This is a genomic window from Labrys sp. (in: a-proteobacteria) (assembly GCF_047605565.1).
Taxonomy (GTDB): domain Bacteria; phylum Pseudomonadota; class Alphaproteobacteria; order Rhizobiales; family Labraceae; genus Labrys; species Labrys neptuniae.
Window position 1 is genome coordinate 1 of the sequence record NZ_JASGFM010000010.1, and the last position, 56,773, is coordinate 56,773.

The 56,773-nt window shown below is 64.2% G+C and carries 51 protein-coding genes, 1 pseudogene and 1 riboswitch (1 of these 53 cut by a window edge); of the genes and pseudogenes, 29 read left to right on the forward strand and 23 right to left on the reverse strand.

Annotation, left to right across the window (positions count from 1 at the left end; translation table 11 throughout):
- The 4 genes from QM672_RS11415 to recQ all read right to left on the reverse strand — a co-directional run.
- On the reverse strand, positions 1-970 hold a 970-nt coding region (locus tag QM672_RS11415), incomplete at its 3' end, for a M1 family aminopeptidase (protein ID WP_415082654.1).
- Between the two features lie 184 nt (positions 971-1,154).
- Positions 1,155-1,721 (reverse strand): TetR/AcrR family transcriptional regulator, encoded by a 567-nt coding sequence (locus QM672_RS11420; RefSeq protein ID WP_394310082.1) that lies wholly within the window; start codon positions 1,719-1,721, stop codon positions 1,155-1,157.
- On the reverse strand, positions 1,714-5,355 hold the full coding sequence (locus QM672_RS11425; protein WP_415082656.1) for an acyl-[ACP]--phospholipid O-acyltransferase: 3,642 nt from the start codon (positions 5,353-5,355) through the stop codon (positions 1,714-1,716). The genes QM672_RS11420 and QM672_RS11425 overlap by 8 nt, the downstream gene beginning before the upstream one ends.
- A 174-nt stretch (positions 5,356-5,529) precedes the next feature.
- Positions 5,530-7,374 (reverse strand): DNA helicase RecQ, encoded by a 1,845-nt coding sequence (recQ, locus tag QM672_RS11430; RefSeq protein WP_415082658.1) that lies wholly within the window; start codon positions 7,372-7,374, stop codon positions 5,530-5,532.
- 281 nt (positions 7,375-7,655) lie between these two features.
- Between recQ and QM672_RS11435 the strand changes: the two genes are divergently transcribed.
- The 7 genes from QM672_RS11435 (at position 7,656) to greA (ending at position 14,532) form a co-directional block, all read left to right on the forward strand.
- Positions 7,656-8,624 carry a GTP-binding protein gene (locus tag QM672_RS11435; protein WP_311933343.1) on the forward strand — a complete coding sequence of 323 codons (969 nt, stop codon included), beginning with the start codon at positions 7,656-7,658 and terminating at the stop codon, positions 8,622-8,624.
- Between the two features lie 71 nt (positions 8,625-8,695).
- Positions 8,696-8,926: riboswitch (cobalamin riboswitch) on the forward strand.
- Positions 8,927-9,117: 191 nt separating this feature from the next.
- A complete protein-coding gene (locus tag QM672_RS11440) occupies positions 9,118-10,161 on the forward strand; it encodes an ABC transporter substrate-binding protein (RefSeq protein WP_415082661.1) in 1,044 nt (347 codons plus the stop codon).
- A gap of 1 nt (position 10,162) precedes the next feature.
- The gene (locus QM672_RS11445; RefSeq protein ID WP_367624035.1) at positions 10,163-11,185 is read left to right on the forward strand and encodes a FecCD family ABC transporter permease; all 1,023 of its coding nucleotides are present in this window, start codon (positions 10,163-10,165) and stop codon (positions 11,183-11,185) included.
- Positions 11,182-11,985 (forward strand): ABC transporter ATP-binding protein, encoded by an 804-nt coding sequence (locus QM672_RS11450; RefSeq protein ID WP_415082663.1) that lies wholly within the window; start codon positions 11,182-11,184, stop codon positions 11,983-11,985. Before QM672_RS11445 ends, QM672_RS11450 begins: the two co-directional genes overlap by 4 nt.
- Positions 11,986-12,019: 34 nt before the next feature.
- Positions 12,020-12,799 (forward strand): class I SAM-dependent methyltransferase, encoded by a 780-nt coding sequence (locus QM672_RS11455; RefSeq protein ID WP_367624033.1) that lies wholly within the window; start codon positions 12,020-12,022, stop codon positions 12,797-12,799.
- 233 nt (positions 12,800-13,032) lie between these two features.
- Positions 13,033-14,007, forward strand: a complete 975-nt coding sequence (gene tal / locus QM672_RS11460; RefSeq protein ID WP_311933339.1) for a transaldolase — start codon at positions 13,033-13,035, stop codon at positions 14,005-14,007.
- Between the two features lie 39 nt (positions 14,008-14,046).
- The gene (gene greA, locus QM672_RS11465) at positions 14,047-14,532 is read left to right on the forward strand and encodes a transcription elongation factor GreA (protein WP_311933338.1); all 486 of its coding nucleotides are present in this window, start codon (positions 14,047-14,049) and stop codon (positions 14,530-14,532) included.
- A 103-nt stretch (positions 14,533-14,635) separates the two neighbouring features.
- On the opposite strand, the gene QM672_RS11470 is transcribed toward greA, so the two are convergent.
- Both QM672_RS11470 and bfr read right to left on the reverse strand, forming a co-directional pair.
- On the reverse strand, positions 14,636-15,337 hold the full coding sequence (locus QM672_RS11470; RefSeq protein ID WP_311933337.1) for an aspartate/glutamate racemase family protein: 702 nt from the start codon (positions 15,335-15,337) through the stop codon (positions 14,636-14,638).
- A gap of 148 nt (positions 15,338-15,485) precedes the next feature.
- On the reverse strand, positions 15,486-15,968 hold the full coding sequence (gene bfr / locus QM672_RS11475; protein ID WP_311933336.1) for a bacterioferritin: 483 nt from the start codon (positions 15,966-15,968) through the stop codon (positions 15,486-15,488).
- Positions 15,969-16,241: 273 nt separating this feature from the next.
- Between bfr and QM672_RS11480 the strand changes: the two genes are divergently transcribed.
- The 6 genes from QM672_RS11480 to QM672_RS11505 all read left to right on the forward strand — a co-directional run bounded on the left by QM672_RS11480 (position 16,242) and on the right by QM672_RS11505 (position 22,062).
- Positions 16,242-16,511 (forward strand): (2Fe-2S)-binding protein, encoded by a 270-nt coding sequence (locus QM672_RS11480; protein WP_311933335.1) that lies wholly within the window; start codon positions 16,242-16,244, stop codon positions 16,509-16,511.
- Between the two features lie 146 nt (positions 16,512-16,657).
- Positions 16,658-17,185, forward strand: coding sequence for an RNA polymerase sigma factor (locus tag QM672_RS11485; RefSeq protein ID WP_311933334.1), 528 nt, complete (start codon positions 16,658-16,660; stop codon positions 17,183-17,185).
- Positions 17,182-18,015, forward strand: coding sequence for an anti-sigma factor (locus QM672_RS11490; protein ID WP_311933333.1), 834 nt, complete (start codon positions 17,182-17,184; stop codon positions 18,013-18,015). The genes QM672_RS11485 and QM672_RS11490 overlap by 4 nt, the downstream gene beginning before the upstream one ends.
- Before the next feature lie 396 nt (positions 18,016-18,411).
- Positions 18,412-19,761: an NAD(P)-dependent oxidoreductase gene (locus tag QM672_RS11495; protein ID WP_415082668.1), complete on the forward strand. Its 1,350-nt coding sequence runs from the start codon at positions 18,412-18,414 to the stop codon at positions 19,759-19,761.
- An 11-nt stretch (positions 19,762-19,772) separates the two neighbouring features.
- Positions 19,773-21,092 (forward strand): NAD-dependent dihydropyrimidine dehydrogenase subunit PreA, encoded by a 1,320-nt coding sequence (gene preA, locus QM672_RS11500; RefSeq protein ID WP_415082670.1) that lies wholly within the window; start codon positions 19,773-19,775, stop codon positions 21,090-21,092.
- Positions 21,093-21,387: 295 nt separating this feature from the next.
- Positions 21,388-22,062 carry a hypothetical protein gene (locus QM672_RS11505; RefSeq protein WP_415082672.1) on the forward strand — a complete coding sequence of 225 codons (675 nt, stop codon included), beginning with the start codon at positions 21,388-21,390 and terminating at the stop codon, positions 22,060-22,062.
- A gap of 13 nt (positions 22,063-22,075) precedes the next feature.
- Here QM672_RS11505 and phhA read toward each other — a convergent pair whose 3' ends face one another.
- From phhA to QM672_RS11520, 3 genes are all read right to left on the reverse strand, one after another.
- Entirely contained in the window at positions 22,076-22,948 is an 873-nt protein-coding gene (gene phhA, locus QM672_RS11510; RefSeq protein WP_415082674.1) for a phenylalanine 4-monooxygenase, read from the reverse strand.
- Positions 22,949-23,225: 277 nt separating this feature from the next.
- Positions 23,226-23,870 (reverse strand): HTH-type transcriptional regulator RutR, encoded by a 645-nt coding sequence (gene rutR, locus QM672_RS11515; RefSeq protein ID WP_149254398.1) that lies wholly within the window; start codon positions 23,868-23,870, stop codon positions 23,226-23,228.
- 38 nt (positions 23,871-23,908) lie between these two features.
- Positions 23,909-24,460, reverse strand: a complete 552-nt coding sequence (locus tag QM672_RS11520) for a cupin domain-containing protein (protein ID WP_311933328.1) — start codon at positions 24,458-24,460, stop codon at positions 23,909-23,911.
- A gap of 284 nt (positions 24,461-24,744) precedes the next feature.
- Between QM672_RS11520 and QM672_RS11525 the strand changes: the two genes are divergently transcribed.
- Positions 24,745-26,070: an aspartate aminotransferase family protein gene (locus QM672_RS11525; protein WP_311933327.1), complete on the forward strand. Its 1,326-nt coding sequence runs from the start codon at positions 24,745-24,747 to the stop codon at positions 26,068-26,070.
- Between the two features lie 158 nt (positions 26,071-26,228).
- Entirely contained in the window at positions 26,229-27,725 is a 1,497-nt protein-coding gene (locus QM672_RS11530) for a CoA-acylating methylmalonate-semialdehyde dehydrogenase (protein WP_415082677.1), read from the forward strand.
- Positions 27,726-27,835: 110 nt separating this feature from the next.
- On the opposite strand, the gene QM672_RS11535 is transcribed toward QM672_RS11530, so the two are convergent.
- The 8 genes from QM672_RS11535 to QM672_RS11570 form a co-directional block, all read right to left on the reverse strand.
- On the reverse strand, positions 27,836-28,609 hold the full coding sequence (locus QM672_RS11535) for an enoyl-CoA hydratase (protein ID WP_311933325.1): 774 nt from the start codon (positions 28,607-28,609) through the stop codon (positions 27,836-27,838).
- A gap of 9 nt (positions 28,610-28,618) precedes the next feature.
- The gene (gene mmsB / locus QM672_RS11540) at positions 28,619-29,506 is read right to left on the reverse strand and encodes a 3-hydroxyisobutyrate dehydrogenase (RefSeq protein WP_415082679.1); all 888 of its coding nucleotides are present in this window, start codon (positions 29,504-29,506) and stop codon (positions 28,619-28,621) included.
- Between the two features lie 141 nt (positions 29,507-29,647).
- Positions 29,648-30,730 carry an enoyl-CoA hydratase/isomerase family protein gene (locus tag QM672_RS11545; RefSeq protein WP_415082681.1) on the reverse strand — a complete coding sequence of 361 codons (1,083 nt, stop codon included), beginning with the start codon at positions 30,728-30,730 and terminating at the stop codon, positions 29,648-29,650.
- A complete protein-coding gene (locus QM672_RS11550) occupies positions 30,730-31,872 on the reverse strand; it encodes an isobutyryl-CoA dehydrogenase (RefSeq protein WP_415082683.1) in 1,143 nt (380 codons plus the stop codon). The genes QM672_RS11545 and QM672_RS11550 overlap by 1 nt, the downstream gene beginning before the upstream one ends.
- Before the next feature lie 148 nt (positions 31,873-32,020).
- Complete coding sequence (locus QM672_RS11555; protein ID WP_415082685.1) at positions 32,021-33,517, reverse strand: CoA-acylating methylmalonate-semialdehyde dehydrogenase; 1,497 nt, start codon at positions 33,515-33,517, stop codon at positions 32,021-32,023.
- Positions 33,518-33,582: 65 nt separating this feature from the next.
- Positions 33,583-35,304 (reverse strand): AMP-binding protein, encoded by a 1,722-nt coding sequence (locus tag QM672_RS11560; protein WP_415082687.1) that lies wholly within the window; start codon positions 35,302-35,304, stop codon positions 33,583-33,585.
- A 96-nt stretch (positions 35,305-35,400) separates the two neighbouring features.
- Entirely contained in the window at positions 35,401-36,585 is a 1,185-nt protein-coding gene (locus tag QM672_RS11565) for an acetyl-CoA C-acyltransferase (RefSeq protein ID WP_415082690.1), read from the reverse strand.
- A 60-nt stretch (positions 36,586-36,645) separates the two neighbouring features.
- On the reverse strand, positions 36,646-37,413 hold the full coding sequence (locus tag QM672_RS11570) for a 3-hydroxyacyl-CoA dehydrogenase (protein ID WP_415082692.1): 768 nt from the start codon (positions 37,411-37,413) through the stop codon (positions 36,646-36,648).
- Between the two features lie 163 nt (positions 37,414-37,576).
- Between QM672_RS11570 and QM672_RS11575 the strand changes: the two genes are divergently transcribed.
- Entirely contained in the window at positions 37,577-38,566 is a 990-nt protein-coding gene (locus QM672_RS11575; protein ID WP_415082694.1) for an AraC family transcriptional regulator, read from the forward strand.
- A gap of 142 nt (positions 38,567-38,708) precedes the next feature.
- Positions 38,709-40,037: an APC family permease gene (locus QM672_RS11580; RefSeq protein ID WP_415082696.1), complete on the forward strand. Its 1,329-nt coding sequence runs from the start codon at positions 38,709-38,711 to the stop codon at positions 40,035-40,037.
- Positions 40,038-40,048: 11 nt separating this feature from the next.
- On the opposite strand, the gene QM672_RS11585 is transcribed toward QM672_RS11580, so the two are convergent.
- On the reverse strand, positions 40,049-40,819 hold the full coding sequence (locus QM672_RS11585) for a helix-turn-helix transcriptional regulator (RefSeq protein ID WP_415082698.1): 771 nt from the start codon (positions 40,817-40,819) through the stop codon (positions 40,049-40,051).
- Between the two features lie 95 nt (positions 40,820-40,914).
- On the opposite strand from QM672_RS11585, the gene QM672_RS11590 reads away from it, so the two are divergent.
- Complete coding sequence (locus QM672_RS11590) at positions 40,915-42,330, forward strand: amidase (RefSeq protein WP_415082700.1); 1,416 nt, start codon at positions 40,915-40,917, stop codon at positions 42,328-42,330.
- 109 nt (positions 42,331-42,439) lie between these two features.
- Here QM672_RS11590 and QM672_RS11595 read toward each other — a convergent pair whose 3' ends face one another.
- The 3 genes from QM672_RS11595 to QM672_RS11605 all read right to left on the reverse strand — a co-directional run bounded on the left by QM672_RS11595 (position 42,440) and on the right by QM672_RS11605 (position 45,895).
- A complete protein-coding gene (locus QM672_RS11595; protein WP_367624014.1) occupies positions 42,440-44,041 on the reverse strand; it encodes a phosphoenolpyruvate carboxykinase in 1,602 nt (533 codons plus the stop codon).
- Positions 44,042-44,387: 346 nt separating this feature from the next.
- Positions 44,388-45,047: a dihydrofolate reductase family protein gene (locus QM672_RS11600; protein WP_394310035.1), complete on the reverse strand. Its 660-nt coding sequence runs from the start codon at positions 45,045-45,047 to the stop codon at positions 44,388-44,390.
- 143 nt (positions 45,048-45,190) lie between these two features.
- Positions 45,191-45,895 carry a GAD-like domain-containing protein gene (locus tag QM672_RS11605; protein ID WP_415082703.1) on the reverse strand — a complete coding sequence of 235 codons (705 nt, stop codon included), beginning with the start codon at positions 45,893-45,895 and terminating at the stop codon, positions 45,191-45,193.
- Positions 45,896-46,359: 464 nt separating this feature from the next.
- On the opposite strand from QM672_RS11605, the gene QM672_RS11610 reads away from it, so the two are divergent.
- From QM672_RS11610 to QM672_RS11660, 11 genes and pseudogenes are all read left to right on the forward strand, one after another.
- A complete protein-coding gene (locus tag QM672_RS11610; protein WP_415082705.1) occupies positions 46,360-47,160 on the forward strand; it encodes an ABC transporter ATP-binding protein in 801 nt (266 codons plus the stop codon).
- Complete coding sequence (locus tag QM672_RS11615; protein ID WP_415082707.1) at positions 47,150-48,079, forward strand: ABC transporter permease; 930 nt, start codon at positions 47,150-47,152, stop codon at positions 48,077-48,079. Before QM672_RS11610 ends, QM672_RS11615 begins: the two co-directional genes overlap by 11 nt.
- A gap of 383 nt (positions 48,080-48,462) precedes the next feature.
- Complete coding sequence (locus QM672_RS11620) at positions 48,463-49,200, forward strand: ABC transporter permease (RefSeq protein ID WP_415082709.1); 738 nt, start codon at positions 48,463-48,465, stop codon at positions 49,198-49,200.
- Between the two features lie 32 nt (positions 49,201-49,232).
- Positions 49,233-50,231, forward strand: a complete 999-nt coding sequence (locus tag QM672_RS11625) for an ABC transporter substrate-binding protein (RefSeq protein WP_322431144.1) — start codon at positions 49,233-49,235, stop codon at positions 50,229-50,231.
- 177 nt (positions 50,232-50,408) lie between these two features.
- Positions 50,409-50,698 (forward strand): annotated as a pseudogene (locus QM672_RS11630) (GIY-YIG nuclease family protein).
- Positions 50,699-50,844: 146 nt separating this feature from the next.
- On the forward strand, positions 50,845-52,299 hold the full coding sequence (gene hydA / locus QM672_RS11635) for a dihydropyrimidinase (RefSeq protein WP_415082711.1): 1,455 nt from the start codon (positions 50,845-50,847) through the stop codon (positions 52,297-52,299).
- 88 nt (positions 52,300-52,387) lie between these two features.
- Complete coding sequence (locus QM672_RS11640) at positions 52,388-52,981, forward strand: DUF1349 domain-containing protein (RefSeq protein WP_415082713.1); 594 nt, start codon at positions 52,388-52,390, stop codon at positions 52,979-52,981.
- Positions 52,982-53,002: 21 nt separating this feature from the next.
- Complete coding sequence (locus QM672_RS11645) at positions 53,003-53,308, forward strand: hypothetical protein (protein WP_311933304.1); 306 nt, start codon at positions 53,003-53,005, stop codon at positions 53,306-53,308.
- 40 nt (positions 53,309-53,348) lie between these two features.
- Positions 53,349-54,590: a Zn-dependent hydrolase gene (locus QM672_RS11650; RefSeq protein WP_415082716.1), complete on the forward strand. Its 1,242-nt coding sequence runs from the start codon at positions 53,349-53,351 to the stop codon at positions 54,588-54,590.
- A gap of 15 nt (positions 54,591-54,605) precedes the next feature.
- The gene (locus tag QM672_RS11655) at positions 54,606-55,205 is read left to right on the forward strand and encodes a hypothetical protein (RefSeq protein ID WP_415082718.1); all 600 of its coding nucleotides are present in this window, start codon (positions 54,606-54,608) and stop codon (positions 55,203-55,205) included.
- Positions 55,206-55,394: 189 nt separating this feature from the next.
- A complete protein-coding gene (locus QM672_RS11660; RefSeq protein WP_311933301.1) occupies positions 55,395-55,838 on the forward strand; it encodes a YiiD C-terminal domain-containing protein in 444 nt (147 codons plus the stop codon).
- A gap of 24 nt (positions 55,839-55,862) precedes the next feature.
- Here the strand turns inward: QM672_RS11660 and QM672_RS11665 are convergent, their stop codons facing one another.
- Both QM672_RS11665 and QM672_RS11670 read right to left on the reverse strand, forming a co-directional pair.
- Entirely contained in the window at positions 55,863-56,651 is a 789-nt protein-coding gene (locus tag QM672_RS11665) for a hypothetical protein (protein WP_311933300.1), read from the reverse strand.
- Between the two features lie 24 nt (positions 56,652-56,675).
- On the reverse strand, positions 56,676-56,773 hold the 3' end of the coding sequence (locus QM672_RS11670) for a M23 family metallopeptidase (RefSeq protein WP_311933299.1). It continues 1,093 nt past the right edge of the window; the window shows 98 of its 1,191 coding nt (coding positions 1,094-1,191); its start codon lies beyond the right edge, outside the window — the gene reads right to left on this strand; it ends in the stop codon at positions 56,676-56,678.

Sequence of the window (56,773 nt, forward strand, 5' to 3'; positions counted from 1 at the left end):
GGCAGAGCTGGAACCAGTCGCGGCAGGTGATGCGATTGCCGGTCCAGTTGTGGAAATATTCATGTGCGATGATCGCCTCGACGGCCGCAAAGTCGCTGTCCGTGGCCGTCTGGGGCAAGGCCAGCACATATTTGTCGTTGAAGATGTTGAGGCCCTTGTTCTCCATGGCGCCCATGTTGAAATCGGACACGGCGACGATCATGAAGATGTCGAGATCATATTCGCGGCCAAAGGCTTGCTCGTCCCAGCGCATGGAGCGCTTGAGGGCGTCCATGGCATAGGCGCAGCGGTCTTCCTTGCCGTGCTCGACATAGATCTCCAGGCGCACCTCCCGCCCCGAGCGGGTGGTGAAGCTGTCGGCCACCATGGCGAGATCGCCCGCAACCATGGCGAAGAGGTAGGAGGGCTTGGGGAAGGGATCATGCCAGACGGCATAGTGCCTGCCGTCTGCTAAGGATCCGTGCTCGGTGCGGTTGCCATTGGCGAGCAGCACCGGTGCTTCCTGGAACGAAGCTTCGATCCTGGTGGTGTAGACCGACAGCACATCCGGCCTGTCCAGGAAATAGGTGATGCGCCGGAAGCCCTCGGCCTCGCATTGGGTGCAATAGGCCGAGTTGGAGCGGTAAAGCCCCATCAGCTGTGTATTGGCGGAAGGATCCAGGCGCGTCTCGATGGCCAAGGTGAAGGGCTCGGCGGGCGGCTGGTGCAGGCTGAAGCCATGGGGCGAGACCGAATAGGCATCCGATGGCAGCGACACGCCGTCGAGCCACGCCTCCACGAAGACGAGGCCGTCGCCGTCGAGCTTCAAGGCGCCTTGCCCAGCGCTGTGGGGATTGCGCCGCAAAGTCAGGGTAGAAACGATACGGGTCTGCGTCCGCTCGAGCCGGATGTCGAGATGCACCGTGTCGATCAGGAAAGCGGGCACCCGGTAGTCGGCGAGGCGAACGGGTTCCAGGGCAGCTGCTGTCATAGGGGCTTCATTCCGGCGGGGACAATCTGAATCGTCTGGTGCCGGCCATCATGGCGGATGTCCGGCCCGCGCCGCAACCCAGGCATTTCCGCATGGTGCGATATGATCCTCCGCGATGCCGGGGCAATGCCGTGCCGGCATGTTCTCCTGGGCGAAGGGCCGATCGGATTTTCTCGAAATTCCCCTAACCGACCAGCGCCAGGATGGCCTTCGCCATGTCCGGGGCGCGATGACGCAACGGCCCCTGGAGCCGGCCATAGAGGGTGAAGATCGCGGGCTGGGCGACGATGCCCAGCGCCATCGCGGTCAGGAGGTCGGTGTCGTGCTCGCGGATCTCCCGCCTTTGCATGGCGCCGGCGAAGATCGAGTGCACGGCCTCCACCACGTTCTTGCCGGCTTCGTGGGGAACCTCGGCCAGATGGGCGTGCTGGGAGAGCAGCAGGAAGGTGAACAGGGCGCGGTCTTCGTCGAAAAGGTCGCAGAAGACCTCGACGATCCGCGTGATCTTGGTGTCGAACCGGTCATGGGCCTGGTCCGCCGCCAGGATGTCGCCGGCAAGCCTGGCATAGCCATCCAGGAAGAGGGAACGCGACAACGCGTCCTTGGACGGGAAGTGGCGGTAGAGGGCAGCCTCCGCCACGCCCACGGCACCGGCGATGTCGCGGATCGAGGTCCCTGCCACGCCTTTCTGGGCAAACAGGCGCAAGGCCTCCGTCACGATCTTGGCGCGCGTCTTCGATCCGTCACGCATGATTCCCGCCCGTTTCGTCGTGGGCGGCCCTGGCCGAAGGCGGCGCTTCTGCTTCGGCGGCCAGCCTGGACTCGCCGGCGGGGCGACCCGGTGCGGCGAGCGGGGCAGGCGGAGGGCGATGGGCTTCCGGCTCGGCACCATTGCCCTGCGCGGGCGAAGCCGCGGAGGGCTTGGGCGGCTCGGGCAAGCCCGGCAGCGGGGCCGGTGGGCTGGCCTTTGCTTCGGCGGCGCCGGCATTGGCCTGACGCTCCTTCAGCATCTTGTTGAGGCCGACATAATCGGTCTTGCCGGTGCCCATCACCGGCATGGCGTCGATGATCATGATCTCCGAGGGGATCATCAGCTCGGCGGCATGCTTGTAGCGCAGATGTGCGATCACGTCGGCGCGGCTGGCCTGCTTGTGAGGCGTGATCAGCACCAGGCGCTCGCCCTTGCGCGGGTCGGGGGTAGCGAGCACGGCCACCGGGCTCTCAGGCCAGAGATCGGCAAGCATCGCCTCGACGGCTGCGAGCGACACCATCTCCCCACCGATCTTGGCGAAGCGCTTGGCCCGGCCCTTGATGGCGATGAAGCCTTGCGGATCGATGGTGACGATGTCGCCGGTGTCGTACCAGCCTTCCTCGGGTGCGGCGATCTCGCCGGGCTGATCGGCCTTGAGATAGCCGAGCATCACATTGGGGCCACGCACATGCAGGCGGCCGCCTTCCTCGATGCCCGGAATGTCCTCCAGTCGCGTCTCCATGTCGGGCAGAGCCCGGCCGACGGTGCCGTTCTTGTTGAACATCGGCGTGTTCAGCGCCAGCACCGGCGAGGTCTCGGTGACACCGTAGCCTTCCAGGATGCGCAGGCCGAACTTCTCGTTATAGGCCCGCCGGGTCTCCACCTTCACCGGTTCGGCGCCGGCCACGACATAGCGCAGCGAGCGGAAGTCGTAGGGATTGGCCATCTTGGCATAGCCGGCGAGGAAGGTGTCGGTGCCGAACAATGCGGTGGCGTTGGTGCCGTAGATCAGTTCGGGGATGATGCGGTAGTGCAGCGGCGTCGGGTAGAGGTAGAGCCTGACGCCGTTGACGAGCGGCAGGATCATGCCGCCGGTCAGGCCGAAGGAATGGAAGACCGGCAGCACGTTGAAGACGATGTCGCCGGGGCCGAAGTCGATGCGGGCACCGACCTGCGCGATGTTGGAGAGGATGTTGCTGTGCGACAGCACCACGCCCTTCGGCGCGCCCTCCGAGCCCGAGGTGAACAGGACGGCGGCGGGGGCACCCGGCGCGGGCCTGGCATGGGCGCGCCCGGCGCCGAGGAGGCCCCTCAGCTTGTCGGCGGTGCCGACCTCGGCGCGCACATCCTCCAGCCAGACGAAGCGCACATGCTCTTCCATCGCGGCCACGACATCGCCGAGCCGGCCTTTCTCCACGAAGGCGCGGGACGACAGCACCGTCTTCACCTGCGCTGTCTTGCAGGCCGAGATCAGATTGGCCTGTCCGGCGGAGAAGTTCAGCATGGCCGGGATGCGGCCCGTCGATTGCAGGGCGAAGAAGGTGACGGCCACGGCATTGGCGTTGGGCAGGAGCACGCCGACATGCTCGCCGGGGGCGGTAAAGCCCATGAATTTGCGGCCGAGCACGTTGATGCCGATCAAGAGGCGCTTATAGGTGAGGGTGCCGCTGACCGGGTCCTCCAGCACCACCCGCTTGCGGCCATATTTGTCGGCCGCCGCCACCAGGGCACGGAAGAGATCGGTGTCGACCGAACTCGTCTTGTAGATGAGGTCCGACATCACGTCGTAGAGGGCGGCGCCGGCGGCCTGGCGGCGCTTCTTGCCGCGGAGGTCCTCATCGATGGTGAGGCGTGTCGGTTCGGTGAAGGTCACGGTCACTTTCGGGAACCAGCGGCGCGAAACCTTGTTGGCGTCGAGCCTCGTAAAGGGCGTACGCTCCAGGCCGTCGATACGCATGGGCACGATGTCGGCATGCGACTTGTCGGCGATCAGGCCCGCGCCGTCATAGACCTTCATCAGCGCGCCGGTGACGGTGAGGCGTCCCTCGGGGAAGATCACCAGGGTCTCGCCGGCCTTCACCGCATTGATCAGCCCGCGCGTCGCCATCGGCTTGGTCGGGTCGAGCGGATAGGCCCGGCAGATCTTGAGGAAGGGCTTGACCCACCAGGCCTTGGCGATGGTGTGGTCGATGGCGAACACGGGATCCTTGTCGAGCAGGGCCAGGACCAGGCCGGCGTCGAGGAAGCTGACATGGTTGATCGCGATGATGCGATGGGGCGTCGGCGTCTCCAGGTTCTCGATGCCCTTGACCTCGAGGCGATAGAGCAGCCGGTAGAGCAACAGGATGAAGTCGCGGAACCGGCTCATGGGCAGGACATAGAGCAGGATGACGCCGGCGATGATGTCGAGGACGGCGATGCCGAGCAGGGCCGTCGGTGTGGTGAGGCCGAATTTACCCTGCAGCAGGGAGAGACCGCCGGCGCCGACCGTCATGAACAGGGCCGTGATGACATTGCCGCCGGCGATGACGCGGGCGCGTTCGTCCTTGGGCGCCCAGTGCTGGACGGCCGCATAGATCGGCACGATGAACAGGCCCGCTGCCAGCGCCACCAGCACGAGCGCAAGGGTCATGTGCACGCCGGAGCCGGTGGCGAGATAGCTCAGGAAATGGAGGGGGGTGGCCGAGCGCTCGGTACCGAAGGCGATCCAGGCCACGTCGAGGCAGAACAGCCCCATCAGGATGCAGCCGATCGGGGAGAGCAGCACGATGATGCGGCCCGTGGCCAGGCGTGCGGCCAGGATCGAACCGATGGCGATGCCGATCGAGAAGGCGGTGGTGAACCAGGTATTGAGCGTGCCGTCACCGCCGATGACACTGTGGGCGAGGGAAGGGGTCAGCGACAGGATGACGATGCCGCTCATCCAGAACCAGGCCACCGCCAGCGAGCCGATCAGGAGCTTGCGGTCGGAGGCCACCAGTTGCACGAGCTGGTAGCTCGATCGGATGATGTTCCAGTCGATCTTGAGGTCGGGGGCCGCTTCGCCCGTGGGCGGGATCAGGCGGGCAAACCACCAGCAGGCCACGGCCACCGCCACCATGATGGCGGCCACGATCCAGCTGGGCAGATGGGGAGCGACGAAGCCGGCCCCGATGATGCCGATCAGGATCGACAGGAAGGTGCCTGCCTCGATCAGGCCGTTGCCGGCCGGCAGTTCCTCCGGCGCCAGATGGTCCGGCAGGATGCCGTATTTCACCGGCGTGAACAGCGTGCCCATGATGCCGAGCGTGAGCATGCTGACCAGCAGGATCGGCATGGAGTGCAGGGCAAAGCCGACCGCAGCGATGGCGACGATGGCGATCTCGGCGAGCTTGATCTGCCGGGCGACCCGGGCCTTGTCGTAACGGTCGGCCAATTGCCCCGCCAGACCCGACAGCAGCAGGCCGGGCAGCACGATCAAGGCACCGGCGATCGAGACCATGCTGTCGCCGCCTTCCATCGCGGCCGTTTCGGCAATGCCGTAGACCGCAAGGATGGTCAGGGCCTGCTTGATGAAATTGTCGTTGAAGGCGCTGAAGAACTGGCTCCAGAACAGGGGCCAGAAGCGGCGGGCGGACATCAGCGATGCGAGCATCGGTGTGGTTCCTGGATGGGCGCGTACCGGGCGCGGGAGAATCGCATTTTAAGTTAGCGTTCGTTCACTAACTTAAAATGTATGGTAAACGGCGTCAAGGAGGGGAGAGCTGGCTCATGTCCGGCCTGTGCGCCGCCGCACAGTGGCGTGAACCAGCGGTACCGAGCCGTCATCCTAGCCCTCGCGCCTGACGACTTCCAGGAAGACTTCGCCATAGCGCTCCAGCTTTGCCTGGCCTACGCCAGGCAGGGCCAGAAATTCCGGCAGGCTGCCGGGGCGCTCGCTCGCCATGGCTCGCAAGGTGGTGTCGGCGAAGATCATGTAGGGCGGCACGCCCTGCTCGCGGGCGAGGCGGCTGCGCTCCGCCCGAAGGGCGGCAAACAAGGCGCCGTCGCGTTCCGACATCTCGATCTCGCCGCGCCGGGCGCGTCTGGTCTCGGTGCTCTTGCGGGGGCGGTCGCGACGGAAGACGATCTGCCGCTCGCCCTTGAACACGGCTCGCGCCTCCTCGGCCAGGATCAGGGCGCCATGGGCCTCGTGGTTGACATTGACGAGGCCGGCGGCGGTGAGCTGGCGCAGCACCGATTGCCAGGTGCGCGCCTCGATGTCCTTGCCGGCCCCGAAGACGGGCTGGTTGTCGTGGCCGAAGCGCTGGACCTTCTCCGTGACCTTGCCGGTGAGCACGTCGATGATATGGGCGGCGCCGAACATCTGGCCGGTGCGGTAGATCGCGGCCATGGCCTTGACGGCGGCATCGGTGCCGTCCCAGCTTTCGACCGGCGACAGGCAGGTATCGCAATTGCCGCAGCGGCCGGGATGGGTCTCGCCGAAATGGGCGAGGATGGCCTTGCGCCGGCACTCGGCGGTTTCGCAGATGCCGAGCAAAGCGTTGAGCTTGCCGAGTTCGACCCGCTTCACCGTCTCCGGCGCATTGCCCTCCTGGATCATGCGGCGGCGCTGCACCACGTCAGCCATGCCGTAGCTCATCCAGGCATCCGAGGGCAGGCCATCGCGGCCGGCGCGGCCCGTCTCCTGGTAATAGGCCTCCACCGAAGCAGGGATATCGAGATGGGCGACATAGCGCACGTCGGGCTTGTCGATGCCCATGCCGAAGGCGACCGTGGCGACCAGGCAGAGGCCTTCCTCCTCCAGGAAAGCGTCCTGGTTGGCGCTGCGAACAGCCGCTTCCAGGCCGGCATGATAGGGCAAAGCGCGGATACCCTGCTCGTTCAGCCATTGCGCCGTCTCCTCGACCTTGGCGCGCGACAGGCAGTAGACGATACCGCTATTGCCTTTGTGCCCGGCCAGGAAGGCGAGCAATTGCCGGCGGGCATTGTCGCGCTCGACGATGGCGTAGCTGATGTTGGGCCGGTCGAAGCTGGTGGCGAAGACCTCGGCCTGGTTGAGGCCGAGCCGCTCGATGATGTCGGCACGGGTAACCGGATCGGCAGTGGCGGTGAGGGCGATGCGCGGCACGCCGGGGAAGGACGCGGCGAGGCCGCCTAGCTCGCGATATTCGGGCCGGAAGTCGTGGCCCCATTGGCTGACGCAATGGGCCTCGTCGATGGCGAAGAGCGCGATGTCGGCATCGGCGATCAGGGCCTGGAAACCTTGCGTCGCCACGCGCTCGGGCGCGACATAGAGGAGGTCGAGCTCGCCGTCCATCAGGGAACGGCGGACCTTATAGGCCTCCTCGCGCGACAGGGAGGAGTTGAGCGCCGCCGCCCGCACGCCGGCCTGCTTGAGTGCCTCGACCTGGTCGCGCATCAGCGCGATCAGTGGCGAGACCACGATGCCGACGCCGCGCCGGCACAGAGCCGGGATCTGGTAGCACAGCGACTTGCCGGCTCCCGTCGGGAACAGCACCACCGCATCGCCCCCTCCGGTGACATGGCGCACCACCGCCTCCTGCTGGCCGCGAAAGGCGGCGTAGCCGAACACGCTATTGAGGATGGCGAGAGGATCTCGCGGAGAGGAGAGGGTCATGCCGGCAGGATGCACCTTGGTGCCTGATTCCATTGCAGGGTGAAGCGTGAGGCTTACTCGACAAGGGCCGTGATTCGAAAATTTCCCGCATGGATTTCCTCTGCTGGCAGACAAATCCGGTGGAATGATCACGGTCGAGAATGCCAGCAAGCCTCTGCCCACCTGCGTGGCGATTGCTGGGGTGACGATGGTGAGAGCTCGCTTGCGATTGCGATAGTTATGTTATAACGTTTCATATAAATCAAAATTCAATGAGGCCTCCCGGCAGCGACATGCTGTGGGGCATCCGCAACGGATCAAGGAATTCCGACATCATGCAGCCCGCGCCGCAGACACCCGTCACCGTCCTCACCGGCTATCTCGGGGCAGGCAAGACCACGCTTCTCAACCGTATCCTGACCGAGAGCCACGGCAGGAAATATGCGGTCATCGTCAATGAGTTCGGCGAAGTCGGCATCGACAATGACCTTGTCGTGGATACCGACGAGGAAATCTTCGAGATGAACAATGGCTGTATCTGCTGCACGGTGCGCGGCGACCTCATTCGCATCATCGAGGGCCTGATGCGTCGGCGCGACCGCTTCGATGCCATCCTGATCGAGACGACCGGGCTGGCCGATCCCGCACCGGTTGCCCAGACGTTCTTCGTCGATGACGATGTGCGCGCCAAGACCCAGCTCGACTCCATCGTCACCGTGGTCGACGCCCGGCATTTGCTCGGCGAGATCGAGACGGCGCATGAGGCGCAGGAGCAGCTTGCCTTCGCCGACACGATCCTCCTCAACAAGATCGATCTGGTCACGGCAGAGGAACTCGATCGGGTGGTGAAGCGGATCCGTCGCATCAATCCCACCGCCACTCTCCACGAGACCCGGCGTTGCGACATCGCGCTCGACAAGGTGCTCGGCCGCGGCGCGTTCGACCTCGACCGTATCCTCGAAGCCGAGCCTGATTTCCTCGAGGGTTTCCATGACCACGACCATGACGATCATGTCGGCAGCTTCGCTCTCGTGTCCCAGGAGCCGCTCGATCCCGGCAAATTCATGCCCTGGCTCAACATGATCGTGCAACAGTTCGGCACGGACATGCTGCGCCTGAAGGGCATCGTCGCCTTCGATGGCGATCCGCAGCGCTTCGTCGTGCAGGGCGTGCACATGCTGCTCGAAGGCGATCATCAGCGTGCCTGGAAGCCCGAGGAGGAGCGTCGAAGCCGCCTGGTCTTCATCGGGCGCAACCTGCCGAAGGACGTGATCGAACAGGGCTTCCTGGCTTGTCGGGCCTGACGCGGGAAGGTAGGGCACGGCATCAGGGGCCGTTCGCTTTGCATATTCGCTTGACCGCGGTCGTGACGCCCCGATAACTGTGCGGTGACGGTTCCCGTCGGGTGCGAGCCCGATGGGAGTAATAGGGAACACGGTTCGGCTTTCTAAAAGCCCATGCCGTGGCTGCCCCCGCAACTGTAGGCGGATTGCCAAGCATCCCCGTGGCGCGAAAGGCGCCATGCCACTGTGGGTCTCCCATGGGAAGGCAGATGCAAGGCCTTTATCCGCGAGCCAGGAAACCTGCCGTCATATCGATCAATCCCATGTCACGGGCGGGGATGCCCGGAACAGGAGACAATGTGACGTTTCTTCCCGACGTTTCGGGCGCTTGCCCGCCTGTTCCCTCCGCTTCGCACGCTCACGTCCTTTGCCACAGCCTGGCCTGAGGAAACCTCACGGTATTCGGCTGATGCTGAAGACCGCTGCTTCCCTTATCGCGAAACGAGAGAACGTCATGATCCTTTCAACGAGCAAGGCCCGCTGGTCCAGCTTCGCCGTCATGCTTGCGGCCAGCTTCGGCTTGGCGCTGGGTATCGATCCGGCGGCTGCGCAGGCAACGAAATATCCCCTCAAGCTCACCAATTGCGGCCGCACCGTCACCTTCGAGCATGCGCCGCAGCGCACCGTTTCCGTCGGCCAGAGCAGCACGGAGGTTCTCTATCTCCTCGGCCTGGCCGACAAGGTCGTCGGCACGGCGGTGTGGTTCGGCCCTGTATTGCCCGGCTATGAAGCGGCCAATGCCAAAATTCCGCGTCTGGCCGACAATGATCCGAGCTTCGAAAGCGTGATCGCCAGGAAGCCGGATCTTGTGACGGCGCAGTTCCAATGGCATGTCGGGCCCAGCGGTATTGTCGGCAAGCCCGAGCAGTTCGAGGAACTTGGCATCCCGACCTATGTTTCGCCCGCCGATTGCGTCGGCAAGGACAATTCCAGCGGCGGCGACGGCACGCGCGGCACCCTCTTCACCATGGATCTGGTCTATCGGGAGATCACCGAGCTTGCCGAGATCTTCGACGTCCAGGAGCGCGGGGCGAAAGTCGTCGCCGAGCTGAAAGCGCGTGAGGAAGCCGCCCGCCGCAAGATCGCGGCCGGCGATGGCAAGGTCTCCGCCGCCTTCTGGTTCTCGAGCGCCAAGGTCGACGTCGATCCCTATATGGCCGGCAAGAACAGCGTGCCGGGCTATATCATGTCCGCGTTGGGTGTGCGGAACGTCGTGGAGAGCGAGGAGGAGTGGCCGAGCGTCGGCTGGGAGACCATCGCCAAGGCCGATCCGACCATCATCGTCGCCGGCCGGATGGATCGTCGCCGCTATCCGGCCGACGACATCGCCGTGAAGCTCAACTTTCTCAAGACCGATCCGGTGGCAAGCCTGATGCCGGCGGTCAAGCAGGGCCATGTCGTGGAGATGGACGTGCAGGCGATGCAGCCGAGCGTGCGCGTCGTCGACGGCATCGAGATGCTCGCCGATGCCATCCAGCGTTTCGGCCTGAAGCGCTGAGATGAATCGCCCCGTCACACGATTGCTGGCGATCGGCATGCTGGCGCTGGCGGTGCTCGTGCTGGCCCTCTGGCTGGGCGCCGCCATTGGCGAGACGGCCATTCCGATGGACGTCGTCGCCAAGACGGCCGCCAACCGCCTGTGGGGCGCCGGCTATGGTCTGGATCGCATCGATGAAGGCATCGTGTGGAACTACCGGCTGAGCCGCGCGGTCGTCGCGGCCTGCTGCGGCGCGGCCCTGGCGTTGTCGGGCGTCGTGCTGCAGTCGCTGCTGCGCAACGTCCTGGCCGACCCCTATGTCCTCGGCATCTCGGCTGGGGCATCGACGGGAGCGGTCGGGGTCGTCATCCTCGGCCTCGGGGCAGGGGTCCTGAGCCTGCCCGCCGGCGCCTTTCTCGGTGCGCTGACGGCCTTCGGCTTCGTCGCCTTGCTGGCGATGCGCTCGGGCCGCGGCACCGGCGCGGTGATCCTGGCCGGGGTCGCCGGATCCCAGCTCTTCAATGCCCTGACCTCCTTCATCGTTACCAAGGCGGCCAATGCCGAACAGGCGCGCGGCATCATGTTCTGGTTGCTGGGCAATCTCTCGGGTGTACGCTGGCCCGACGTCTGGCTGGCGCTGCCGGTCACGGCCGTAGGGCTGCTGGTCTGCCTGTGGCATGCCCGCGCGCTCGATGCCTTCACCTTCGGCACGGAATCGGCGGCGTCCCTCGGCATCTCCGTCCGGCGCGCCTATGTCGTGCTCGTCGGTGTTGCGGCGATGATGACGGCCGTGATGGTCAGTATCGTCGGATCGATCGGCTTCGTCGGGCTGGTGATCCCCCATGCGGCGCGGATGGTCGTGGGCGTGCGCCATGGGCGCCTGCTGCCGGCCAGCGCCTTGATCGGCGCCGTCTTCATGATCATCGCCGACATTCTGTCCCGCATCATCATCCCCGGCCAGGTTCTGCCGATCGGCGTGATCACGGCTCTGGTCGGTGCGCCGGCTTTCGCTCTCATCCTCAGCCAAAGAAAGGCGACGGCATGAGCCTGTCGGCCCACGATCTGTCCTGGTCGGCTGGTGGGGTCTCGATCCTGCACGGAGTATCGCTGGAGGTCCGTCCGGGCGAGTTGCTCGGCATCATCGGCCCGAACGGTTCGGGCAAGACCAGCCTGATGTCCCTGCTGGCCGGCATTCGCCGTCCGCAGGGGGGGCAGGTGCTTCTCTCGGGCCAGTCGCTCCATGGCCTGGCTCGCCGCGAAGTCGCACGCCGCATCGCCCTGGTCGAACAGCAGGCCGAGACGGCCGAGCGCATTACCGCCCGCCAGGCCGTGGAGCTTGGGCGAACACCGCATCTGGGGGCCTTCACGCCCTGGTCGAACCAGGACGATGCCATCGTCGACCTCGCGCTCGAGGAGGTGGCGATGACCGCCCTTGCCGGTCGCCTGTGGCACACGCTCTCCGGTGGGGAACGCCAGCGCCTCCACATCGCTCGTGCCCTGGCGCAGCAGCCGGAGATCCTGCTTCTCGACGAGCCCACCAATCATCTCGATATCGGCCACCAGATCGGCCTTTTGCATCTGGTGCACCGTCAGAACCTCACCGTGGTGGCGGCCCTGCATGACCTCAACCACGCGGCGATGTTCTGCGACCGCATTGCCCTGATGCAGGCGGGACGGATCGAGGCGATCGGTCCTCCGTCCGAGGTGCTGACGGCGGCGCGCATCCAGTCGGTCTTCGGTGTCGCCGCCGAAATCGTTCGCGACGGCGCGGGAGGCTGCTTCATTCGCTATCGGCATCCGGATCTTCCGGCACCGCGGGCGGGCTGGATCGCGGCGGCGTCATGACCCGCATCCGCCAACAGATGGAGAGAACCGTCAGATGACCAGCACCGGCACCGCGAATTACGATCTCAAGGAAGAGATCCGCGATTACTGGTCGGGGCGGTCGGAAACCTTCGACCGCGCCTTCGGGCACCACATTCCCGAAGGTCCGGAATTCGAGGCCTGGGCTGCGGCGATCCGCGATCATCTCGGCAGCGATCCGCGCCGGGTTCTCGACCTCGCCTGCGGCACGGGCGAGATCACCAAGCTGCTGCTGGCGCTCGGCCACGAGGTCACGGCCCTGGATTTTTCCGAGGCGATGCTGGCTGTCGCCCGGCGCAAGCATGCCGGGCGACAGCGCCTGCGCTTCCGGCTCGGCGATGCCGAAAACACCATGGAACCGGAAGGCGCCTATGATGCCGTCGTCTGCCGGCATCTGGTCTGGACGCTGACCGAGCCGCAGAAGGCCTTCGCCGATTGGCATCGCGTGCTGAAGCCGGGCGGCAGATTGCTGTTCTTCGACGGTGATTGGGCGAGACCGACCAGGACCGGACGCATGGCGTCCAGGCTCATCGCCCTGATCGATCGCCTCGGTGGCGCCGATCCCTACTATGATGGCGCGATGGGCGAACGCCATGCCCGCATCATGGAGCGGCTGCCTTTTGGCCGGGGACTGCGGAGCACCGATCTCCTGCCGCTCCTGGAGCAGGCCGGTTTCAGGGATGTCGTGGTCTCCTCGCATCGGCCGATCGCCGCCGCCCAGAGGCGCCGAGCGAATCTGCGCAACCGGCTGCGCACCTATCTCTACCAGCGCTTCATCATCTGCTGCCGCAAGTGATCCGCGTACCGCAGTCGCCTTGTATCTCCCGGCAACGGAGCCATATCTTGATAAGCAGCCTGGAGGATCATCCGAGGCATGTTCGAGGCGGCAAATGTCTGCCGCACCGTGCTCTCTTGCCCGCTCCGACGGCGAGGCAGAAAAACAGGCATGATAACTGATGACGCCGCCGGGGCTGGGGTCTATGGTCCGTGACGGGACGCTAACAAGCTCTGTGAACAAGGACGTAACATATGGCTTCGAAACTCGAACAATTGCGTGCCATGACGGTCGTGGTCGCCGATACCGGCGATATCGACTCGATCAAGGCGCTCAAGCCGGTGGACTGCACCACCAATCCGAGCCTGCTGCTCAAGGCAGCCGAAATGCCGGCCTATGACCATTTGATCGCGGAAGCCGTGAGCTGGGGCAGCAAGCAGGGTGGCGGCAAGGACGGCGTCGTCGCAGCCATCGCCGATCGCCTCGCCGTTTCCTTCGGTGCGGAACTCACCAAGCTCGTTCCCGGGCGCGTTTCGACCGAAGTCGACGCCGACCTCTCCTTCGATACGCAGGCGACCATTGCCAAGGCGCATGCCATCATCGCCGACTACAAGTCGCGCGGCATCGAGCGCGACCGCATTCTGATCAAGATCGCCTCGACCTGGGAAGGCATCCGTGCCGCCGAAGTGCTGCAGAAGGAAGGCATCGACTGCAACCTGACCCTACTGTTCTCAAAGGCGCAAGCTGTGGCTTGCGGCGATGCCGGCGTGTTCCTGATCTCGCCCTTCGTCGGCCGCATCCTCGACTGGCACGTGAAGAATGACGGCCGCACCTTCACCCCGGAAGAGGATCCGGGCGTGCTGTCGGTTCGCGGTATCTATGCCGATTACAAGTCGCGCGGCGTCAAGACGGTCGTGATGGGCGCTTCGTTCCGCTCCACCGGCGAGATCGAGGCACTGGCCGGCTGCGACCGTCTCACCATCGCACCGAACCTGTTGCAGGCGCTCGATGCGGATCAAGGCACGCTGGAGCGCCAGCTCTCGCCTGGCAACTATGCCGCTGCTCCGACTACCGGCAAGATCGACGAACGCGCCTTCCGCTGGGAGATGAACGAGGATGCCATGGCGACCGAGAAGCTCGCCGAAGGCATTCGCGGCTTCGCCAAGGATCTCGGCAAGCTGCGCACCCTCATCGCCAAGCGCGTCGAGGGCACGGCCCAGGCCGCATGATCTTGGCGGCATGACCTTTGGCCGCCTGATCGTCGCAACATGAGCCGAGCCTTCACCCAGGACGGCCAGGAAGGGGAGGACGCCCAGGTCCTTCCCGAGCGGCCGATTTCGATCGAGCGCAATCTCGTCACCGCGCGCGGCCTTGCCATGATCGAGGCCGAGCTCAGGCGAGCGCGCGCGCTTTTCGCAACGGCGGAGGCCGCGGGGGATCGCATTGCCATGGGTAATGCCTCGCGCGACATTCGCTACTGGGCTGCCCGGCGGGCCTCTGCGGAGTTGGTGACGCCCTCTGTCGCCGATGCCGGCATTCGCTTCGGCATGGCCGTCACGCTGCACTATCCCGACGGGCGCGAAAGGATCTGGCGCATCGTCGGCGAAGACGAGGCCGACGCCACCCATGGCCGGATCAGTCATGTCTCGCCGCTAGCGAAGGCGTTGTTCGGCAAGGATGTCGGGGAGGTCATCCGCGTCGGGCCGCAGGAGGGCGAGGTCGTCGAGATCGATATCACGCCGGAACCGAATTGAACCGGACCAGTCCTGCAGGGGCGGTTCAAAGATCGACGTGTGACCGTGACTCCCGACTCGAACCTCTTGATGTCGTGCTGTAGTTCCTCGCCGGCGATGCCGCTCAGATTCCTGCGAGAATTTGTTCGATGTGCAGGGCGCTCACATCGAGGAAGGGAAAATCGGGCTCACGATCCGCATAGAAGGACGACAGGTCCGTCCCGGCCAGCATGATGGCTTGTGCGCCCCTCCGGCCGAGCAGGTCGCCAGCCAGGTCGTCGAAATAGGCGACCTCGGCCTTGGTGCCGCGCTTACCGGAGAGGGCAATGTCGGTGTAGGTCTCGTGTACGCGCGCGATCTCGCTTGGATCGAGCTTGACGACCATATCTTCCGGCACGGCGCCGAAGACCGCCGAGGTCATCACGGCGCGGTTGCCAAAAATCGCGACGCGTTCGAAGCCCGCGGATTTCAGGGCGCCCGGGATCGTTGCCAGCAGGTCGATGATCGGGCCCTTCGCTCGTTTCTTGATTTCGTCGATGGCAAGATGCGGCGCGACGGCGGTGATGGACACCGTGTCCATGCCGGCGTCGAACAGTTCGTTGGCGAGCGAGCCCAGATAGTGGCCGAGCCCGTCCCTGTCCCCCGATCCGACATGGTGCAGTACCGTGCCCACGTCGGCATGTCTCAGCGTCAGGTCGAGGGCGATCTTCGCCCCCTGATATTCCTGCAGGATCCGCTCGTAGTAGTAGATCCCGGCCCTGGCCGCCAAGCCGCCGATCAGGCCGATTCTGGTTGGCTTGATGTGTATCGGCGATCTGCTCGGCATGGGGTCCTCGTCGGCTACGGAAGCGTGGCAATGGTCGATACGGTTACCATATACGAGGTGAGCGCCTGCCATCGCTGCAGGCCGGCGACACCAAAGAAAAAGGCGGTCGTCGCGACCGCCTTGTCCGATAGTTCTGAGGAAGAACGGCCTATTCTTCCGAGAAGCCGCCGAGATGGCTCTGCGAGTAGTTCTGGATGCCGAGGCGTTCAACCAGGTCGAGCTGGGTCTCAAGGAAGTCGATATGGCCTTCCTCGTCGGTCATCAGTTCCTTGAACAGGTTCTCGGAGACGAAATCCTTGACGGTGCGGCAATATTCCGCAGCCTCCTGATAGAGGGAGCGAGCCTCGCGCTCGGCGGCGAGATCGCATTCGAGAACTTCCTTCACCGTCTGGCCGATCCGCAGCGGATCGAGCGTCTGCATGTTCGGGAAGCCTTCGAGGAAGAGGATGCGCGAGGTCAGCTTGTCGGCGTGCTGCATCTCCTCGATCGATTCGGCACGCCACTTCTTGGCAAGACCGAGCAGGCCCCAATTGTCGAAGATCCGATAATGCAGCCAATATTGATTGATTGCGGTCAGTTCGCTACGCAACGCCTTGTTGAGATAGTCGATGACCTTCTTGTCGCCCTTCATGAGCGTTTCTCCGTACTTAGTGGACTGAAGCCACATTAGAAGAATTCTAAATTTAGGCAAGCCCCTGGTGGCGTCAAATTTGTCCGGAGGATTTTATCCAGGGGAAGGGATGAGGTCGGTCACCGATGACTGTCGAGGCGAATCCCAGTTTATTGTCATTCTAAACTACTGATTTATAACGATTCTATTGTTGCGGCGAGCCATTGACAAGGCGCTCGCGTCCGTCCACATCACTCGCGTCACTGCCTTTGCTCGAACCCAAGATCGCCGCGAATGATCGTCTGTTCCTGCCGTGTTTTGACCGATGAGGATTTCACCAGCACGCTCGCGACCGAGCAGCCGGGGTGTCCGCGTTCGGCTGCAGATGCCTATCGTTGCCTGGGTTGCGGACCGGAATGCGGCCGCTGCCTGATCACCGTGCGGCAGATTCTCGCCGATGCACGCGCAGCAGCACGCTGCCATGACTGCACCGAGGATTGCGCCCTGCGTGACATGGTCGAAGCGGCGAATGCCGACGAAATCCTGCTCGACGCCGCCGAATAGGCCTTCTGACAACAGAAGGGATAGGGAGACTTTGGCGCAGCGGCGGTAATGCTTGTCGCAAGTCCGCTCACCACCCCTTTTCACATGATTGCGTTTCCCGCCAGCCGCGCCACAATAATGCCGCGCCATATCGGCATAGGCGATTCATGCCCCAATCAGGTGATCAGGACGTTCGAACCGGCCTCGCCGCGCATCTTGTAGCGCTGTGGCGGTTCGGGCTTGTGCTATCGGGTAGCGGACAGGCGGCGGAGGAACTGGTCCAGGCTACCTGCCTGAGGGCGCTCGAGCGGTCGCACCAGTTCATCCCCGGAACGCGTCTCGATCGTTGGCTGTTCGCCATCGAGCGTTCGATCTGGCTCAACGAGATCCGGGCCAGCAAGGTCCGCAATCCCGTCGAACTCGACGAGGCGGAGGCGGCTCTGTCTTTTGACGGCGAACGGCAGTTTCAAACGAATATTTTGGCTGCTCAGGTGTTGAGGCATGTGCAGGCCCTGCCTGCAGCGCTGCGCGAAACCGTCTTTCTGGTCTATGGCGAGGGGCTCAGCTATGCCGAGGCGGCCGAGATGTTGGCCGTGCCGATCGGCACCGTCATGAGTCGTCTTGCCTCGGCCCGGCTCAGGCTCGCTCATCTGAACAGGGATACGCCCGAGGGCGCTTCGGGGGAGACATCATGAGTGTGGAAGAGATGGGACCCGACGATGCCGTCCTCGTGGCTTTCCTCGATGATGCGCTGCCGCCCGAAGAACGTGCGGCGTTACAAGGGCGCCTGGCTCGGGAACCGGCCTTGAAGGCGAGGCTGGACGCTCTGGCGGGCGGTTCGCTCCCCTTCGAGCAGAGTTACGAGGCCCTGACGGCGCATGCGCCACGGCAACGTCTGGAAGCGCTTCTGGCCGAAAGCCTGGCCGCGGTTCCGGCGCCGGTGGCCAATGACAATGCACGGGGCTCGCGCTGGCGCATCCCGCCTGCCGCGGTCGCGGCAGCGCTCGCCTTGTTCGTCGTGGGTACCGGGGTCGGCCACTACATGCCGCCCGGCCTCTGGCCGTTGCCCTCGTCGCAGCGCAGCGACCATGAAGGGCCGGACGCCTGGCGTTCGACCGTCGCCGACTATTGGGGGCTGACGACGTCGCAGACGCTCGATTGGATGCCGAACGACGTCTCCACCGCGCAGCGTGATCTTGCCGCAGCGACCCGTCGGCTCGGCTTCCCGCTGACGCCCGAGAAGATCAGCCTGCCGGCCCAGGAGCTCAAGCGCGTCGAACTCTTCCACTACGACAATGCGCCCCTGGTCGAGATCGCCTATCTCGACGAACTGACGGGCCCGCTCGCCTTCTGCATCTATGGCAACAGCCCCGGTGCGGTAACGCCGCCGACGCTCGAACAGCGCAACGGCTTCAACGTGGTCTACTGGTCGGATGCGGAGCGTTCCTACATGCTGATCGGCCACGGGCCGGACGAGATCATGCAGAAGCTCGCCGCCATGCTGGCGAAGCAGATCGCGGCATGATGGCGGGCGGATCTTCAGACCCGCCCCTTTCAGGGTGTTGAGGTCTGAATTTCGGATAGAGTGGTGCGACCCCTCATCCGCCTGCCGTCACCTTCTCCCGCAAGGGGAGAAGGGGATCTTTTCAGGAGACGCGGCGCTGGTCGGTTGCCCTCTCCCCTTGCGGGAGAAGGTGCCCCGGAGGGGCGGATGAGGGGTCGTGTTGCCCTGTCCCAGTTTTTTCCGGGTTCGTTCCAAACACCTTGAAAGGGGTGTGTCTGAAGACCAGCCCCCAAACCCCCTGCCAAGCCGTCGAGACAGGCAGATTCTCACTCTGGAGCTGTTCAAAAGTGTGATTGACAGCGACTCGTTCTTTTGATCAACTGGTAAAAAATAAAGAGCCAAATACCAGAGGTTCAGATGACTGCACGATCCGACATTGCGCGGGGCCGTCTCGATTCCCCCACGCTCGCCAGCAATTTCTCAGACCTGCATCCGGCCTTCGGCAGGCATGAGGCGCGCGTTGCCGCCGAGCGCTGCCTGTTCTGCTACGATGCGCCCTGCGTGAAGGCCTGCCCCACCTCGATCGACATTCCGATGTTCATCCGCGAGATCATGACCGGCAACACGGTCGGCGCGGCCCGGACCATCCTAGAATCCAACATCATGGGCGGCATGTGCGCCCGCGTCTGCCCCACCGAGACGCTGTGCGAGGAAGCCTGCGTCAAGGAGACCTCGGAGGGCAGGGCGGTCGAGATCGGCAATCTGCAGCGCTACGCCACCGACGAGCTCTTCGCCAAGGGCCGGCAACTGTTCAAGCGCGGCGCCCCCACCGGCAAGCGCGTCGCCGTGGTCGGTGCCGGTCCGGCGGGCCTGTCCTGTGCCCACAAGCTGGCAACGCTGGGCCATGAGGTTACCGTGTTCGAGGCGCGCGAGAAGGCTGGCGGGCTCAATGAATATGGCATCGCCGCCTATAAGAGCACCGGCGGCTTTGCCCAAGCCGAGGTCGACTACATCACGGCGATCGGAGGCATCACCATCGACTATGGCAAGCGCCTTGGCCGCGACGTCGAACTGGCGAGCCTCGCTCGTGAGTATGATGCGGTTTTCCTTGGCATGGGACTGGGCGACACCAACGATCTCGGCCTGGAAGAGGGCATCGAGGGCGTGATCGATGCCGTCGACTACATCGCCGACCTGCGCCAGGCGGTGGATCTCGCTGACCTGCCGGTCGGCCGCCGCATCGTGGTGATCGGCGGCGGTATGACCGCCATCGACATCGCCTCGCAGACCAAGCGCCTGGGGGCGGAGAGTGTGACCATCGCCTATCGCCGCGGCCAGCCGCAGATGAATGCCTCCGACTACGAGCAGGAAGTGGCGCAGACCGACGGCGTGCTGATCCGCCACTGGCTCAAGCCCGCGCGGCTGCATGCCGAGGACGGCAGGCTGGTGGCCGTCGAGCTCGAATATACCGCGGAGCAGGGCGGGCGCCTCACGGGCACCGGCGAGACCGTCAGGCTCGAATGCGACCAGCTTTTCACCGCGATCGGGCAATCCTTCCTGCCCGAGGAAGTGAACGGCGTAGCGCTCGTACTGGAAAAAGGCCGGATTACCGTCGATGCCGAGCAACGCACCTCGGTGCCCGGCATCTGGGCTGGTGGCGACTGTGTCGCCGGCGGCAAGGATCTGACTGTGGCGGCGGTGGAAGACGGCAAGCAGGCCGCCCTCTCGATCGATCGCGTTCTGAAGTCTGAAGCCAAGGCAGCGTGAGGAGAAACGACATGGCCGATCTCAGCACCAATTTCCTGGGCATCAAGTCTCCCAATCCGTTCTGGCTGGCCTCGGCGCCGCCGACCGACAAGGAATACAACGTCGTCCGCGCCTTCAAGGCAGGCTGGGGCGGCGTGGTCTGGAAGACGCTCGGCGAGCAGGGCCCGCCGGTGGTCAACGTCAACGGTCCGCGCTACGGCGCCTGGCACAGCCAGGACCGCCGGGTGATGGGCTTCAACAATATCGAGCTGATCACCGACAGGCCGCTCGAGGTCAATCTGCGCGAGATCAAACAGGTCAAGCGTGACTGGAAGGACCGGGCGCTCATCGTCTCCCTGATGGTGCCCTGCGAGGAGAATGCCTGGAAGTCGATCCTGCCCTTCGTCGAGGACACCGAGGCCGATGGCATCGAGCTGAACTTTGGTTGCCCGCATGGCATGTCGGAACGCGGCATGGGCTCGGCCGTCGGGCAGGTGCCCGAATATGTCGAAATGGTCGCGCGCTGGTGCAAGCAATATACCCGCATGCCGGTGATCGTGAAGCTGACGCCCAACATCACCGACGTGCGCAAGCCGGCCGAGGCGGCCAAGCGCGGCGGCGCCGATGCGGTGTCGCTGATCAACACCATCAATTCCATCGTCTCGGTCGACATCGACAATATGCGCCCCTGGCCGAACACCGACGGTTTCGGCACCCATGGCGGCTATTGCGGCCCGGCGGTGAAGCCGATCGCGCTCAGCATGGTCTCGGAGATCGCCCGGGCTGAGGCCACCCGCGGCCTGCCGATCTCCGGCATCGGCGGCGTCGAGACCTGGCGCGACGCCGTGGAATATATGGCGCTGGGCTGCGGCACGGTGCAGGTCTGCACGGCGGCCATGGTCTATGGCTTCAAGGTGGTGCAGGAGATGATCTCCGGCCTGTCCGACTGGATGGACGAGAAGGGCTATACCTCCGTCGACCAGTTCGTCGGCAAGGCCATCCCCCAGGTGACCGACTGGCAGCACCTCAACCTCGAATATGTGGTCAAGGCCCATATCGACCAGGATGCCTGCATCAAATGCGGCCGCTGCCACATCGCCTGCGAGGACACCTCGCACCAGGCCATCACCAACATGGTCGCCGGCGAGCGCAAGTTCGAGGTGATCGAGGAGGAGTGCGTGGGCTGCAATCTGTGTGCCGTGGTCTGCCCGATCGAGAACTGCATCACGCTCGAACCGGTGACGTCCGGGGTGGACAAGCGCACCGGCAGGCCGGTGGGCGGGCATCGCACCTGGAAGGAGCATCCCAACAATCCGGCCGTGCATGCCAAGGCAGCCGCGGCGGCGGAGTAGGGCAGGACTCGAGCGGGCCGCGCCACCACCCCTCATCCGGCTGCCGCCACCTCTAGTCAACTCAAGAGAGTTGACGACACCCGCAAGGGGAGAAGGGAATTTACTCGGCGTGGGGTGCGGTATTTGGGATCGCTCAGCTGGTTTCGACCTTCCCCATCAAAACCCCTTCTCCCCTTGCGGGAGAAGGTGGCGGCAGCCGGATGAGGGGTGACACTCGACCGAGCAGAATGAGATTGTCATCCCTCTCCGCCCAGACCAGGATGCAGCGCTCTCATCGGGAAATCACGCCGAGCCCATGACGCTGGATCAGATTGCAGAACATGCCGAAGCTGTCGGCGTCTCGGTGAGAGGTGCCTTCCATCCTCGGCAGGAGGACAGCGTACCGGCGCTCGACACCGGGCCGGTCGAAACGCTGGTGCTGCTCGGCTGGAGCGGCGGCCGGCAATGGCCCGCTTTCGCGGCCTCGCCCGAGGCAGCCGATGGTGCGCAGCATCCATTGGATCGCTGGTCCGCCCGGGTGATCGACGCGATGGCGAACGAGTTCGGTGCCGTCGCCCTCTATCCCTTCGGCGGTCCGCCCTATTTGCCGTTCCAGCGCTGGGCGCAGCGCGGCGGCGCTGTCTTTCCTTCGCCGCTCGGCATCTATGTGCATCCCGTGCATGGTCTCTGGCACAGCTATCGCGGGGCGCTCGGCCTTGGCGAAAGGCTGGCGCTGCCGCCGCTCGCAGAGGCAGTCCATCCCTGCGAGAGCTGTGCGGCCAAGCCCTGCCTGAACAGCTGTCCGGTCGGGGCCTTCACGACGGCCGGTTACGATGTCGAACGCTGCGCCGCCCATGTGCACTCACCGCAAGGTACCGACTGCAGGCATGGTGGCTGCCTCGCGCGCCGGGCTTGTCCGGTCGCCCCTGACAAGGCGTATGGCGCTGGGGAGGCGGGCTTCTACATGAACGCTTTCCTGGCCGCGCATTGAGCGAAGGATCGCTCTACTTCAGCTTCGTCTTGGTCTTGGGAAAATCACGCCAATAGTCGCCGCTGCCCCGGCGCAGCACTTCGTCCTCGGGCCGGATCTCGAAAGGGGACAGCGTGGGCTTTTCCCGCAATTCGGCGAACAGCGCTGGTGCATCGATCCCCTTGAGCAGGTCGAAGAGCTCTTCGAAACGGTCGATCACGAAGTAGCTCGCCTGGAAGTCGTCGATGTAATAGCCGGTCCTGACGACCCTGTCGAAATCGAAGCGCAGATGATGGGCGGAGGTATCGCCGACGGCATATTTGGCTTCACCGAAGGAGGAGACGATGCCCGCCCCATAGATGCGGATGCCCTCGGGTTTGCGGATCAGGCCGAACTCGATCGTGTACCAGTTGAGGCGGGCGAGGAATTTCACGCCCTTGTTGTCGATCGCGTCGAGGCCGATGCGGCCATATTCGTTCATGTAATCGGCATAGGCCGGATTGGTGAGCAGCGGCACATGGCCGAAGACGTCGTGAAAGATGTCGGGCTCTTCGAGATAGTCGAGCTGCGCGCGCGTGCGGATGAAGGTGCCGGCCGGAAAGCGCCGGCTTGCCAGCATCTCGAAGAAGGGGCGGGAGGCGATCAGGCCGGGCACGGCCACCACCTCCCAGCCGGTGGCCCGTCGCAGCCTTTCGTTCATGCGCTCGAAATTCGGTATACCCGTCTCGTCGATACCCAGTGTGGCCAGCCCATCCAGATATTCCTGCGCGACATGGCCCTTGAGAGCCGTGAGCTGGCGCTTGAACAGGATCGACCAGGTCTCGTGGTCTTCCTTGGTGTAGCGATCCCAATCCTGCGGGATGATGCATTGCTCGATCGTCTGAGCACTCAGTATAGCGTGTCCCATCTCGTCCTCCCAAAAGCGTTTTGTGATTTCCTGGAAGCACCAGGAATCGCAAAGACGCGTCGGAACAAGGAGCTAGGGCAAACAAGCGTTCACGCCTGAACGCGCTTTGCTCTAGGGGATGACCCCTCTATCCATGTGGGGTGAGGATAGCACGGCTGCTAGGGTAAGACGTGATTTCTCTGGGTTGTGTTTTGTCTATAACTCTTTGTTTTGGCGCATTTTATTAGCTTAAATGCGAGGCCACCTTTCCGAAAATTGCTTTGGGCCCAAGGCCCGATCAGCGCTCGGCCAGCACGCCGCGCAGGATCGTTTCTGTCAACGTCTTCAGCGTTTCTTCGTAGAAGGCTTCGTCGGTGAGGTCCTTGCCGGTGAGGACGCTGATCTGCGTGGCGAAATCGGCATAATGCTGGGTGGTCGCCCAGATCATGAAGAGGAGATGATAGGGCTCGATCGGCCGCAATTTCCCTTCGGCGATCCAGCGCTGGATGATGACCGATTTCTGCCGGACGGTGTTGGTGAGATCCGTCGCCAGCACCTTCTTCAGATGGGGCGCCCCCTGCATGATCTCCATGGCGAAGAGACGGGAGGACTCCGGATAGAGCCGCGAGCATTTGAGCTTGTGCTCGATATAGGACGTCAGGGCCGCGACCGGGCCGCGCGTGGCGTCGAGTTCCTTCAGCGGCGTGACCCAGACTTCCAGCGTGCGGGTGAGTACCGCCTCATAGAGGGCGTCCTTGGTACGGAAATAATAGAGGAGATTGGTCTTCGACATGCCGGCGGCTTCGGCGACCTGGTCGATGCGCGTGCCGCGCAAGCCATGTTTCGAAAAGGCCGAAAGGGCGCTGTCGAGGATCTTGTCGATATTGGCCAGGCCGAGCTTGGTCTTGTTGCGTTGCCGGCCGGCCTCTCCTCCCTCTGCCATGAGCGCTTCCTGTTTCGTTGTTCCCATTCCTTCATGGCTCAGAAGCTTGGCGGTGTGCAAGCCGATATCAGCTCGCAGGCCGTATCGCCGACATTGCGGAAGCGATGAGGCTCGCGGCTGTCGAAATAATATGCATCCCCGGGACCAAGCACGGCCACATCTTCGCCCACCGTGACTTCGAGCTGGCCGCGAATGATGATGCCGCATTCCTCACCCTGGTGGTGCAGCAGCACTTTGCCGGAATCGGCGCCGGGCTGGTAACGCTCGGAGATCATCTGCAGCGCGCGCCCGCGCAGATCCGAGCCGACCTGGCGGTAGGAGACGCGTCCCCGGCCGATTTCCATCAACTCGCCCGAGCGATAAAACACCTTGCGGCCGGGATTGGCGTCGAGGGCGAAGAATTCCGCCAGGCCGATCGGCAGGGCGTCGAGCACCCGCTTCAGGGCACCGACCGAAGGGTTCACTGCATTCGATTCCATCAGCGAGATGGTGGCGTTGGAGATGCCGGCACGCTTGGCGAGCTGGCGCTGCGACAATCCGCGCGCCTCGCGCACGCGCCGCAACAGAGAACCCAAATCGACGTTCTGCATGATGTGGTCCTCCATCCAGGCCTGTTTAGAATGTTAAATATCATGAACGCAGTCGATAATTCCACTTTGCATTCAATGTGCGGGAATTTACGAACCTAACGCTTGTTATTGAACATTCGTTCTAGAACAAAAACTCGGGTATGAAAGTGTGGCCGAAATAGGAATGATGCTGCCACAACAAAGAGTTGGCATAATTTTCAAATTCAAGGCAAAGCTATTGCCAGCTTAACGAGCCGGGCTTCCCGCCAGCCTTCGGGACCCCGGCAGCTTCCGGAGAGATCCTGATGAATGCCCCGATCCGTGTGACCAACAACCTCGAAGCGTTCTGGATGCCGTTTACGGCTAACAGACAGTTCAAGTCCAATCCGCGCATGTTCGTCGCGGCCAAGGACATGCACTACACGACGGCCGATGGCCGCCAGGTGCTCGATGGTACGGCGGGTCTGTGGTGCTGCAACGCCGGCCATGGCCGCCCCAAGATCACCGAGGCGATCCAGAAGCAGGCGGCGGAGCTCGATTATGCGCCGGCCTTCCAGATGGGGCACCCCGCCGCCTTCGAGCTCGCTTCGCGCCTGGTTCAGCTTACGCCCCAGGGCATCGATCACGTCTTCTTCGCCAATTCTGGCTCCGAAGCCGTCGACAGCGCGCTCAAGATCGCACTCGCCTATCACCGCGCCCGCGGCGAAGGGCAGCGCTTCCGCCTGATCGGCCGAGAGCGCGGCTATCACGGCGTCGGCTTCGGCGGCATTTCGGTGGGCGGCATCGTCTCCAACCGCAAGATGTTCGGCACGCTGCTCACCGGCGTAGACCATATCCGCCACACCCATGACCTCACTCGCAACGCCTTCTCCCGCGGCCTGCCCGAACATGGTGCCGAATATGCCGAGGATCTGGAGCGTGTGATCGCCCTGCACGATCCCTCCACCATCGCGGCCGTGATCATCGAGCCGATCGCCGGCTCCACCGGCGTGCTGCTGCCGCCCAAGGGCTATCTGGAGCGGATCCGCGCCATCTGCGACAAGCACGGCATCCTCTTGATCTTCGACGAGGTCATCACCGGTTTCGGCCGCCTCGGTGCGCCCTTCGCCGCCGATTATTTCGGCGTGACCCCCGACATGATGACGGTGGCCAAGGGCATCACCTCAGGCGTGATCCCGATGGGCGCGGTGTTCGCCAAGAAGGAGATCTACGATGCCTTCATGACGGGGCCGGAGCACCTGATCGAGCTCTTCCATGGCTACACCTATTCGGCCAATCCGGTGGCCTGCGCCGCCGCGCTCGGCACGCTCGACACCTATGCCGAGGAAGGCCTGCTCACCCGCGCCGCCGATCTCGCCTCCTATTGGGAAGACGCGGTGCACTCGCTCAAGGGCCTGCCGCATGTCATCGACATTCGCAACCTCGGCCTGATCGGCGCCATCGAGCTCGAGCCTATCGCCGGTCAGCCCACCAAGCGCGCCTTCTCCGCCTTCCTGAAGGCCTATGAGAAGGGCCTCCTGATCCGCACTACCGGCGACATCATCGCCCTGTCCCCGCCGCTGATCATCTCCAAGGCGCAGATCGACGAGTTGGTCACCACGCTCGGCGACGTCTTGAAGACGCTGGATTGAGGTCATGTCATCCCGTGCGCGATGCAGCATGCAATGCTGCGTCGCCGACACGGGATCGCGTGACAGATGAGCTTCTATCGGAAGACGGTCCCGGATCTGCATCGCGTCACTGCGTGCCGCAATGCGTCCGGGATGACCTATTTTTCAGAGGAAACCCCATGGCCCGTATCGACAACCTGATCGGCGGCAAGCAGACCGCTACCACCAGCGGACGCTTCGCGCCCGTGTTCAACCCTGCCACCGGCGAACAGAGCGGCGAACTCGGCCTGTCCTCGACCGCGGACGTCGACGCCGCCGTGCAGGCGGCCAAGAAGGCCTTCCCGGCCTGGTCGACCACCGCGCCGCTCAAGCGCGCCCGCTACATGTTCAAGTTCAAGGAACTGCTCGAGGCCAATGCCGACAGGATTGCCCAGGCGATCTCGGCCGAGCATGGCAAGACCCATTCCGACGCTCTGGGCGAAGTACAGCGCGGCATCGAGGTCGTCGAATTCGCCTGCGGCATCCCGCATCTGCTTGCCGGCGAATTCAGCCGCAATGTCGGCCCGGCCATCGACACCCACAATGACCGCCAGCCGCTCGGCGTTGTCGCCGGCATCACGCCCTTCAACTTCCCGGCCATGGTGCCGCTGTGGATGTATCCGGTGGCGATCGCTGCCGGTAACACCTTCATCCTCAAGCCGTCCGAGCGTGATCCCTCCGCTGCCCTGCTGGTGGCGCAGCTCCTCCTCGACACCGGCTTGCCCGAGGGTGTGCTCAACGTCGTCAACGGCGACAAGGAAGCCGTCGACGCGCTACTGCACCATCCCGACGTCAAGGCCATCAGCTTCGTCGGCTCGACCCCGATCGCCCAGTACATCTATGCGACCGCCGCAGCCAACGGCAAGCGCTGCCAGGCCCTCGGCGGCGCCAAGAACCATATGGTGGTGATGCCGGATGCCGACATGGACCAGGCCGCCGATGCGCTGGTCTCGGCCGCCTATGGCTCGGCCGGTGAGCGCTGCATGGCGATCTCGGTGGCGGTGCCGATCGGTGATGCGACCGCCAATACGCTGGTCGAGCATCTCCTGCCGCGCATCAACAAGCTCAAGGTCGGCCCCGCCGCCGATCCGCAGGCCGAGATGGGGCCGGTGGTCACCAAGCAGCACCAGGAAAAGGTGCTCGGCTATATCGACGCCGGCGTGCGCGAAGGCGCCAAGCTGGTGGTCGACGGTCGCGGCCTCAAGCTCCAGGGCTATGAAAACGGCTATTTCGTCGGCGCTACCCTGTTCGATCACGTCACCGAAGAGATGTCGATCTACAAGGAGGAGATCTTCGGGCCGGTGCTCTCCATGGTGCGAGCCCGCGACTACGCCCATGCCACCAAGATGATCAACGACCACGAATATGGCAACGGTACCGCCATCTTCACCCGAGACGGCGATGCGGCGCGCGCCTTCGCCGATAGCATCGAGGTCGGCATGGTCGGCGTCAACGTGCCGCTGCCCGTGCCGGTGGCCTACCACTCCTTCGGCGGCTGGAAGCGCTCGCTGTTCGGCGACCACTCGATCTACGGCATGGAGGGCGTGCGCTTCTACACCCGCCTGAAGACCGTGACCGCCCGCTGGCCGACCGGCATCCGCTCGGGCGTGAACCTGAACTTCCCCTCGACGAACTGAGGGGAGGCATATTCCCGGGTGCGCGGGCATCCTGCCCGCCCTTCTCATCCGCAAATATTGCGTTTGGGGTTTAGGAAGATGCGGGCAGGATGCCCGCGCACCCGGGGAAATTACCCCCGGTTGAACTGCGCCGGACGCTTCTCTACGAAGGCGGCCATGCCTTCCTTCTGGTCTTCGGTCGAGAACAGGGCCTGGAAGACGCGGCGCTCGAAGGTGAGGCCGCTGGCGAGCGGCAGTTCATAGGCCTGGTTGATCGCTTCCTTCATCACCATGCTGGCCGTCAGCGACATGTTGGCGATGGTATCGGCCGTCTTCACCGCGTCCTCGACGAGATCGGCAGCCGGAACGACGCGCGAGGCCAGGCCGCAGCGCTCGGCCTCCGCCGCGTCCATCAGGCGGCCGGTGAGGCACAGTTCCATCGCCTTGGACTTGCCGATCGAGCGCACCAGCCTCTGGCTGCCGCCCATGCCGGGGATGACGCCGAGCTTGATCTCGGGCTGGCCGAATTTGGCGGTGTCGGCCGCCAGGATGAAATCGCACATCAAGGCGAGTTCGCAGCCGCCGCCCAAAGCATAGCCGGCTACGGCAGCGATCTTCGGCTTGCGGGAAGCCGCGAAATGGTTCCATTCCGAGAACCAGTCGCTGCTGTGCATGTCGGCGAAGCTCTGGGCTTGCATCTCCTTGATGTCGGCGCCGGCGGCAAAGGCCTTGGCGGAGCCGGTGATCACCAGGCAGCCGATGGAGGGATCGGCGTCCGCGGCCTGGGTGGCCGCCAGGAGTTCGCCGGCTAGCTTGCGGTTGAGGGCGTTGAGGGCTTCGGGTCGGTTGAGCGTGATCAGCAGCACGCGTCCGCGCTGCTCGGTGATAATGGTCTCATAGGTCATGTCTGGTCCTCAATGCTTGCCGCGCAGCAGCCGGATGATGGCGGAGAAATCCTCGGTGCCGTGGCCGAGGCCGTCGAACAGGGAATAGAGCTGGGCGGCTTCCGCGCCAAGCGGTGTGTTGGCGCTGACCGAATTGGCCGCGGCCTGGGCAAGCTTGAGATCCTTGAGCATCAGGGCCGCCGCAAAGCCTGGCTTGTAGTCGTTGTTGGCGGGGGAGGTGGGCACCGGCCCGGGGACGGGGCAATAGGTGGTGAGGGACCAACACTGGCCCGACGAGGTCGAGGCGACGTCGTAGAGCGCCTGCTGCGACAGGCCGAGTTTTTCGCCAAGTGCGAAGGCTTCGCAGACGCCGATCATCGAAATGCCGAGGATCATGTTGTTGCAGATCTTGGCTGCCTGGCCGGCGCCGGCGGTGCCGCAGTGCACCACGCGCTTGCCCATCACGGCGAGCAGAGGCTCGGCTCGGGCGAAGGCCTCGTCGGCTCCGCCGACCATGAAAGTCAGCGTGCCGGCCTTGGCGCCGCCGACGCCTCCGGAGACGGGTGCATCAACGGCGGCGAGTTTGCGTCCGGCGGCTATGTCATGGGCCTTGCGGGCGCTGTCGACATCGATGGTGGAGCTGTCGATCAGCAGGGCACCGGCCGGCACGAGGCTGGCCAACTCAGACCACACCTTCAGCACATGAGCGCCGGCCGGTAGCATGGTGATCACCGGGTCGGCATCCTCGACTGCTTCCGCAGCGGAGGCCGCGATGATGATGCCGTCGCCGCGTGCCGTCTCGAGCGAGGCCGGGGACAGGTCGAAGCCGCGCACCTGATGGCCCGCCTTCACCAGATTGGCCGCCATCGGCCCACCCATGTGGCCGAGGCCTATGAACCCTATCTTGCTGCTGGCCATTGGGGACTCCTTCTCGATAGAGCGATTGTAGGTGTTCCCGGGTGCGCGGACGTCTCGTCCGCTCCTGGAAACGCTGAGTTCTAGGGCGAGAAGGTGCGGACGAGACGTCTGCGCAACCGGAATCTGCCCCTGCCGTCGCCATTATCCAAACACCCGGTCCGCCACCGGTTGGATCCAGGCTTCGATATTGCCATCGTCGACCTTGGCGAGGCTCGGCGGCGACCAGCGCGGATTGCGATCCTTGTCGATGATGGCTGCCCGCACGCCCTCGTAGAAATCATGGCCTTGCGCCACCGCGACGGCGGCGGCGAATTCCCGCTCCAGGCACTCTTCCAGGCCCTCGGCCTCGCGAGCGAGACGGATCAGGCGGAAGGTGAGCTTGAGGCTGGTCGGCGATTTGGAGGCGATGAGGTCGCGTGTCTTCAGGGCGAAGGGCGTGCCATCCGCTTGGAGAGCTTGCAGGATGGCTTCGACGGAAGAGCCGGCAAAGCATTGGTCGATCAACCTGCGATGCTCGGAAAGGCGAGCGGGTTCGGGCTGCACGGCATGCTTTGCAAGCAGGGTGCGGATTGCCTCATTGCCGGTTCCCGGCGTGAGCTGAGCCAGCTCGTCGATCAGCGTGGGAATGCCAGCCAGCGGGACCTGCACATCGGCCAGGCCGGCATAAACAGCATCGGCAGGCCCGATCGCCTCGCCGGTGAGGGCGAGGTAGGTGCCGATCTCCCCAGGGGCATGGGCGAGCAGCCAGGTGCCGCCGACATCCGGCACGAAGCCGATGCCGACTTCCGGCATGGCGATGCGGCTGCGTTCGGTGACGATGCGGTGGGCGCCATGGGCTGATAGGCCAATGCCGCCGCCCATGGTGATGCCGTCCATCACGGCCAGATAGGGCTTCGCAAAGCGGGCGATGCGGGCATTGACACGATATTCGTCGCGCCAGAATTGCGCGCCCGTGCCGTCGGGCGTGCGCTCGCCTTCGTAGAGGGCGCGGATGTCGCCACCGGCACACAGGCCGCGTTCGCCTTCCCCCGTCAACAGCACGGCCGCGATGGCAGCGTCCTTCTCGAAGGCGTCGAGAGCCGGTGCGATCAGATGCACCATGTCGCGCGTGAGGCTGTTCATCGCCTTGGGACGATTGAGCCGGATGCGGCCGAGCGAGCCCGTGCGTTCGACGATGACGTCGGCAAGTGTTTCGGTCTGGGCAAGCGTTTCCTCTGTTGCCATCAGCGATTCCCCAGCAGGGCACGGGCAATGATCACGCGCATGATTTCGTTGGTTCCTTCCAGAATCTGGTGCACCCTGAGATCCCTGACGATCTTCTCGACGCCATATTCGCTCAGATAGCCATAGCCACCGTGAAGCTGCAGCGCCTGATTGGCAACCTCGAAACCGGCATCGGTGACGAAGCGCTTGGCCATGGCACAAAAGCGCGTCGCCTCGGGGCTCTTGGCATCGAGCGCGCTGGCCGCCCGCCACAGGAAGGTGCGCGCCACTTCCAGTTCCGTCGCCATGTCGGCAAGGCGGAATTGCAGGGCCTGGAAGTCCGAGATCTTCCTTCCGAAGGCTTTGCGCTCGCCCATATAGGCGATCGCCTTGTCGAGAGCCGCCTGGGCGCCGCCGAGTGAACAGGCGGCGATGTTGAGGCGCCCGCCATCGAGCGCCGCCATGGCGATGCGAAAGCCCTGGCCCTCTTCGGCAATGCGGTTGGCGGCGGGAACCCCGACATTCTCGAACATCACCGCGCGCGTCGGCTGGGCATGCCAGCCCATCTTCTTCTCGCTGGCGCCGAAGGAAAGCCCGGGCGTGTCCTTCGGCACGATGAAGGTGGAGATGCCCTTCGGGCCGTCTCCGCCGGTGCGGGCCATCACGATATAGAGATCGCTGGCACCGGCGCCGGAGATGAACTGCTTCTGGCCGTTGAGGATATAGTGGTCGCCATCACGCACCGCTCGGGTGGCGAGATTGCCGGCATCCGAGCCATAGCCGGGCTCGGTCAGGCAGTAGCTGGCGATCATCTCCATCCCGGTCATCGCCGGCAGCCACTGGCTGCGTTGCTCGGGCGAGCCGTAGGCATCGATGATCCAGGCGCACATGTTGTGGATCGACAGGAAGGAGGCGACGGCCGGACAGCCCGAGGACAGGGCTTCGAAGATCAGTGCCGCATCGAGACGGGTGAGGCCGGAGCCGCCGACATCCTCGCGCACATAGATCGCGGCCATGCCGAGCCCGGCCGCCGCCTTGAGCGTGTCGATGGGGAAGTGCCTGTTCTGATCCCATTCGAGGGCGTGCGGGGCGATCGCCTCCGCCGCGAAGCCGGCCGCCATCTCCCGGATGGCCGCTTGTTCGTCGCTGAGTTCGAAATCCATGGTGGTCGCCTTGTTGTTCTTTACCCTCCCCTGAAGGGGGAGGGGTGGACTGAAAGGCCGGGGTGGGGTGGAAAAGCGACGGTCGAGAATATCACCCCACCCCGACGCTACGCGTCGACCCTCCCCCTCCAGGGGAGGGTGGAGAGTGCTACCGCATCGTCGGGATCGAGAAATCCGCGCCGCTCTTGATGCCGCTCGGCCAGCGCGAGGTCACCGTCTTGGTCTTGGTGTAGAAGCGGATCGAATCCGGGCCGTGCTGGTTGAGGTCGCCGAAGCCCGAGCGCTTCCAGCCGCCGAAAGTGTGGTAGGCGATCGGCACCGGGATCGGCACGTTGATGCCGACCATGCCGACATTGACCCTGGCAGCGAAATCACGGGCAGCATCGCCGTCGCGGGTGAAGATGGCCACACCGTTGCCATAGGAATGCTTAGTCGGCAAAGCGAGGGCTTCCTCGTAGGTATCGGCACGCACCACGGAGAGCACCGGCCCGAAGATCTCCTCCTTGTAGATGGTCATCTCGGGCTTGACCTCGTCGAACAGGCAGCCGCCCATGAAGAAGCCGTTCTCATAGCCCTGGAGGCGGAAATTGCGGCCGTCGACGGCCAGTTTCGCGCCCTCGTTGATGCCGATCTCGACATAGCGCTTGACACGCTCCACCGCCTCGCGGGTGACGAGCGGGCCGTAATCGGCGGAGCCGTCGTTGGAGGGACCGATCTTAAGCGATTCCACCCGCGGGATCAGCCTTTCCATCAGGGCATCGCCCGTGGCCTTGGTGACGGGCACGGCAACGGAGATCGCCATGCAGCGCTCGCCTGCCGAACCGTAGCCGGCACCGATCAGCGCATCGACCACCTGGTCCATGTCGGCATCCGGCATGATGATGGCGTGGTTCTTGGCGCCGCCGAAGCACTGGGCCCGCTTGCCGGTCTGGGCGGCGCGGACATAGATATATTCTGCGATCGGGGTCGAGCCGACGAAGCCCACGGCGCGAATGTCCTCGTCGTCGAGAATGGCGTCGACTGCTTCCTTGTCGCCGTTGACGACATTGAACACGCCCGCCGGCAGGCCGGCCTCGACGAACAATTCGGCGATGCGGATCGGCACGGAGGGATCGCGCTCCGACGGCTTGAGGATGAAGGCGTTGCCGCAGGCCAGCGCCGGCGCGCATTTCCACAAGGGGATCATCGCCGGGAAGTTGAAGGGCGTGATGCCGGCGACGACACCGAGCGGCTGGCGCAGGGAATAGACGTCGATGCCGGTGCCGGCGCTCTCTGTATATTCGCCCTTGAGCAGATGCGGGATGCCGATGGCGAATTCCACCACTTCGAGGCCGCGCTGGATGTCGCCCTTGGCGTCCGGCACGGTCTTGCCGTGCTCGCTCGCCAGGAGCTCGGCCAGGCTGTCATGCTCGTCCCGCATCAATTCGAGGAAGCGCATCAGCACGCGGGCGCGCCGCTGCGGGTTCCAGCCGGCCCAGACTGCCTGCGCCTCGCGGGCGTTCTCGACAGCCGCCCGTATTTCCGCTGCGCTGGCGAGCGCGACCTTGGCCTGCACATCGCCGGTGGTGGGATTGAACACGTCGGCAAAACGGCCGCTGGTGCCCTCGACGCGCTTGCCGGCGATGAAATGTCCGATCTGTCGCATGGCCTGGTCCTTCATCGTGTTGTGAAAATTGTGTTGTGCGCACCCGGAATGCCGCTGCCGCAACCCTATGCGCGCTTCCTCTCCGATGCCATCTCCGGGAAATCGGTCTCGGCGAATTCGACGCCCCGGAACGGGCTTTGCGTGTCTTCCTCCACTTCCAGCCGGCGCAGCTGCACGCGGCGGATCTTGCCGGAGATGGTCTTGGGCAATTCGGTGACGAATTCGATGCGGCGGATGCGCTTGAAGGGGGCAAGACGCTCATTGGTGTAGCGGAAGATCGACAGGGCCGTCTCGCGTGACGGCTCGGCTGCGCCGACCAGCAGCACATAGGCCTTGGGGATCGACAGGCGGATGGGATCGGGCACCGGCACGATGGCAGCCTCGGCCACCGTCTCGTGCTCGATCAGCACGCTTTCGAGCTCGAAGGGACTGATGCGGTAGTCGGAGGATTTGAAGACGTCGTCGGCCCGGCCAACGAAAGTGAGATAGCCGTCCTCGTCGATGAAGGCGACGTCGCCGGTATGGTAGACCTCGCCCTCCAAGCCTCCGAGCTTGCCGTCGGTGCTCTGGTATCCCTGCATCAGACCGGCCGAGCGTGTGTCGCCGAGCGGCAGGCAGACCTCGCCTTCCGTGGCGGGCTTGCCGTCGGCATCGAGGATGCGGATGTCGTAGCCGGGGAGGGGGCGGCCCATGGCGCCGATCTTGATCGGTTGTCCGGGCGAATTGGCGATCTGGGCCGTGGTCTCGGTCTGGCCGTAGCCGTCGCGGATGGTCAGCCTCCAGGCGTTGCGGACCCGTTCGATCACTTCCGGATTGAGGGGCTCGCCGGCGCCGCACACCTCGCGCAGCGAGACCTTGGTGGCGGCGAGATCCTCCTGGATCAGCAGGCGCCAGACAGTCGGCGGCGAGCAAAGCGTGGTGACCTGGCAGCGTTCGAGTTCGCGCAGCAGCACCTTGGCGCTGAATTGCGGCTGATTGATCACCAGCACCGTGGCGCCGGCATTCCAGGGCGCGAAGAACGAGCTCCAGGCATGCTTGGCCCAGCCGGGCGAGGACACGTTGAGATGAACGTCTCCCGGCTGCAGGCCGAGCCAGTACATGGTCGAGAGCGCGCCGATGGGATAGCTGCGCTGGGAATGGCGCACCAGCTTGGGCTTGGCGGTGGTACCGGAGGTGAAATAGAGCAGCAGCGGATCGTGCGGGTTGGTCGGGCTATCCGGCGTGAAGGTGGTGGACTGGTCGAAGGCTCCGGCATAGGCGACCCAGCCGGCCTCGCTGCCGGGGCCGACGACGATGCGCTTCACCTCCGGCGGCGCCACGCCTTCGCATTTGGCGAGCTGGTCGCGCTCGGCCACGATGGCGCGAGCCTTGCCGCGGTCGAAACGATCGGCGAGCTCGTCCGGCGTGAGCAAGGTGGTGGCGGGAATCAGGATCAGGCCGAGCTTGCTCGCCGCCAGCGTTGTCTCCCAGATCGCCGGCACATTGCCGAGCAGCACCAGGACGTGGTCACCGCGTTTCAGACCCTGGGCGCGCAGGAAATTCGCCACTTGGTTGGAGCGCCGGCTGAGCTCGCTGAAGCTGAATTTGGTGTCGATGCCGGCTGCGGTGTCGACGATCCACAGGGCCGTGCGGTCCCGGCTTTCGGCAGCGGTGGCGAGCTCGGCATCGAACCAATTGAGCGCCCAGTTGAAGTGGGGCTCATCCGGCCAGTCGAAGCCGGCGCGAGCCGTCTCATAATCCGTGCGATGCTTGAGCAGAAAGTCACGAGCCTGCCGAAAATCGGGCATGAAGGTTTCCTCGTTTCCCTGGAGCGCGGGCATCTCAGCGACATGACAGCATGTCGCTGAGATGTCCGCGCTCCAGTGCAAGTATTTCAGTTCTGACTAGACCAGCCGTTCGACCGCCATCGCGGTCGCTTCGCCGCCGCCGATGCACAGGCTGGCCACGCCGCGTTTCAGCCCATGGCTTTCGAGAGCGGCCAGCAGGGTCACCAGCACGCGCGCGCCGGAGGCCCCGATCGGATGGCCGAGGGCGCAGGCGCCGCCATGCACATTGACCTTGTCGCCAGGCAAATCAAGGTCGCGCATCGCCGCCATCGTCACCACGGCGAAGGCCTCGTTGATCTCGAACAGGTCGACCTCGCCGGCCGTCCAGCCGGTGCGATCGAACAATTTGCGCATGGCGCCGATCGGGGCGGTGGCGAAGCGATTCGGTTCCTGGGCATGGCTGGCATGGCCGACGATCGCGGCGAGGGGCTTGAGGCCGCGCTTTTCCGCCTGCGAGCGGCGCATCAGCACCAAGGCGGCGGCGCCGTCGGAGATCGAGCTCGAATTGGCCGCCGTCACCGTGCCGCCCTCGCGGAAGGCCGGCTTCAGCGTCGGGATCTTGTCCGGGCGGGCCTTGCCCGGCTGCTCGTCGACGCCGACCACCTGCTCCGTCTTGCCCGAGCCGACGGTCACCGCCACGATCTCGCTGTCGAAGCGCCCGTCCCGGATGGCGGCCTGGGCCCGGCTCAGGGAGCGCAAGGCAAATTCGTCCTGCGCCTCGCGGGTGAATTGATAGGCCTCGGCGCAATCCTCGGCGAAGGTGCCCATCAGGCGGCCCTTCTCATAGGCATCCTCGAGCCCGTCCAGGAACATGTGGTCCTTCACGCTGCCATGGCCCATGCGGTAGCCGCTACGGGCGCGGTCGAGCAGATAGGGGGCGTTGGTCATGCTCTCCATGCCGCCGGCCACCACCACGCCAGCCGTGCCGGCGGCGATCAAATCGTGGCCGAGCATGGCGGCCTGCATGCCCGAGCCGCACATCTTGTTGACGGTGGTGGCGGGTGTCGAGATCGGCAGGCCCGCACCCAGCGCGGCCTGGCGGGCCGGAGCCTGGCCCTGGCCGGCGCTGAGCACGCAGCCGAACACGGTTTCCTCGATCGCCTCTGCCGGCAGCCCGGCGCGGGACACCGCCGCCGAGATGGCCGTCGCGCCGAGGCGTGCCGCCGGCAGGCTGGAAAAGGCCCCCTGGAAACCACCGAGCGGGGTCCGCGCGGAACCGACGATCACGACAGGGTCATTCATCTCATGGTCCCTTTCTGCGAAGGAGGATTTTACGCCGATTTCGGCGATGTGTGTGGTCGATCAGCGCGGCGCCATGCGCAGGGCGCCGTCGAGCCGGATGATTTCGCCGTTGAGCATGCGGTTTTCGACGATGTGGCAGACCAAAGCGGCGAATTCCTGCGGATGGCCGAGGCGGGGCGGGAAGGGCACGGTCGCACCCAGCGAGTCCCTGACCTCCTGCGGCATGGCCTGCATCATCGGGGTCTCGAACACCCCGGGGGCCACGGCGACGACACGGATGCCGAAGCGGGCGAGTTCGCGGGCCGCCGGCAAAGTGAGGCTGGCGACGCCGCCCTTGGAGGCGGCATAGGCGGCCTGGCCGATCTGGCCGTCATAGGCGGCGATCGAAGCGGTGTTGACGATGACGCCGCGCTCGCCGTCCTCGCCGGGCGCGTTGGCGGAGATCGCCCGGGCGGCAAGCCGCGTCATATTGAAGGTGCCGATCAGATTGATCTGGATGGTGCGGGCGAAGCGCTCGAGATCATGCGGACCGTCCCGTCCGACGATGCGCTCGCTGGGGGCGACGCCGGCGCAGTTGACCAGACCGTCAAGCCGGCCGAAGGCATCGAGGGCGGCCTGCACGGCAGCCTGTCCATCCTCGGCACTGGCGACATCGGTGCGCTGGAAGCGGGCCTGCGGTCCCAGCGCAGCGGCGGCTTTTTCGCCGGCTTCGGCATTGAGATCGCAGAGGAGGACGCGCCCGCCGCGGCTCACCAATTCGGCTGCCACCGCCTGGCCGAGCCCGGACGCTGCACCAGTCACCAGGAAGACACGGTCTTGGATCTGCATGGCGCGGAACTCTCCCCGTTCGGCTCTTTGAGAGCCGTTGTCGTTGGCAATGATATTACGCGTGTCGGCGGTGGCATTCGATGACCCTTCATGCTTAAAAGCGTGATCGGTTTTGCCATATCGTGAGGGGGCGAATGGCCTGGGAAGGGAAGAGATCCACGCCGTGATCGGCCTCGGCTTCATCCAGGATACGCTCGAGCCCCTGCGGCGCGGCGGCTTCGATCTTGCGCCGGCTCTGGAGGCGGGCGGCTTCCGCGAGAGCGAACTTGACCTGCCGGGCTTTCGCCTGTCGGCCGAGCAATATGGCCGCCTGTGGCTCAGCATCGCGCAGATCATGCAATGCGAATATTTCGGCTTCGGTGCCCGCCCGATGGCGCCGGGCAGTTTCGCCATGCTCTGCCACGCGGTGATCTCCAGCCAGACGCTGGAGCACGCCGTCAGGCGCAGCCTGCGTTTCCTCAACCTGGTGCTCGCCGAGCCCAAGGGAGAGCTGGTCATCGAGGGAGCGCTCGCCCGGGTAATTCTGCGCGAGACATCCCCGCCGCGCCTGCCCTTCGCCTATCGTACCTATTTCCTGTTGCTGCACGGCGTCGTCTGCTGGCTGGTCAAGCGCCAGCTCGAGATCCGCGAGCTGCATTATCGCGGGTCCCTGCCGGCCGGACGCGAGGACCATCGCGATTTCTTCGGCACCCCCGTCAGCTTCGAGCGGCCCGAAACCATGCTGGTCTTTGATCGCGACATGCTGGCGCTCAAGGTCCGCCAGACCGAAAGGACCCTGCAGGGCTTCATCGCCGGGGCACCGGCCAACATATTGGGGCGCTATCGCCATGACCGTGGCGCGGCCTCCGCCACGCGACGCCTGCTGCGCGAGCTTCCTCCCGCTGAATGGCCTTCCTTTGCCGAGATGGCCGCGAGGCTGGGCCTGTCGGAACCAACATTGCGGCGCCATCTGGCTGGAGACGGCGAGAGTTTCTCCGAAATCAAGGAGGAGATCCGCCGCAAGCTGGCCCTGGACTGGTTGGCCCGCACCGCCAAGCCGGTCGGCCAGGTTGCCGCCGATCTCGGCTATACCGAGCCGAGCGCCTTCCACCGTGCCTTCCATAAATGGGCTGGCATGAGCCCGGGCGAGTTCCGCCGCTCCCGCACCAAATGACGGCTGGGTTTCCGGTTTCGTCATAACTCCTTGGGGTTATTGTTCGATCGCCGGCATCGGCACAAGCTTCCCGGACACAACGATAGGGCGGACGCCGGCAGACCGGCGAACTTGTCACCAGGGGAGAGCGGCGATGCAGGACGTGAAATTGGACAGAGCGTTGGGCCTGTGGTCGGTGGTACTATTCGGCTTGGCCTATATGACGCCGATGATCGTGTTCGGCACGTTCGGGCCGCTGGCGACAGCAAGCCAGGGCACCACGGCGATGTCCTATCTGCTCGCCTCCGGCGCCATCCTGCTCACCGCTCTGAGCTATGGCGTGATGTCCCGGGTCTATCCCGTGGCCGGCTCCGCCTACACCTATGCCCGCCGATCCCTCAACTCCGGTGTCGGCTTCCTGGTCGGCTGGGCCGTGCTACTCGACTATTTCTTCCTGCCGATGGTGATCTGGCTGATCGGCGCGGCCTATCTGTCGGCCGCCTTTCCGGCCGTGCCGAGCTGGGTCTGGATCGTGGCCTTCATCCTCACCACCACCGTGATCAACATCCTCGGCATCGCCTTCGCGAGCCGGGTGAATTTCGTGCTGATGCTGGTGCAGCTCGCCGTCGTCGCCGCCTTTGTTTTGCTGGCGGCACGCTATGTCGCTGCAGCGAGCGGGACCGGCGGCCTGGCGGCAGCGGCGCCGTTCTTCCAGGCGAACGTGCCCTTTTCCGCTTCGGTGGCGGGGGCTGCCATCGCCGCCTATTCCTTCCTCGGCTTCGATGCCGTCTCCACGCTGACGGAGGAGACCAGGGACGCCGGGCGCACCATTCCGCGCGCCATCCTGATCGTGGCCCTGGCCGGCGGCGCCATCTTCGTGGCGGCGGGCTATGTGATCCAGCTCGCGCATCCGGGCTTCGAGTTCGCCTCCGTCGATGCCGCCGGCAACGAGATCGCCCAGAAGATCGGCGGCGACTTCTTCGTCGTGATCTTCCTGGCGACGCTCGTCCTGGCGCAATTCAGCTCGGGCCTGGCTGCCCAGGCCAGCGTCGGCCGCCTTCTCTACGCTATGGGCCGCGACAACGTGCTGCCTAGCGGCCTGTTCGCCCGCCTGCATCCGAAATGGCAGACGCCCCTCGCCAACTTGGCTTTCGTCGGCCTGGTCGGACTGGCTGCGATCTGGATGGATGTCACGACCTCGACCTCCTTCATCAATTTCGGCGCCTTCCTGGCCTTCACGGCGGTCAATCTCTCCGTGATCGCTCTCTATCTGCGCGGGCATGAAGGCGTCAGGCCGCTGGGCGTGCTGATGGGCGTGATCCTTCCAGCCATCGCGGCGGCCTGCGACCTCTATCTGCTCCTCAATCTCGACGCCCACGCCAAATGGCTCGGCCTGATCTGGCTGGCGCTGGGGGCGGCCTATCTCGCCTATCTGACGCGCATGTTCAGCCAGGCCCCGCCCGAAATGGACTTCGTGGAGGACGCAGCCTGAGCAGGCACTGCTCAGGCTGCGGAAGATTGCCCGGCCAGGAACAGGCGGAACAACTGCCCCTGGCTCGATATCTTCAGCTTTGCGTAGATGTGACGGCGATGCACCTTGATCGTTTCGGGGGACAGAGAGAGGACGGCGCCGATCGAGAGGCTCGAATGCCCCTTCAGGATCAGCGCCACGATTTCCCGCTCGCGCGGCGTCAACTGGGGATGGGCGATGGCCGCGGAGGGGAGTGCCTCACCGGAGGGGGAGGGCGGGCGTACGGTCCGCCAGTGCCGTTCGGCCAGGCGGCAGATCAGTTCTGCGACGTCGCCGAATTGCTCGATCTGGCGGCGGCGGAACAGCGGGTTCGCGCCGAGGCGACTGATCGAGAGCACGCCGACATGTCCGCTGCCGAGATCAAGCACAAAGCCGATCTCGTCCCTGATGGTCGTCGCGGCATAGTGGACCCGGTAATATTCGGATTGCCTGAAATGATCGGGTGCCAGGTCCTGCATGACGATCAGGCAATCGGCATCGCTCCCCCGGACGGCGTCGTAGAAGGGATCGAGCACATAGGCGCCGGACAGGTATTGATCGACGATGATGCCGCGATCGATGAGGTCGGGCGGGTTGTGGAGATCATGCGCGCGCCCGTCCGGCGCATAGCGAAAGCCGTTCATCATCTCGAAAGGGGCGATCAGGCGCAGGACTGCCTGCAGCGCCGCCGGAAAGCCCGGCGAGCCGATGGCCTCGACCGCATGGGCAAGGAGGCGATTCCAGCCCTGGAATGGTGGCGGCATGGTGCTCCCTCGAACTTCCCTGCAAAGACGCATGGACTGGTTGCCAACCCTATGCGCCCGCCTCAGGCCTGCAACAAGCCGGAATGGAGAAGACGATGAATCTGGCCGGCACGACAACATCCCGAACCCATCCGCTCGATCTGCCGGCCTACGCGATCGCCGACGGCATTCGGCGGCAGCGCTTCCATGCCGTGGAGGTGGTGGCGGAAGCCCTGCACCGGGCCGAGGCGTGCCAACCTGAATTGAATGCCTTCACATTGCTGCGGCACGAGCATGCCCTTGCCAGTGCTCATCAGGCGGATGAGGCCGCCAGGGCTGGACAGTCCCTGGGAGCCCTGCATGGCGTGCCCTTCGCCGCCAAGGACATGACGCCGACGGCAGGCGATCTCACCACCTTGGGTTCCTGGACGAGCGGAGATCCTGTTCCTCCCGAGAGCGCCCTGTGCGTCCGCCGCCTGGAGGCTGCAGGGGGCATTCTGATCGGCAAGACCACCACGCCGGAATTCGCATTCTCCAGCTTCACGCAGAGCCCGCGTTGGGGCGTAACACGCAATCCCCGGGACCCCGAGCGCACAAGCGGCGGGTCCTCTGGGGGATCGGCCGTCGCCGTGGCCATGGGCGTCGTGCCGATGGCGGAGGGAACCGATATGGGCGGTTCTGTGCGCATCCCCGCCGCTTTCTGCGGTGTGGTCGGCTTCAAGCCGAGCCTCGGGCGCATCCCGATGACGATCCTGCCAAGCGTTTTCGACAATATCTCGCATTTCGGGCCTCTCGCGCGCAGCGTCGAAGATGCCATCGCTTTCATGGCCGCGACGGCCGGGTCGAGCGACGAGGACATCCAGTCCCTGCCGCTTCCCTTCGACGGCATGCGGGCACGCAAGGCGGGCCTCGCAGGCCGGCGTTTCGCCTTCTCGCTCGACCTTGGCTTCTATGCCGTCGAGCCGGCGGTGGAGATGGCCATTCGCGGCGCGGTTGAGGACCTTCGCGGGGCAGGGGCTGTCGTCGACGAGATCCCGATCGGCTGGAGCCGGGCTGTGGTCGACCAGTGGTTCGACATCTGGTGCGTCTTCATGTCGGCCTATTTCGGGGGCCGTCTTGCCGCAGGGCGCGGACGCATGGATCCGGCCGTGGTGGCGATGATCGAAAAGGGCCTGGCCATGGACGCCACGCAGTACAAGCGTACTGAATTGCTGCGCACGGGGATGTGGCGGGACATGGCCCGATTGTTCGAAAGCTATGATGCCCTGCTGTGCCCGACCTGCGCCATCGTGGCACCCCCGGTGGAACTGACCGATGACGACTTTGCCGAGAGTCTGCCGGACGGGCGCCTGAAGGGACTGGACATGACGTGCCCCTTTAATCTCCTGCCGCAATGCCCGGCTCTCTCCCTGCCGGTCGATCGCGCCGGCGTCATGCCGGTCGGCCTGCAGATCGTCGGGCGCCGGTACGCGGACGAGGACGTCCTCGCCATTGCGCTGGGCATGGAAAAGGTCCTGGCGGCGTCGCGATAGAACCATCGTGCAGAAAGACAAAGTGGCGGCTCGATGGAGCCGCCGCTTCTGAAATCATCGCTGTATCGTTTCCAGCCAAGAGCCGGGAGCCGTTTTTCGGCCCGGCAGGTCAGGCGCCGAGAGCAGCACTCATGGTCGTCTCGTCGGCCGCCACCTCGAACTGCTTGAAGTTCTCGGTGAACATGCCGACCAGGCGGCGGGCCTGGTTCTCATAGGCCGCCTTGTCCGCCCAGGACTTGAAGGGATCGAGCACGTGGCTCGGCACGCCGTCCACCGCGGTCGGAACCTGGAAGCCGAAATGACGGTCGGTGCGGAACTTGGCCCTGTCGAGGCTGCCATCGAGGGCGGCGTTGAGCAGGGTGCGGGTCCACTTGATCGGCATGCGGCGGCCGGTGCCATAGGCACCTCCGGTCCAGCCGGTGTTGACGAGCCAGCAGGAGACCTGGTGCTTGTCGATCAACTCCTTCAGCAGGCGGGCATATTCGACCGGATGGCGCGGCATGAAGGGAGCGCCGAAGCAGGTCGAGAAGGTCGGCTGCGGCTCGGTCACGCCGCGCTCGGTCCCGGCGAGCTTGGCGGTGAAGCCCGAGAGGAAGTGGTAGATCGCCTGCTCCGGCGTGAGGCGGGCGATCGGCGGCATCACGCCGAAGGCGTCCGCCGTCAGCATCACCACCGTACCGGGATGACCGGCAGCGCTGGACGCCGAGGCATTCTCGATGAAATGCAGCGGATAGGCGGCGCGGGTGTTCTCGGTCTTGCGACCATCGGTGAAGTCGAGCTTGCGCGTGATCGGGTTCATCGCGACGTTCTCGAGCACCGCCCCGAAGCGCTGCGAAGCGGCGAAGATCTGCGGCTCGGCCTGCTTGTCGAGATTGATGGTCTTGGCGTAGCAGCCGCCCTCGAAGTTGAAGATGCCGTTCGGGCCCCAGCCATGCTCGTCATCGCCGATGAGCGAGCGGTCGGGGGAGGCGGACAAGGTGGTCTTGCCGGTGCCCGAGAGCCCGAAGAACAGGGCCGAGACGCTGCTGGGGCCGACATTGGCCGAGCAATGCATCGGCATGACGCCGCGCGCGGGCAGGATGTAGTTGAGGTAGGAGAACACCGATTTCTTCATCTCGCCGGCATAGGCCGTGCCGCCGATCAGGACGACGCCGCGGGTGAAATCGCAGGCGATCACCGTCTCCGAGCGCAGGCCGTATTTGGCGGGGTCGGCCTTGAAACTCGGCATGTCGATGATGGTGAGGTCGGGATAGAACCCGGCGAGGTCATCGGCGGAGGGGCGGATCAGGAGATTGCGGATGAACAGGCTGTGCCAGGCAAGCTCGGTATAGACCTTGACCTTGATGCCGTTGTCCTCGTCGGCACCGGCATGCAGGTCCTGCACGAAGAGCTGCTTTTCCGTCGCATGCCAGAGCATGTCGGCCAGCAGCGTATCGAAGGCGGCGCGGGAGATCGCGTTGTTGTTGGCCCACCAGATCGAGTCTTCGGTCTCGCGCTCGCGGACGATGTACTTGTCCTTCGGGGAGCGGCCAGTATGGCTGCCGGTATCGACGACCAGGGCGCCACCGGGGCTGAGCAGGCCCTCGCCGCGGCGAATCGCGACTTCGACAAGCGAAGGTTCGTCGAGATTGGCGTGGAGCGCGCCGAGATTGTTGAACTGGATCGGCTCGATCTCGTCCTTGGCTCCGCCTTCCACAACATGAAGTTTCATATCACGCTTCCTCATATTTGCCGGTCTCCAGGCTTCATGGCCCGGCCCTGTTCTCACGGGCAGTACCGCAACAATCGTTCATCGCCGCATCGAGAGCGGCGGGAGGGCGGCTGCTTCCCATTCAAATGCGACCTTAGCACGGCAGACCCGTGGACGTGTCATGCGAATGTTGCGGCGAAATGCATCGGCCGCAGGATCGTGGCCGGCATCGGTATTGATATGACAAATGACGCCGAACAGCGCACGCGGAAAGGTCCGCGAGCGCCTCGAAGCCGTCTAATACTTTGAGAGATCATTGAAATTTGCGGCGTCGTCCACCCGAAGGCGCCGAAAAGCCTGTTCGGCTTCAGTCTTCGCGCTTCATGCGCTCGCGACGTTTGATTTCCGCCGGGCTTGGCTCGGCAAGTTCGAAGGTGCCTATTGGCACGGATCCGGCTGGTTCATAGGTGGCGATGATAACGCCGGTGCTCGAAACCTCGTGGCTGGTCAGTTTCAGGGCGCCGGACGGCGTGCCTGTGCCGAACAGGCGCTTGCCCTTGCCGAGTACCAGCGGGAAGGTCATGATGAAAAGCCGGTCGATGAGGCCCGCGGCCAGCAATTGGGGGTAGAGCGTCGTGCTGCCCTGGACGAGGATGTCCGGCCCTTCGCTCTGTTTCACCTCGGCGACGGCGGCGATGTCGGCGAGGCGATGGCTGTTCTGCCATTCGAAGGGCTCGCTGCCGCGCGTGACCACATATTTGGCCGCCTTGGTGAAGGCGGGGCCGATGGGATCCTCCGGACCGACAAAGGGCCAGTGGGCCGCGAAGATCTCATAGGTCTTGCGGCCGAGCAGCAGGTCGAAGGGATTGCTGAACAGGCCACCCATCGCCGTGCCCATCGTGCCGTCCCAGAAGGTCGCCGACCAGCCGCCGAGTTCGAAGCCACCGGTCGGGTCCTCCGGCGGGCCGCCGGGGGCCTGCATCACACCATCGAGAGACTGGAATATGCCGCCGATGATCTTGCGCATGGGAAGATGTCCTCTGGTTGCCATGGTTTGGATGGGAAGACGCGATGCGGGGCGGCATCGCGCTCTGCCCCAAGGACGGGCGGGAGGGACTTCTCCCGACAAGGAGCAGGATATTTTGTCCCGCCCCCCGTCGTCCTGCGCGATCACTTGCGCGAGGGGCCGGAGGAAAGAGCCAGTTGCAGCAGGATTTCCTGGTGAACGAGGCAGTCGCCACGCCCGACGGATGCCTTGGTTGCCTGGCCGCCGAGGGCAAGGGCCGGCACGAAATAGAAGCACTCGCCGGGGGCGAGCGGCTGTTGGTCGACCGTCGAATAGAGTTCGTAGAAGGCGCGCGGATTGTCCTGCAGGAAGCCCTTGAGATCCTTGGTGAAGAAGTCGTCCACAGACCAGGTTATGGCCGAACTGCCGCGATAGTGGATGCTGAGAAAGACCACGTCGCTGCCGTTCTTCCAATTGGCTTCGAGCCCGTTTTCGGCTGCCCTTTGCCGTAAGTCCCGAAAATAGATCAGGTCGCCGAAGGCGGTGCGCGCAATGGGGACCCGCGTGGGGTCGGGCTGTTGGAGCAGCAGCCAGCGGGCCAGCATCGTTTCGGCCTCGCGCGGATCGAAGAAAGTGATGAAGCCATTGCCGAAGGACCCGAAGCCGATCCTTTGCCAGAACTCGATCAATCTGGGATGGACGTGTTCCTTCAGTGTCGGCGACAGTTCACCGTGGAAGGGGCGTACGTCATTGCCGGGCGGGAAGTCGCTCAGAAAGGCCTGGAAGTCCTTCGATCCATCCTGGGCAAGGCTCGGCTGGGGCGCAGCAAGCAGGCCCAGCAAGCCGAGCAGAATCATGAGGATGCGCATAGGGAAGCCTTCCTGCCCGGCGTTGCGTGCGAGGGCTGCAATGTGGCGATACGGAAGATTCCTGGCAATTAGGAGTTTGGGGGCCAGCTTCGATTGGGGGAGGCTCATGGAGCGGTGCGGACAATCGCTTCCTTAAATCTCTTCCAAATGGGGTTGCCTATTTTTTGTCCATAAGGTCAATATTGCTGCCAGCCGCACGGGCAATCCGGGGTTGCCCTCCGGAGTGGTGAAGAGCAGGAGATGATCCCGCTTTTTTGCTCGCAAGTGGCAATCGGCTCGGTTTGAAATATTCCAACCGGGGCGGCGAGCCGGTAACGTGATAAAATAGAGACTCTCGTCGCAGTGGCACGATCATTGCTGTGAACGGGGGCGAGCAGGGCGGAACGGTTCACCGTATTCGCCGGGGACGAACCAGAGGTAGAGCCGGCATGCAGGTTGAGGGCGTGGATCGGAAGCTTGGTGCCGTGAGGGAACGAACGGCCGCCGGCGAACCCGTGATTGCGGTCGAGGATCTTTCCTTAACCTTCGACACCGGGGACGGGCCGGTCTATGCGCTCTCCAAGGTCGATCTCACCGTCAATGAAGGCGATTTCGTCTCCTTCATCGGGCCTTCGGGCTGCGGCAAGACCACCTTGCTGCGCGTCATCGCCGATCTCGAGCGCCAGACCTCCGGCTCGATCAAGGTGAACGGGTTGACGCCGGAACAGGCACGCCTCGGCCGGCATTACGGCTATGTCTTCCAGGCGCCGGCGCTCTATCCCTGGCGCACCATCGAGCGCAACGTCATGCTGCCGCTGGAGGTGATGGGTTTTCCCGCCGCCGAGCGCAAGGAGAGGGCCGCCCGCAATCTCGAACTGGTCAATCTCAAGGGCTTCGAGAAGAAGTTTCCCTGGCAATTGTCCGGCGGCATGCAGCAGCGTGCCTCGATCGCCAGGGCCCTGTGCTTCGATCCCAAGCTGATGCTGATGGACGAACCGTTCGGGGCACTCGACGAGATCGTCCGCGACAAGCTCAACGACCAGCTCCTGCATCTGTGGCGCACCACCAGGAAGACGGTGGTGTTCGTCACCCATTCCATCCCCGAGGCGGTGTATCTGTCCAGCAAGATCGTGGTGATGTCGCCCAGGCCCGGCCGTATCATCGACATCATCGACTGCAACTTCCCGCGCGACCGCACGCTCGACATCCGCGAGACGCCTGAATTCCTCGAAGTCGCCCATCGTGTGCGCGACGGCCTCAGGGCAGGGCACTCCTATGACGACTGAGGTGCTTGCTGCCCGTACCGCCCCCTCGCTGGGGAGCCGCCTGATGGCCGGCAAGGCTGGACCGGTGACGGTGGTCGTGCTGGCGATCTTCGCTTTGTGGTATCTCGCCTGCCTGCCGATGAACGGCTCCGCTTTACAGCGCGTCATGCCCGACGCCGCCAGCCGTCCGCTCACCGAGCAGTTCATCGCTGCCATCAACCTGCCGGACGGCAACCTCGCTGCGCCGCACCAGATCATCATGACGATGGTGCAGGGTCTGTTCTTCGAGCCGCCTCTGGGCCGGCGCAGCCTCGTCTACCATGGCCTGATCACGCTTTCCTCGGCGATGTCGGGCTTCGTGCTCGGTGCTGTGCTCGGCATCGTGCTGGCTGTGCTGATCGTGCATTACCGCTCGATGCGCCAGAGCCTGATGCCCTGGGTGATCGTCTCCCAGACCATCCCGATCCTGGCGCTGGTGCCGCTCTTGACTGCGATCACCGGCCGGCTCGGCGCGCCCATCCTGGTGCCGAAAGCCCTGATCGCCACCTATCTCTGCTTCTTTCCCGTGACGGTCGGCATGGTGAAGGGGCTGATGTCGCCGGACCTGATGCAGCTCGATTTGATGCGCACCTATGACGCCTCGAAATGGCAGACCTTCTGGAAGCTGCGCTGGCCGGCGGCGACGCCCTATCTGTTCGCCAGCCTGAAGATTGCCATTGCCGGCTGCATCGTCGGCGCCATCGTCGCCGAGATGCCGACCGGCGCCCAGGGCGGCCTCGGCTCGCGCCTGCTCGCCGGCTACCAGTACAACAATCTGCGCCTGGTGCTGTGGGCTTCCCTGTTCACCGCCGCGCTGCTCTCGGCGGCCCTGATCGGGCTGATCGGCCTGATCGAGCGGCGTACTCTGGCGAGAATGGGCGTCCGGGGAGAGCAGGCATGACGAAATTCCAGTCGCGCGGATGGTTCCTCGCCGGACTGCTCATCTGCCTGAGCGCTCCCTTTCCTATGGGTGAACACGACCTCATTTTGCCTATAGGTTTGACGCCACAAATCTATTTGTCGGGTGCAATATTTATCGTTGCTGCCATTCTCTGCCAAAAACAAAGCCGTGGTTTTTGGTCCATTATTCCGATACTCGCATTGGGTATCGGTATCCGAATGATGACGACAGCAGTGCATGTACCGGGAGTAGCGGGCGCTGCTGGTTGGGGTTTTTGGCTCAAAGCGATAGGTCTTTGGCTGGCAGCCTGGATAACGGTCGACGTGATTGTCAGTAACGGCGAAAGAACGCGACGTTCTCGCTGGGAAGATCTGGCGCCTGCCTTGCTGTTTGGCGCCACGTTACTCCTTCTTTGGGAATGGCTGGTCGTCGGTTTCGGCATCTCCCCCATCATCCTGCTGCCACCCTCCGCCATTGGCATGGCTGTCTGGCAATTCGCCAATACGCTCGCCACCGATTTCGTCTGGACCTTCCTGCACGAGGTCCTGCTCGGCTGGCTGATCGGCTCGGGCTCGGGGTTCCTGGTGGCGCTGGTGGCCGACCGCGTCCCCTTCCTGCGGCGTGGGCTGCTGCCGCTCGGCAATGTCGTCTCGGCCCTACCCATCGTCGGCATCGCGCCGATCATGATCTGGTGGTTCACCTATGACTGGCCCTCCAAGACGGCCGTCGTGGTGGCGATGACCTTCTTTCCAATGCTGGTCAACACGGTGGCGGGCCTGGCAGCCAGCGGTTCCCTGGAGCGCGACCTGATGCGCTCCTACGGCGCCAGCTATTGGTCGACGCTGGTGAGCCTGCGTCTTCCCGCTGCGATGCCCTTCATCTTCAACGGCTTGAAGATCAATTCGACCCTGGCGATGATCGGCGCGATCGTCGCCGAATATTTCGACGGCCCCACCATCGGCATGGGCTTTCGCATCAACACCCAGGCGGCGCTGTCGCAGACCGACATCGTCTGGGCCGAGATCGCCGTGGCCATGGTGGCCGGCTCCCTATTCTATGGCCTCATCGCTGTCATCGAGCGGGCCGTGACGTTTTGGCATCCCTCTTACCGGCGCGCGTGACGCAGGACGAGGTTAACAGAGGAGTGGACGGAATGAAGAAGGCACTACTGGCCGGCGTCGCTTTCGCGCTCGGGCTTGGCGCGATCAGCGCGGCGCAGGCGGCCGACAAGGTCACGCTGCAGCTCAAATGGGTGGTCCAGGGGCAGTTCGCCGGCTATCTCGTGGCCAAGGACAAGGGGTTCTACAAGGAGGCCGACCTCGACGTCACCGTGGCGCCAGGTGGTCCCGATATCGCGCCGGAAACGGTGATCGCCAACAAGCAGGCCGATGTGATCGTCGACTGGATGCCGGCAGCGCTGGCCGCCCGCGAGAAGGGCGTCGGTCTCGTCAATATTGCCCAGCCCTTCAAGCGCTCCGGCCTGCAGCTGACCTGCCGCAAGGAATCCGGTGTCAAGACGCCGGCCGATTTCAAGGGCAAGACGCTGGGCGTCTGGTTCTACGGCAACGAATATCCGTTCAACGCCTTCATGGGCAAGCTCGGCCTCAAGCTCGACGGCTCGGCCGATGGCGTCAAGGTGATCAAGCAGGGCTTCAACGTCGATCCGCTCCTGCAGAAGCAGGCCGACTGCATCTCCACCATGACCTATAACGAATATTGGCAGGTCATCGAGGCCGGTGTGAAGGCCGAGGATCTGACCGTCTTCAACTACACCGACCAGGGCGTGGCGGTGCTCGAGGATGGGCTCTATGTGATGGAGGATCGCCTCAAGGATCCGAAATTCGTCGAGACCATGGCCAAGTTCGTCAAGGCCTCGATGAAGGGCTGGGAGTATGCCAGGGCCCATCCGGACGAGGCCGTGAAGATCGTGCTCGACAACGATGCTTCCGGCGCCCAGACCGAGGTGCACCAGACCCACATGATCGCCGAGGTCAACAAGCTGACGGAAGGCTCCGACGGCACGCTCGATCCGGCTGCGGCGGAAGGTACCGTCAAGACGCTGCTCGGGGCCGGTGGCGACAGCCCGGCCATCACCAAGGCGCCCGTGGGCGGCTGGAGCTCGGCGGTCACCGACGCGATGAAGAAGCTGTGAAGAAAGCGTATTCGTAAGGCACCGCGCTTTGTCATCACCGGACTTGACCCCACCGGACTTGATCCGGTGGCGATCCAGCGGGTCCCAAGGGCATCGTGTCGGCGTGAAGAACTGGATGCCCGGGTCAAGCCCGGGCATGACAAGGGTGGAGTTTTGCTGGGCCAGGAAAATACCAGCATGCGGCATCGCTACTGGGTCTATCTGATGGCGAGCAAGCGTAACGGTACGCTCTATGTGGGCATGACGAACGATTTGCCGCGTAGGGTCCATGAGCACAAGGAGAAGTCATTTTCCGGGTTCACGGCGCAATATGATGTGAACCTCCTCGTTTGGTATGAGGAGCATCGCTATGTCGGCAATGCCATACAGCGCGAAAAAACATCAAGCATTGGCCGAGAGCCTGGAAGCTGAAACTGATCGAGGATCTGAATCCCGAGTGGGACGATCTCGATCTGCATTTGATCTAGAGGTTCGCGTTCGAGTCGAAAAACTCGACCTTTGTCATGCCCGGGCTTGACCCGGGCATCCAGTTCTCCGGGCGGAACCTGGATCACCGGGTCAAGCCCGGTGATGACAAAGCGCGGCGCGTGAATATTGTATAGGGAGGACTATTATGCCGATCCTGATCCGTGGCGGTGTCGTGGTGAACCACGATCATTCCAAACAAGCCGATGTGCTGATCGACGGCGAAACCATTTTGGCGATCGGCCCGAAGCTGTCGGCACCGGCGGGGACCGAAATCATCGATGCCGATGGCTGCTTCGTTTTGCCGGGCGGCATCGACCCGCACACGCATCTCGAAATGCCTTTTATGGGCACCGTCTCGGCCGACGATTTCGAATCCGGCACCAGCGCCGCCTTGTCCGGCGGTACCACCATGGTGGTGGATTTCTGCCTGCCCGCGCCCGGCCAGTCGCTGCTGGCGGCCTATCAGGAATGGCGCCACAAAGCCGAGAAGGCGGTCGCCGACCACTCCTTCCACATGGCGATCACCTGGTGGGACAAGCAGGTTTTCGACGAGATGGATACCGTGGTGAAGACCTACGGCATCAACACCTTCAAGCACTTCCTCGCCTATAAGGGCGCGCTGATGGTGAATGATGACGAGCTGTTCCATTCCTTCAGCCGCTGCGCCGGCCTCGGTGCCTTGCCGCTGGTGCATGCGGAGAATGGCGACATCGTCTTCCGCCTGCAGCAGCATTATATCGACCAGGGTGTCACCGGGCCGGAGGGGCACGCCTATTCGCGCCCGCCGGAGGTGGAAGGCGAGGCGACCAATCGCGCCATCATGATCGCCGACATGGCAGGCAGCCAGCTCTATGTCGTGCACACCTCCTGCCGTGACAGCCACGAGGCGATCGCGCGGGCCCGCGCGGCCGGCAAGCGCGTCTATGGCGAGCCTCTGATCCAGCATCTCGTGCTCGACGACAGCGAATACCAGAACAAGGACTGGGACTACGCCGCCCGCCGGGTGATGTCGCCGCCCTTCCGCAACAAGTCGCACCAGGATTCGCTGTGGGCGGGCCTCGCCTCGGGCTCGCTCCAGGTGGTGGCTACCGACCATTGTGCCTTCACCGCCGAGCAGAAGCGCATGGGCGTGGGGGATTTCCGCAAGATCCCCAATGGCACCGGTGGGCTCGAAGACCGCATGCCGGTGCTGTGGACGGCGGGCGTCAAGACTGGCCGCCTCACCAAGGAGGAATTCGTGGCGGTGACCTCCACCAACATCGCCCGCATCCTCAACATCTATCCCCGCAAGGGAGCGATTGCGGTCGGTTCGGATGCCGATCTCACCATCTGGGATCCGGCGGCTACCAAGACCATCCGGGCCAAGACCCAGCTCAGCCGTGTCGAATACAATGTGTTTGAGGGCTATGAATGCACGGGCCTGCCGATCATTACCCTGTCGCGTGGGCGCATTGCCTGGAAGGACAAGCAGGTCCAGCTCCAGAAGGGCGACGGTGCCTTCATCCAGCGCGATCCGTTCCCGGCCGCTGCAGTGGCGAACGCCACCTGGAAGGAACTCAGCAAGCCCAGGCCGGTCTCGCGTATCGAGGTCACGCCATAATTGGGGGGCGGGTCTTCAGACCCGCCATCTTCTCTTAGCGTCAAATATCAGGCGGGTCTGAAGACCCGCCCCCCATTCGGACCCTGCCATGCCAACACCTCCCACTTCCCTCCAGCACGGGAGCTGGCTCAACGAGCCGCCGTCCTGGTCGCTGGCCGGCGATCGCCTGGAGGTCGTGACCGGCGAGGCCACCGATTTCTGGCGCAAGACCCATTACGGCTTCACCCGTCATAGCGGCCATTTCTTCCATCTCGACAGCGGCGGCGATTTCACCGCGGAATTGCGCGTTCAGGCCCGCTTCGAGACACTCTATGACCAGGCCGGCCTGATGGTCCGGTTCGATGACGAGACCTGGCTGAAGGCCGGCATCGAATATAATGACGATGCACCCATGCTCGGCAGCGTGCTGACCGTGGGGCAGTCGGATTGGGCGACCGGCCCCTTTCCGGGCAATCCCGGCGATTTCCGCCTGCGCCTCACCGTCGCAGACGGGGTATTGAGGCTGCAATATTCGACGGACGGGCTAGTCTGGCCGCTGGTGCGGCTGGCACCGTTTCCGAAGGCGGCATCCTATCAGGTCGGCCCGATGTGCTGTACGCCGGAGCGATCGGGTCTCGCCGTCTGCTTCTCGGATTTCCGCCTGTCTCAGCCCAACGGCAAGGCGCTTCACGATCTCTCATGATCACCCCGAAAGGAGAGAACGGTGTCTTGGGCCACCCGATATATCGAGCGACTACAGGCTGGTGAGACGGTTCAATTTCGTCCGCGCGGCGCTTCGATGAAAGGCAAAATCGCCAGCGGTCAACTCTGCACCGTCGTTCCGATCGCCGATCATGCCCTGCTCGTCGAAGGGGATATTGTCCTGTGTCGTGTGCGTGGCGCGCAATACCTGCACCTCATAAAGGCCGTTAGAGACGGTCAATTCCAGATCGGCAACAACCGAGGGGGTATCAATGGTTGGATCTCCGCTGGTGGGATCTTCGGCCGTTTGGTCGCCGTCTCGGACTAAGCATTGAACAACTGCCCGTTTTCTTCAGAAAGGCCTCACCATGCTCACCAATCTCAACATCAATCCGCAGCGCCTGTGGGACAGCCTGATGGAAACCGCCAAGTTCGGCGGCACGGCCAAGGGCGGCATCAAGCGCCTGACCCTGTCGGACGAGGACAAGAAGGTTCGCGACTGGTTCAAGGCGCAATGCGAGGCGCTCGGCTGCACGGTGAGCGTCGACGAAGTCGGCAACATGTTCGCGGTGCGCCCGGGCAGGAACAATGATTTGCCGCCGATCGCCATGGGCTCCCATCTCGACACCCAGCCGACCGGCGGCAAGTTCGATGGCGTACTCGGCGTGCTCGGCGCGTTGGAAGCGATGCGCACCCTGCATGAGCAGGGCTATGAGACCAACGCGCCGGTCGAGATCATCAACTGGACCAATGAGGAAGGCTCCCGCTTTGCCCCGGCCATGCTGGCCTCTGGCGTGTTTGCCGGCGTGTTCACGCCCGATTACGCCTATGAGCGCCTCGACCGCGACGGCATCAGCTTCAAGGACGAATTGGAGCGCATCGGCTATCGCGGCGCCGAGAAGGCCGGCGCCCACAAGTTCCAGGCGATGTTCGAGCTTCATATCGAACAGGGCCCGATCCTCGAGGACGAGCAGACGATGATCGGCGTGGTCACCGGCGTGCAGGGTATGCGCTGGTATGAGGTTACGGTGACCGGCCAGGATGCCCATACCGGCGCTACGCCGATGTATCTGCGCAAGAATGCGCTGCTGGGTGCCGCCCGTATCATCGAGGCGATCGACGCCATCGGCCAGAAGCACCAGCCGGGCGTGGCCACCGTCGGCCTGATCGAGAACAAGCCCAACAGCCGCAACGTGGTGCCGGGCGAGGTCTTCTTTACCGTCGATCTGCGCCATCCCGACGAGGAGGTGCTGGAAGTGATGGAGCGGGAATTCCGGGCTGCCCTCGAGGCTGCACTGCCGCCGATGAAGCTTGCCTATGAGGAAAAGCGCATCTGGATTTCGCCCGCGGTGAAATTCGCGCCCGAGCTGATCGAATGCGTCGAGCACGGTGCCGACAAGGCAGGCTTTGCCATGCGCCGCATGGTGTCGGGCGCCGGCCATGACGCGGCCTATATCGCCCGTGTCGCGCCGACCACCATGATCTTCGTACCCTGCGAGGGCGGCCTAAGCCACAATGAGGCCGAATCGACCTCCTTCGACGAATGCGCGGCGGGCGCGCAGGTGCTGCTCAATGCCGTGATCGAGCACGACCGGCGGCTGGCGGGCTGAGGCCTTCCGCGAACGATGCTGTTCAAGCAGGCCACGCTCGATGGCATCGCCGCCGGCAAGGTGAGGCTGGCCTTCCGGCGCTGGACGCGGCCGACCGTGCGCGCCGGCGGAACGCTCACCACTGCCATCGGTGTCCTGGCGATCGAGGCGGTGGATGCGATCGAGTTCGCCGATCTCACTGACGAACAGGCAGTTCTGGCTGGGTTTGCTTCGATCGAGGCTCTCCGACGCGACCTGAGGCAGGAGGGGCAGCTCTACCGCATTGTCTTCCATCGGATGGGGGACGATCCGCGCATTGCCTTGCGCGACGCAGCCGCTCTCGATGAAGCTGATGTCGGCATGCTGCGCGTCGCCCTCGCCAGGCTCGACCGCAGCCATCGCGCCGGCCCGTGGACGACCGTCGTGCTCGGCCTGATCGCCGGGCAGGACGGCATCACCGCCGCCGAGATTGCCGCCCGGCTCGGCTGTGAGAAACTCGCGCTCAAGGCTGACATCCGCAAGCTCAAGGCCCTCGGCCTCACCGAAAGCCTGCAGGTCGGCTATCGCCTGTCGCCGCGGGGAAGGGCTTTGCTCGATTGGCCGGAAGCGGTTGAGAAAATTGTCGGCGAGCGATAGAGCGGGCGGGTGATCAAGTCTCCAAATTTGGACCTGTCGAGGTAATGGCTCTCCTGGGACCGCAGGCGTCCTCGCCTGCTCTTGGAAGCGCCGCGCTTTCAGGATGGGAAGAGCAGGCGAGGACGCCTGCGGTCCCAGGAAGAAGCAGCCACGACGCGAGTTGGAATAATTCTCTGAGAGGAGGCCGCCTTGCTGCCCGCCGAGCTTGAAGCCGATCTCCATGGCAATATTCCGCTCACACAGGCCATGCAGGTCCGGGTTCTCGAAATCGGGCCGGATTCCGTACGGCTCGGCGCCCCGCTTTCCGCCAATATCAACCATCACCGCACGGCTTTCGGCGGCAGCCTCGCCACTTTGGCCACGCTCGCCGCCTGGTCGCTTGCCCATCTCAAGCTGAGAAGCGAGGGGCTCGATTGCAGCCTCGTCGTCGGCTCCGTCCACATGGATTACCTGGCGCCGGTGGAAGGCGATTTTTCGGCCCGCTCCGTCCTGGCGGAGCCCGACAAATGGGAGCCGATGCTCGAGACCTTCGCGCGCAGGGGCAAGGCCCGCATCCCGGTCCTGGCCGAGATCGACTATGGCGGCCGTTGCGCGGCCCGCTTCAAGGGCGATTTCGCAGCTCTGGCCCGTTGAGGCAGGTCGGAGCGCAGCCGGCCGTCAATTGGTGTTGACCGCCAGGAACGCGGTCGGCTTTACCGAGATCTGCCCCATGAACGGGCGGTCATGCGCGAGGATGACGAAATAGGCTGCCGTCACCACCACCACGAAGATATGGGTGGCGAGGATCTGCATGCGGGGGACATGGTTGTTGCAGATGGCGATGGCCGTGACGGTCACCGTCGAAATGATCCAGATCGCGATCCATTGCGCCCAACTCATGCCGGTGTTCGAGGCCGAGAGCCGGAGCAGGCGCGCATGGCGCACGGCCAGTAATTGATTGACCAAAGGCTGATAGGCGGCAGGCTGGGCATTGGTTCCGTTCTGGCGCGAGACGAGCTCGATCGCATTGATGAGGATGTCGCCGGAGCGATCGAAAACCGGGCTTTCGATGCGCTCGCCATTGGCCATGGCGGGCCAATCGCCGGAGACGACCTGCGCCACATAGGCCTTGAGGCCGTCGCGCACACTGGTCTGGAGATCGGCCGGAAGGCCGGCGGAAAGCACCAGGACGTTCTCGATCGCATCGGCTTCCTGCTGGACGGCGCTGCGGGCGGCGAGGGAATCGGCCCACAGGCCCGCCGCCGAAAAGGCCACCATCAGGCCGAAGATGGTGGCGCAGACACCGACGATCGATTCGCGGATGGGCAACGCCTCGTCGGCGGCGTAGCCGCCTTTCGCAATGGCGAAGCGGACGAGGCCGATGACGATCCAGGTGATCACCAGGCAGATCACCAGCACCGTTGCGAACATGACGGGCAGTGACAACTGATGCAGCAGAATGAACATGCGGCGCCCCCGGGAGAACGAAGCCTAGTGAAAATCGACGACCTGGTCGTTCAGCGGGAGCTGATTGACATGGTCTCCGCGCCAGCGTGGCTCGATCCGGGCTACCGCGCCTTGCTCGAGTT

What these genes read in the sequence shown, in the direction of transcription:
- greA (WP_311933338.1), top strand. Translation starts at nt 14,047, where the DNA reads ATGAGCCGAGCCTTCACCCAGGACGGCCAGGAAGGGGAGGACGCCCAG.
- QM672_RS11625 (WP_322431144.1), top strand. Translation starts at nt 49,233, where the DNA reads ATGAAGAAGGCACTACTGGCCGGCGTCGCTTTCGCGCTCGGGCTTGGC.
- QM672_RS11490 (WP_311933333.1), top strand. Translation starts at nt 17,182, where the DNA reads ATGAGTGTGGAAGAGATGGGACCCGACGATGCCGTCCTCGTGGCTTTC.
- preA (WP_415082670.1), top strand. Translation starts at nt 19,773, where the DNA reads ATGGCCGATCTCAGCACCAATTTCCTGGGCATCAAGTCTCCCAATCCG.
- QM672_RS11565 (WP_415082690.1), bottom strand. Translation starts at nt 36,585, where the DNA reads ATGAATGACCCTGTCGTGATCGTCGGTTCCGCGCGGACCCCGCTCGGT.
- QM672_RS11655 (WP_415082718.1), top strand. Translation starts at nt 54,606, where the DNA reads ATGCTGTTCAAGCAGGCCACGCTCGATGGCATCGCCGCCGGCAAGGTG.
- QM672_RS11440 (WP_415082661.1), top strand. Translation starts at nt 9,118, where the DNA reads ATGATCCTTTCAACGAGCAAGGCCCGCTGGTCCAGCTTCGCCGTCATG.
- QM672_RS11595 (WP_367624014.1), bottom strand. Translation starts at nt 44,041, where the DNA reads ATGAAACTTCATGTTGTGGAAGGCGGAGCCAAGGACGAGATCGAGCCG.
- QM672_RS11585 (WP_415082698.1), bottom strand. Translation starts at nt 40,819, where the DNA reads ATGCCGCCACCATTCCAGGGCTGGAATCGCCTCCTTGCCCATGCGGTC.
- tal (WP_311933339.1), top strand. Translation starts at nt 13,033, where the DNA reads ATGGCTTCGAAACTCGAACAATTGCGTGCCATGACGGTCGTGGTCGCC.
- QM672_RS11530 (WP_415082677.1), top strand. Translation starts at nt 26,229, where the DNA reads ATGGCCCGTATCGACAACCTGATCGGCGGCAAGCAGACCGCTACCACC.
- QM672_RS11615 (WP_415082707.1), top strand. Translation starts at nt 47,150, where the DNA reads ATGACGACTGAGGTGCTTGCTGCCCGTACCGCCCCCTCGCTGGGGAGC.
- QM672_RS11545 (WP_415082681.1), bottom strand. Translation starts at nt 30,730, where the DNA reads ATGGCAACAGAGGAAACGCTTGCCCAGACCGAAACACTTGCCGACGTC.
- QM672_RS11535 (WP_311933325.1), bottom strand. Translation starts at nt 28,609, where the DNA reads ATGACCTATGAGACCATTATCACCGAGCAGCGCGGACGCGTGCTGCTG.
- QM672_RS11605 (WP_415082703.1), bottom strand. Translation starts at nt 45,895, where the DNA reads ATGCGCATCCTCATGATTCTGCTCGGCTTGCTGGGCCTGCTTGCTGCG.
- QM672_RS11640 (WP_415082713.1), top strand. Translation starts at nt 52,388, where the DNA reads ATGCCAACACCTCCCACTTCCCTCCAGCACGGGAGCTGGCTCAACGAG.
- QM672_RS11445 (WP_367624035.1), top strand. Translation starts at nt 10,163, where the DNA reads ATGAATCGCCCCGTCACACGATTGCTGGCGATCGGCATGCTGGCGCTG.
- QM672_RS11470 (WP_311933337.1), bottom strand. Translation starts at nt 15,337, where the DNA reads ATGCCGAGCAGATCGCCGATACACATCAAGCCAACCAGAATCGGCCTG.
- QM672_RS11650 (WP_415082716.1), top strand. Translation starts at nt 53,349, where the DNA reads ATGCTCACCAATCTCAACATCAATCCGCAGCGCCTGTGGGACAGCCTG.
- QM672_RS11520 (WP_311933328.1), bottom strand. Translation starts at nt 24,460, where the DNA reads ATGCAGAACGTCGATTTGGGTTCTCTGTTGCGGCGCGTGCGCGAGGCG.
- mmsB (WP_415082679.1), bottom strand. Translation starts at nt 29,506, where the DNA reads ATGGCCAGCAGCAAGATAGGGTTCATAGGCCTCGGCCACATGGGTGGG.
- rutR (WP_149254398.1), bottom strand. Translation starts at nt 23,870, where the DNA reads ATGGCAGAGGGAGGAGAGGCCGGCCGGCAACGCAACAAGACCAAGCTC.
- QM672_RS11420 (WP_394310082.1), bottom strand. Translation starts at nt 1,721, where the DNA reads ATGCGTGACGGATCGAAGACGCGCGCCAAGATCGTGACGGAGGCCTTG.
- QM672_RS11435 (WP_311933343.1), top strand. Translation starts at nt 7,656, where the DNA reads ATGCAGCCCGCGCCGCAGACACCCGTCACCGTCCTCACCGGCTATCTC.
- QM672_RS11550 (WP_415082683.1), bottom strand. Translation starts at nt 31,872, where the DNA reads ATGGATTTCGAACTCAGCGACGAACAAGCGGCCATCCGGGAGATGGCG.
- QM672_RS11525 (WP_311933327.1), top strand. Translation starts at nt 24,745, where the DNA reads ATGAATGCCCCGATCCGTGTGACCAACAACCTCGAAGCGTTCTGGATG.
- QM672_RS11505 (WP_415082672.1), top strand. Translation starts at nt 21,388, where the DNA reads ATGACGCTGGATCAGATTGCAGAACATGCCGAAGCTGTCGGCGTCTCG.
- hydA (WP_415082711.1), top strand. Translation starts at nt 50,845, where the DNA reads ATGCCGATCCTGATCCGTGGCGGTGTCGTGGTGAACCACGATCATTCC.
- QM672_RS11480 (WP_311933335.1), top strand. Translation starts at nt 16,242, where the DNA reads ATGATCGTCTGTTCCTGCCGTGTTTTGACCGATGAGGATTTCACCAGC.
- bfr (WP_311933336.1), bottom strand. Translation starts at nt 15,968, where the DNA reads ATGAAGGGCGACAAGAAGGTCATCGACTATCTCAACAAGGCGTTGCGT.
- QM672_RS11485 (WP_311933334.1), top strand. Translation starts at nt 16,658, where the DNA reads ATGCCCCAATCAGGTGATCAGGACGTTCGAACCGGCCTCGCCGCGCAT.
- QM672_RS11425 (WP_415082656.1), bottom strand. Translation starts at nt 5,355, where the DNA reads ATGCTCGCATCGCTGATGTCCGCCCGCCGCTTCTGGCCCCTGTTCTGG.
- QM672_RS11455 (WP_367624033.1), top strand. Translation starts at nt 12,020, where the DNA reads ATGACCAGCACCGGCACCGCGAATTACGATCTCAAGGAAGAGATCCGC.
- QM672_RS11495 (WP_415082668.1), top strand. Translation starts at nt 18,412, where the DNA reads ATGACTGCACGATCCGACATTGCGCGGGGCCGTCTCGATTCCCCCACG.
- recQ (WP_415082658.1), bottom strand. Translation starts at nt 7,374, where the DNA reads ATGGAATCAGGCACCAAGGTGCATCCTGCCGGCATGACCCTCTCCTCT.
- phhA (WP_415082674.1), bottom strand. Translation starts at nt 22,948, where the DNA reads ATGGGACACGCTATACTGAGTGCTCAGACGATCGAGCAATGCATCATC.
- QM672_RS11450 (WP_415082663.1), top strand. Translation starts at nt 11,182, where the DNA reads ATGAGCCTGTCGGCCCACGATCTGTCCTGGTCGGCTGGTGGGGTCTCG.
- QM672_RS11600 (WP_394310035.1), bottom strand. Translation starts at nt 45,047, where the DNA reads ATGCGCAAGATCATCGGCGGCATATTCCAGTCTCTCGATGGTGTGATG.
- QM672_RS11590 (WP_415082700.1), top strand. Translation starts at nt 40,915, where the DNA reads ATGAATCTGGCCGGCACGACAACATCCCGAACCCATCCGCTCGATCTG.
- QM672_RS11555 (WP_415082685.1), bottom strand. Translation starts at nt 33,517, where the DNA reads ATGCGACAGATCGGACATTTCATCGCCGGCAAGCGCGTCGAGGGCACC.
- QM672_RS11570 (WP_415082692.1), bottom strand. Translation starts at nt 37,413, where the DNA reads ATGCAGATCCAAGACCGTGTCTTCCTGGTGACTGGTGCAGCGTCCGGG.
- QM672_RS11560 (WP_415082687.1), bottom strand. Translation starts at nt 35,304, where the DNA reads ATGCCCGATTTTCGGCAGGCTCGTGACTTTCTGCTCAAGCATCGCACG.
- QM672_RS11665 (WP_311933300.1), bottom strand. Translation starts at nt 56,651, where the DNA reads ATGTTCATTCTGCTGCATCAGTTGTCACTGCCCGTCATGTTCGCAACG.